Source organism: Halobacillus amylolyticus, assembly GCF_022921115.1.
GTDB classification, from domain to species: domain Bacteria; phylum Bacillota; class Bacilli; order Bacillales; family Halobacillaceae; genus Halobacillus_A; species Halobacillus_A amylolyticus.
On record NZ_CP095075.1, the window covers coordinates 1,612,090 to 1,668,750 of the forward strand.

The 56,661-nt window shown below is 41.6% G+C and carries 62 protein-coding genes, 2 pseudogenes and 2 riboswitches (1 of these 66 only partly in view); of the genes and pseudogenes, 16 read left to right on the forward strand and 48 right to left on the reverse strand.

Annotated features, from left to right (window positions below; genetic code table 11):
• The 11 genes from eutH to nikB all read right to left on the reverse strand — a co-directional run.
• Positions 1–354, reverse strand: partial view of an ethanolamine utilization protein EutH gene (eutH, locus tag MUO15_RS08475; RefSeq protein ID WP_245035120.1) — the start only. The gene continues 744 nt to the left of window position 1, outside the view; the window shows 354 of its 1,098 coding nt (coding positions 1–354); its start codon is at positions 352–354; the stop codon falls past the left edge of the window.
• A 280-nt stretch (positions 355–634) separates the two neighbouring features.
• Positions 635–1,108 carry a peptide-methionine (S)-S-oxide reductase MsrA gene (gene msrA, locus MUO15_RS08480; protein WP_245035121.1) on the reverse strand — a complete coding sequence of 158 codons (474 nt, stop codon included), beginning with the start codon at positions 1,106–1,108 and terminating at the stop codon, positions 635–637.
• 123 nt (positions 1,109–1,231) lie between these two features.
• Positions 1,232–1,351, reverse strand: a riboswitch (SAM riboswitch).
• Between the two features lie 139 nt (positions 1,352–1,490).
• Complete coding sequence (locus tag MUO15_RS08485) at positions 1,491–2,186, reverse strand: AIM24 family protein (RefSeq protein WP_245035122.1); 696 nt, start codon at positions 2,184–2,186, stop codon at positions 1,491–1,493.
• 292 nt (positions 2,187–2,478) lie between these two features.
• Positions 2,479–3,012 (reverse strand): chromate transporter, encoded by a 534-nt coding sequence (locus tag MUO15_RS08490; RefSeq protein WP_245035123.1) that lies wholly within the window; start codon positions 3,010–3,012, stop codon positions 2,479–2,481.
• Positions 3,009–3,590, reverse strand: a complete 582-nt coding sequence (locus tag MUO15_RS08495; protein ID WP_245035124.1) for a chromate transporter — start codon at positions 3,588–3,590, stop codon at positions 3,009–3,011. Before MUO15_RS08495 ends, MUO15_RS08490 begins: the two co-directional genes overlap by 4 nt.
• A gap of 36 nt (positions 3,591–3,626) precedes the next feature.
• On the reverse strand, positions 3,627–5,231 hold the full coding sequence (locus MUO15_RS08500; RefSeq protein ID WP_245035921.1) for a gamma-glutamyltransferase family protein: 1,605 nt from the start codon (positions 5,229–5,231) through the stop codon (positions 3,627–3,629).
• A 76-nt stretch (positions 5,232–5,307) separates the two neighbouring features.
• Complete coding sequence (locus tag MUO15_RS08505; protein ID WP_245035125.1) at positions 5,308–6,282, reverse strand: ABC transporter ATP-binding protein; 975 nt, start codon at positions 6,280–6,282, stop codon at positions 5,308–5,310.
• Complete coding sequence (locus tag MUO15_RS08510) at positions 6,254–7,255, reverse strand: ABC transporter ATP-binding protein (protein ID WP_245035126.1); 1,002 nt, start codon at positions 7,253–7,255, stop codon at positions 6,254–6,256. The genes MUO15_RS08505 and MUO15_RS08510 overlap by 29 nt, the downstream gene beginning before the upstream one ends.
• Before the next feature lie 10 nt (positions 7,256–7,265).
• Positions 7,266–8,810, reverse strand: coding sequence for a glutathione ABC transporter substrate-binding protein (locus MUO15_RS08515; RefSeq protein ID WP_245035127.1), 1,545 nt, complete (start codon positions 8,808–8,810; stop codon positions 7,266–7,268).
• Positions 8,811–8,828: 18 nt separating this feature from the next.
• Complete coding sequence (locus MUO15_RS08520; RefSeq protein WP_245035128.1) at positions 8,829–9,737, reverse strand: ABC transporter permease; 909 nt, start codon at positions 9,735–9,737, stop codon at positions 8,829–8,831.
• Positions 9,738–9,754: 17 nt separating this feature from the next.
• Positions 9,755–10,696, reverse strand: coding sequence for a nickel ABC transporter permease (nikB, locus tag MUO15_RS08525; protein WP_245035129.1), 942 nt, complete (start codon positions 10,694–10,696; stop codon positions 9,755–9,757).
• A gap of 360 nt (positions 10,697–11,056) precedes the next feature.
• On the opposite strand from nikB, the gene MUO15_RS08530 reads away from it, so the two are divergent.
• Complete coding sequence (locus MUO15_RS08530; RefSeq protein WP_305853290.1) at positions 11,057–11,506, forward strand: Lrp/AsnC family transcriptional regulator; 450 nt, start codon at positions 11,057–11,059, stop codon at positions 11,504–11,506.
• A gap of 129 nt (positions 11,507–11,635) precedes the next feature.
• Here MUO15_RS08530 and MUO15_RS08535 read toward each other — a convergent pair whose 3' ends face one another.
• The 3 genes from MUO15_RS08535 to MUO15_RS08545 form a co-directional block, all read right to left on the reverse strand.
• Positions 11,636–12,094: an NUDIX hydrolase gene (locus MUO15_RS08535; RefSeq protein WP_245035131.1), complete on the reverse strand. Its 459-nt coding sequence runs from the start codon at positions 12,092–12,094 to the stop codon at positions 11,636–11,638.
• Between the two features lie 126 nt (positions 12,095–12,220).
• Entirely contained in the window at positions 12,221–12,637 is a 417-nt protein-coding gene (locus MUO15_RS08540) for a GNAT family N-acetyltransferase (protein ID WP_245035132.1), read from the reverse strand.
• Between the two features lie 318 nt (positions 12,638–12,955).
• Positions 12,956–13,363 (reverse strand): HIT family protein, encoded by a 408-nt coding sequence (locus MUO15_RS08545; protein WP_245035133.1) that lies wholly within the window; start codon positions 13,361–13,363, stop codon positions 12,956–12,958.
• Between the two features lie 583 nt (positions 13,364–13,946).
• Here MUO15_RS08545 and MUO15_RS08550 point away from each other — a divergent pair.
• A complete protein-coding gene (locus MUO15_RS08550; protein WP_245035134.1) occupies positions 13,947–15,200 on the forward strand; it encodes a dicarboxylate/amino acid:cation symporter in 1,254 nt (417 codons plus the stop codon).
• Positions 15,201–15,764: 564 nt separating this feature from the next.
• Positions 15,765–15,998, forward strand: coding sequence for a phosphotransferase (locus MUO15_RS22125; RefSeq protein ID WP_396266329.1), 234 nt, complete (start codon positions 15,765–15,767; stop codon positions 15,996–15,998).
• On the opposite strand, the gene MUO15_RS08555 is transcribed toward MUO15_RS22125, so the two are convergent.
• The 4 genes from MUO15_RS08555 to MUO15_RS08570 are packed head-to-tail and all read right to left on the reverse strand — an operon-like array spanning position 15,944 to position 24,020.
• A complete protein-coding gene (locus MUO15_RS08555; RefSeq protein ID WP_245035135.1) occupies positions 15,944–17,221 on the reverse strand; it encodes a TIGR02679 family protein in 1,278 nt (425 codons plus the stop codon). The genes MUO15_RS22125 and MUO15_RS08555 overlap by 55 nt on opposite strands.
• 15 nt (positions 17,222–17,236) lie before the next feature.
• A complete protein-coding gene (locus tag MUO15_RS08560) occupies positions 17,237–21,370 on the reverse strand; it encodes a TIGR02680 family protein (protein WP_245035136.1) in 4,134 nt (1,377 codons plus the stop codon).
• A complete protein-coding gene (locus tag MUO15_RS08565; protein ID WP_245035137.1) occupies positions 21,370–22,530 on the reverse strand; it encodes a TIGR02678 family protein in 1,161 nt (386 codons plus the stop codon). Before MUO15_RS08565 ends, MUO15_RS08560 begins: the two co-directional genes overlap by 1 nt.
• Positions 22,530–24,020: a TIGR02677 family protein gene (locus MUO15_RS08570; protein ID WP_245035138.1), complete on the reverse strand. Its 1,491-nt coding sequence runs from the start codon at positions 24,018–24,020 to the stop codon at positions 22,530–22,532. The genes MUO15_RS08565 and MUO15_RS08570 overlap by 1 nt, the downstream gene beginning before the upstream one ends.
• 254 nt (positions 24,021–24,274) lie before the next feature.
• Here MUO15_RS08570 and MUO15_RS08575 point away from each other — a divergent pair, with 254 nt between their 5' ends.
• Positions 24,275–24,760 (forward strand): DinB family protein, encoded by a 486-nt coding sequence (locus MUO15_RS08575; protein WP_245035139.1) that lies wholly within the window; start codon positions 24,275–24,277, stop codon positions 24,758–24,760.
• 206 nt (positions 24,761–24,966) lie between these two features.
• Here MUO15_RS08575 and MUO15_RS08580 read toward each other — a convergent pair whose 3' ends face one another.
• The 4 genes from MUO15_RS08580 to MUO15_RS08595 all read right to left on the reverse strand — a co-directional run bounded on the left by MUO15_RS08580 (position 24,967) and on the right by MUO15_RS08595 (position 29,878).
• Entirely contained in the window at positions 24,967–26,322 is a 1,356-nt protein-coding gene (locus tag MUO15_RS08580) for a GntP family permease (RefSeq protein WP_245035140.1), read from the reverse strand.
• A 4-nt stretch (positions 26,323–26,326) separates the two neighbouring features.
• On the reverse strand, positions 26,327–27,457 hold the full coding sequence (locus tag MUO15_RS08585; RefSeq protein ID WP_245035141.1) for a glycerate kinase: 1,131 nt from the start codon (positions 27,455–27,457) through the stop codon (positions 26,327–26,329).
• 100 nt (positions 27,458–27,557) lie between these two features.
• Positions 27,558–28,646, reverse strand: coding sequence for a CdaR family transcriptional regulator (locus MUO15_RS08590; RefSeq protein WP_245035142.1), 1,089 nt, complete (start codon positions 28,644–28,646; stop codon positions 27,558–27,560).
• Between the two features lie 161 nt (positions 28,647–28,807).
• Positions 28,808–29,878 carry a YkvI family membrane protein gene (locus MUO15_RS08595; RefSeq protein ID WP_245035143.1) on the reverse strand — a complete coding sequence of 357 codons (1,071 nt, stop codon included), beginning with the start codon at positions 29,876–29,878 and terminating at the stop codon, positions 28,808–28,810.
• Positions 29,879–30,137: 259 nt separating this feature from the next.
• Positions 30,138–30,246: riboswitch (SAM riboswitch) on the forward strand.
• Positions 30,247–30,372: 126 nt separating this feature from the next.
• Here MUO15_RS08595 and ssuE point away from each other — a divergent pair.
• On the forward strand, positions 30,373–30,918 hold the full coding sequence (gene ssuE / locus MUO15_RS08600) for an NADPH-dependent FMN reductase (RefSeq protein ID WP_245035144.1): 546 nt from the start codon (positions 30,373–30,375) through the stop codon (positions 30,916–30,918).
• A 460-nt stretch (positions 30,919–31,378) separates the two neighbouring features.
• Here the strand turns inward: ssuE and MUO15_RS08605 are convergent, their stop codons facing one another.
• A complete protein-coding gene (locus MUO15_RS08605) occupies positions 31,379–31,831 on the reverse strand; it encodes a GNAT family N-acetyltransferase (protein ID WP_245035145.1) in 453 nt (150 codons plus the stop codon).
• Positions 31,832–32,065: 234 nt separating this feature from the next.
• On the reverse strand, positions 32,066–32,182 hold the full coding sequence (locus tag MUO15_RS08610) for a YjcZ family sporulation protein (protein ID WP_245035146.1): 117 nt from the start codon (positions 32,180–32,182) through the stop codon (positions 32,066–32,068).
• 207 nt (positions 32,183–32,389) lie between these two features.
• Between MUO15_RS08610 and MUO15_RS08615 the strand changes: the two genes are divergently transcribed.
• Positions 32,390–32,587, forward strand: a complete 198-nt coding sequence (locus MUO15_RS08615; RefSeq protein ID WP_245035147.1) for a YjcZ family sporulation protein — start codon at positions 32,390–32,392, stop codon at positions 32,585–32,587.
• 733 nt (positions 32,588–33,320) lie between these two features.
• Here the strand turns inward: MUO15_RS08615 and MUO15_RS08620 are convergent.
• Positions 33,321–34,232, reverse strand: a complete 912-nt coding sequence (locus tag MUO15_RS08620; protein ID WP_245030908.1) for an IS3 family transposase — start codon at positions 34,230–34,232, stop codon at positions 33,321–33,323.
• A complete protein-coding gene (locus tag MUO15_RS08625; protein ID WP_245029473.1) occupies positions 34,232–34,537 on the reverse strand; it encodes a transposase in 306 nt (101 codons plus the stop codon). The genes MUO15_RS08620 and MUO15_RS08625 overlap by 1 nt, the downstream gene beginning before the upstream one ends.
• Positions 34,538–34,992: 455 nt before the next feature.
• Here MUO15_RS08625 and MUO15_RS08630 point away from each other — a divergent pair, with 455 nt between their 5' ends.
• Positions 34,993–35,151, forward strand: coding sequence for a YjcZ family sporulation protein (locus MUO15_RS08630; RefSeq protein WP_245035148.1), 159 nt, complete (start codon positions 34,993–34,995; stop codon positions 35,149–35,151).
• A gap of 241 nt (positions 35,152–35,392) precedes the next feature.
• A complete protein-coding gene (locus MUO15_RS08635) occupies positions 35,393–36,097 on the forward strand; it encodes a class I SAM-dependent methyltransferase (RefSeq protein ID WP_245035149.1) in 705 nt (234 codons plus the stop codon).
• 59 nt (positions 36,098–36,156) lie between these two features.
• Here the strand turns inward: MUO15_RS08635 and MUO15_RS08640 are convergent, their stop codons facing one another.
• Positions 36,157–36,873, reverse strand: coding sequence for a DUF2268 domain-containing putative Zn-dependent protease (locus tag MUO15_RS08640; protein ID WP_245035150.1), 717 nt, complete (start codon positions 36,871–36,873; stop codon positions 36,157–36,159).
• 317 nt (positions 36,874–37,190) lie between these two features.
• Here MUO15_RS08640 and MUO15_RS08645 point away from each other — a divergent pair, with 317 nt between their 5' ends.
• Complete coding sequence (locus tag MUO15_RS08645; protein ID WP_245035151.1) at positions 37,191–37,478, forward strand: hypothetical protein; 288 nt, start codon at positions 37,191–37,193, stop codon at positions 37,476–37,478.
• A 145-nt stretch (positions 37,479–37,623) separates the two neighbouring features.
• Here MUO15_RS08645 and MUO15_RS08650 read toward each other — a convergent pair whose 3' ends face one another.
• The gene (locus MUO15_RS08650) at positions 37,624–37,995 is read right to left on the reverse strand and encodes a hypothetical protein (RefSeq protein WP_245035152.1); all 372 of its coding nucleotides are present in this window, start codon (positions 37,993–37,995) and stop codon (positions 37,624–37,626) included.
• Between the two features lie 245 nt (positions 37,996–38,240).
• On the opposite strand from MUO15_RS08650, the gene MUO15_RS08655 reads away from it, so the two are divergent.
• The gene (locus MUO15_RS08655) at positions 38,241–38,351 is read left to right on the forward strand and encodes a YjcZ family sporulation protein (protein ID WP_245035153.1); all 111 of its coding nucleotides are present in this window, start codon (positions 38,241–38,243) and stop codon (positions 38,349–38,351) included.
• Between the two features lie 320 nt (positions 38,352–38,671).
• Here MUO15_RS08655 and MUO15_RS08660 read toward each other — a convergent pair whose 3' ends face one another.
• Positions 38,672–39,043: a CBO0543 family protein gene (locus MUO15_RS08660; RefSeq protein WP_245035154.1), complete on the reverse strand. Its 372-nt coding sequence runs from the start codon at positions 39,041–39,043 to the stop codon at positions 38,672–38,674.
• A gap of 403 nt (positions 39,044–39,446) precedes the next feature.
• On the opposite strand from MUO15_RS08660, the gene MUO15_RS08665 reads away from it, so the two are divergent.
• The 3 genes from MUO15_RS08665 to MUO15_RS08675 all read left to right on the forward strand — a co-directional run bounded on the left by MUO15_RS08665 (position 39,447) and on the right by MUO15_RS08675 (position 41,043).
• Entirely contained in the window at positions 39,447–39,917 is a 471-nt protein-coding gene (locus tag MUO15_RS08665) for a hypothetical protein (protein ID WP_245035155.1), read from the forward strand.
• 45 nt (positions 39,918–39,962) lie between these two features.
• Positions 39,963–40,529: a CBO0543 family protein gene (locus tag MUO15_RS08670; protein ID WP_245035156.1), complete on the forward strand. Its 567-nt coding sequence runs from the start codon at positions 39,963–39,965 to the stop codon at positions 40,527–40,529.
• 199 nt (positions 40,530–40,728) lie between these two features.
• Complete coding sequence (locus MUO15_RS08675; RefSeq protein WP_245035157.1) at positions 40,729–41,043, forward strand: hypothetical protein; 315 nt, start codon at positions 40,729–40,731, stop codon at positions 41,041–41,043.
• A 117-nt stretch (positions 41,044–41,160) separates the two neighbouring features.
• On the opposite strand, the gene MUO15_RS08680 is transcribed toward MUO15_RS08675, so the two are convergent.
• From MUO15_RS08680 to MUO15_RS08695, 4 genes are all read right to left on the reverse strand, one after another.
• Positions 41,161–42,228, reverse strand: coding sequence for a C45 family autoproteolytic acyltransferase/hydrolase (locus MUO15_RS08680; protein ID WP_245035158.1), 1,068 nt, complete (start codon positions 42,226–42,228; stop codon positions 41,161–41,163).
• A 131-nt stretch (positions 42,229–42,359) separates the two neighbouring features.
• The gene (locus MUO15_RS08685) at positions 42,360–43,097 is read right to left on the reverse strand and encodes an amino acid ABC transporter ATP-binding protein (RefSeq protein WP_245035159.1); all 738 of its coding nucleotides are present in this window, start codon (positions 43,095–43,097) and stop codon (positions 42,360–42,362) included.
• An 11-nt stretch (positions 43,098–43,108) separates the two neighbouring features.
• Positions 43,109–43,810, reverse strand: coding sequence for an amino acid ABC transporter permease (locus tag MUO15_RS08690; RefSeq protein ID WP_245035160.1), 702 nt, complete (start codon positions 43,808–43,810; stop codon positions 43,109–43,111).
• Positions 43,794–44,609, reverse strand: a complete 816-nt coding sequence (locus MUO15_RS08695; protein ID WP_245035161.1) for an amino acid ABC transporter substrate-binding protein — start codon at positions 44,607–44,609, stop codon at positions 43,794–43,796. Before MUO15_RS08695 ends, MUO15_RS08690 begins: the two co-directional genes overlap by 17 nt.
• Before the next feature lie 351 nt (positions 44,610–44,960).
• Here MUO15_RS08695 and MUO15_RS08700 point away from each other — a divergent pair, with 351 nt between their 5' ends.
• Positions 44,961–45,071 (forward strand): YjcZ family sporulation protein, encoded by a 111-nt coding sequence (locus MUO15_RS08700; RefSeq protein ID WP_245035153.1) that lies wholly within the window; start codon positions 44,961–44,963, stop codon positions 45,069–45,071.
• 113 nt (positions 45,072–45,184) lie between these two features.
• Here MUO15_RS08700 and MUO15_RS08705 read toward each other — a convergent pair.
• Positions 45,185–46,560: pseudogene (locus MUO15_RS08705) on the reverse strand (Glu/Leu/Phe/Val family dehydrogenase).
• Positions 46,561–46,857: 297 nt separating this feature from the next.
• On the opposite strand from MUO15_RS08705, the gene MUO15_RS08710 reads away from it, so the two are divergent.
• Together MUO15_RS08710 and MUO15_RS08715 are read left to right on the forward strand one after the other, a co-directional pair.
• Complete coding sequence (locus MUO15_RS08710) at positions 46,858–47,577, forward strand: C39 family peptidase (protein ID WP_256464170.1); 720 nt, start codon at positions 46,858–46,860, stop codon at positions 47,575–47,577.
• Positions 47,578–47,753: 176 nt separating this feature from the next.
• Positions 47,754–48,815 (forward strand): NAD(P)/FAD-dependent oxidoreductase, encoded by a 1,062-nt coding sequence (locus tag MUO15_RS08715; RefSeq protein WP_245035924.1) that lies wholly within the window; start codon positions 47,754–47,756, stop codon positions 48,813–48,815.
• Positions 48,816–49,344: 529 nt separating this feature from the next.
• Here MUO15_RS08715 and gvpU read toward each other — a convergent pair.
• The 14 genes and pseudogenes from gvpU to gvpA all read right to left on the reverse strand — a co-directional run bounded on the left by gvpU (position 49,345) and on the right by gvpA (position 56,498).
• Entirely contained in the window at positions 49,345–49,749 is a 405-nt protein-coding gene (gvpU, locus tag MUO15_RS08720) for a gas vesicle accessory protein GvpU (protein ID WP_245035162.1), read from the reverse strand.
• Positions 49,750–49,782: 33 nt separating this feature from the next.
• Entirely contained in the window at positions 49,783–50,664 is an 882-nt protein-coding gene (gene gvpT, locus MUO15_RS08725; protein ID WP_245035163.1) for a YtxH domain-containing protein, read from the reverse strand.
• Between the two features lie 15 nt (positions 50,665–50,679).
• Complete coding sequence (gene gvpJ / locus MUO15_RS08730) at positions 50,680–51,009, reverse strand: gas vesicle protein (protein WP_245035164.1); 330 nt, start codon at positions 51,007–51,009, stop codon at positions 50,680–50,682.
• A 47-nt stretch (positions 51,010–51,056) separates the two neighbouring features.
• The gene (locus MUO15_RS08735; protein WP_245035165.1) at positions 51,057–51,341 is read right to left on the reverse strand and encodes a gas vesicle protein K; all 285 of its coding nucleotides are present in this window, start codon (positions 51,339–51,341) and stop codon (positions 51,057–51,059) included.
• Positions 51,307–51,582 carry a gas vesicle protein gene (locus MUO15_RS08740; RefSeq protein WP_245035166.1) on the reverse strand — a complete coding sequence of 92 codons (276 nt, stop codon included), beginning with the start codon at positions 51,580–51,582 and terminating at the stop codon, positions 51,307–51,309. Before MUO15_RS08740 ends, MUO15_RS08735 begins: the two co-directional genes overlap by 35 nt.
• Before the next feature lie 17 nt (positions 51,583–51,599).
• Positions 51,600–52,405: pseudogene (locus MUO15_RS22130) on the reverse strand (GvpL/GvpF family gas vesicle protein).
• 6 nt (positions 52,406–52,411) lie between these two features.
• A complete protein-coding gene (locus MUO15_RS08755; RefSeq protein WP_245035168.1) occupies positions 52,412–52,672 on the reverse strand; it encodes a gas vesicle protein GvpG in 261 nt (86 codons plus the stop codon).
• Positions 52,672–53,439, reverse strand: a complete 768-nt coding sequence (locus MUO15_RS08760; protein WP_245035169.1) for a GvpL/GvpF family gas vesicle protein — start codon at positions 53,437–53,439, stop codon at positions 52,672–52,674. The genes MUO15_RS08755 and MUO15_RS08760 overlap by 1 nt, the downstream gene beginning before the upstream one ends.
• 26 nt (positions 53,440–53,465) lie before the next feature.
• Positions 53,466–54,377 carry a gas vesicle protein GvpN gene (gene gvpN / locus MUO15_RS08765; protein WP_245035170.1) on the reverse strand — a complete coding sequence of 304 codons (912 nt, stop codon included), beginning with the start codon at positions 54,375–54,377 and terminating at the stop codon, positions 53,466–53,468.
• 24 nt (positions 54,378–54,401) lie between these two features.
• A complete protein-coding gene (gvpO, locus tag MUO15_RS08770) occupies positions 54,402–54,662 on the reverse strand; it encodes a gas vesicle protein GvpO (RefSeq protein WP_245035171.1) in 261 nt (86 codons plus the stop codon).
• A gap of 232 nt (positions 54,663–54,894) precedes the next feature.
• On the reverse strand, positions 54,895–55,155 hold the full coding sequence (gene gvpJ / locus MUO15_RS08775) for a gas vesicle protein GvpJ (protein WP_079526327.1): 261 nt from the start codon (positions 55,153–55,155) through the stop codon (positions 54,895–54,897).
• 32 nt (positions 55,156–55,187) lie between these two features.
• A complete protein-coding gene (gvpQ, locus tag MUO15_RS08780) occupies positions 55,188–55,646 on the reverse strand; it encodes a gas vesicle protein GvpQ (RefSeq protein ID WP_245035172.1) in 459 nt (152 codons plus the stop codon).
• A gap of 39 nt (positions 55,647–55,685) precedes the next feature.
• On the reverse strand, positions 55,686–56,192 hold the full coding sequence (gvpT, locus tag MUO15_RS08785) for a YtxH domain-containing protein (protein ID WP_245035173.1): 507 nt from the start codon (positions 56,190–56,192) through the stop codon (positions 55,686–55,688).
• A gap of 45 nt (positions 56,193–56,237) precedes the next feature.
• Complete coding sequence (gene gvpA / locus MUO15_RS08790) at positions 56,238–56,498, reverse strand: gas vesicle structural protein GvpA (RefSeq protein ID WP_245035174.1); 261 nt, start codon at positions 56,496–56,498, stop codon at positions 56,238–56,240.
• Positions 56,499–56,661 lie beyond the last annotated feature (163 nt).

Here is a 56,661-nt window from a genome sequence, read left to right on the forward strand (position 1 = left end):
CCCCATCATCGTACCGAGGAACGCCCAAGAGAAAACCGCTGCATCATCACTGGCAGCGAGGGCTTCTGCTAATTGGTAAGCCCCCATATCAATCGCCAATATCGTTGAAGCGAACATCGATGGATCAACTCCCAGCCACTGATACAGTGGGGTAATAATAGGGGCTAGCCATCCGGATAGAACTGGGGCTAATGAAATAATTCCAACCATCGCAAGTGCAAGCGGCCCCATCATCATAAACGCATTGTAAAAACTCTCACCCAAACCCCATCGGTTATGTAAAAGATAGTAATCTATTGCTCCAATGACCATAAAGAGCGTCATGATTATGAGTAACCCCTCATTAAACCACATGGTATCTCCCCTAACCGCCTACAATTATAAGTAACTACTAAAGATTGTGCCCTTTATGATCAAGTCTTTCAAGCGTTTTTAAGTTCATCAATTGTTAGCGGAAAATGTTTGCCCACCAATCCACGTCAAGCAGATCACAACAAAACTAAGACATCGCTCTCAAAACAAAAAAGAATACCTATCCGTTACAATATGAATCATGCTCACCTTCCCTCAACACTATGTATAGATATAAAAAAGAACCCTCCTTAGTAAAAGGAAGGCTCCCTCATATTTTTAATTAGCCGATTCCGCACGCAACTGATCCATTCTTTTGTGAATACTTTTGGTGGTATTCTTCTGCATCATAGAACACTTCAGCTTTTGCTACCTCTGTTACAATCGGACGTTTAAAGATCCCTTTTGCTTCCCATTGCTTAATCTTCTCGTTGGCAATCGTCTTCTCTAAATCATTGGTATAAAAGATAGCAGATCGATATTGGTGACCTACGTCCATGCCCTGCTTATTGCGGGTTGTTGGATCATGGGCCTCAAAAAAGATATTAACCAACTCTTCATATGTGAGGACAGTTGGATCATATTCAATTTTTACGGCTTCTGCGTGACCCGTTGTTCCTGTTTTCACTTGCTCATATGTCGGGTTCTCAGCGTGACCGCCTGTGTATCCCACCCGTGTTGCAGTTACTCCATCAAAACGCTCAAAAAAGGGCTCAACACCCCAGAAACACCCTGCACCAAAAATAGCTGTTGCCATAACTCATCTTCCCCTTCTCTTAACGCGGAACTTCTTTTTCAAAGAGAGTTTGACGGTTTTAAAACCAAAAAACCCCTTTTCTTATCCAGTATAAGAAAAGGGGTCGTAATATTCCGTACGATCCTCTCATCTTTTAGAATGTCACCATCCTACAGGAATTGGCACCGTTCTCTCAATCTCGTGGATTGATTCGATGGTTGCCGGGCATCAAAGGGCCAGTCCCTCCGCCTCTCTGGATAAGAAGTTTCCGTTATTTATTTTGTTATCTTATATGATACAACGATTTCCCAACGAAGTAAAGAGTGAAGACTCAACTTTTTCTCCTGTTTGTAAAATTATGCTGAAGCCCTCTTCAACATGACTGATGGATAAAAATAATTTTTTACGAACTGCGTCCCGTCGTGTACACTTCCTCAAATGGTTGAACGATGACAAATCCCTCACCTTTAAACTCCATTTGGATCGATTCCCCGCTTCCCCGTCCGAAAAATGTCTTAAAGCTGATATCTGTTCTAAACTCCGGTTCGAGGTGCCCTGACCAGGCTACCGTTGCATTAGGATCCGTAAGGACAGATTCCCCAGGACGAACGAGTAAAGTCAACGGCTCATAATGGGAAGTAATCGCTACTCTTCCATGGCCCTGAAGCTTAATATTAAAGAGTCCACCAGACATCATTCCTGCTACTTTTTTCATTAACTTAACATCCCATTCAATACCTGGTTCAAAAGCCAAAAGATCATTCCCATTAACGGTGATGGATTCGTTGGCGAGGTCAAAAATCGTAATTTTCTTTCCTTGATCTGCTAAGTATAGACGACCTCTGCCATGTGCTTTCATTAACGAGCTGCCTTCTCCTGAAAAAGCTTTCTTGAACATGCGCCCAACTCCATGCTCTAATATCCCTTCACGCTCGAACTTGATTTGGCCATTGTAAGAGATCATTGAACCTGATTTTGCCCACACTTCATCCATTAAATTGACTTCAAGAATTCGCGGTGTTTCTAATTCAAAGTACTCACTTTCTGTTTCATCTTGCTTCGTTTGTTGAATGAATTGATCAATTGAATAATTGCTCATTTAAAGGTTCCTCCCCATTTCGTGCTGTTCTTGATACGAATGAGGAAGGCAAAACGTTTCGTGCTTTTCCTCCCTTTTAAATTATCCCCTCACTGCTGTTAGGGAAGAATCTTTTTAGATTTTGATAGAATCCTGACAAGTTTAGGGAGAAACTTTTTGGATTTAGTCAGAAACCCAATGATTTTGGGGAGAAACCTTCTGAATTTGGAGATAATTGTCCTGTATTTGGGTAGAATCCTCAGTCAACTTCAAGAACAAAAAAGCACACCATCACTTAAATGGTGTGCTCCATTTAGGATCCTAGAAAAATTGCTCCATACATCAATGATCCTAATATGACAAAGGCTGGATGAACCTTCACGCGCTCGAGTAAAAAAAAGCTAACGCCAATCAGCAGAATGGTTTGCAGAGCTCCGGAAGAAAAGTACGAATTCCGGAAGAACTGAAAGGCTATAACTCCAAGCAAAATGGCAATAGACGGGCGAATGAGGGCAGTCATTGTTTTAACCCTAGGAGAGTCTTTAAATTTATACAATAGGCTCAGAAGCCCAATCATTAAGATTAACGAAGGAGCCACCGTTGCAAACACCCCGATAAAGCTCCCGATTATCCCACCTTGCTGAAAACCAATGAAGCCAGCCATTTTTGTAGCTATAGGGCCTGGCAAAGCGTTCGCCATAGCCAGCATTTCGCTAAATTCGCTGACAGTCATCCAGTTAAAACGTTCTACCACTTCGTTCTCTACTAAAGGGATAGAGGCAGGTCCACCTCCATACCCCACTATCCCAGGAATGAAAAAGGCAATAAAAATCTTCCAATAGATCATGATGATTGCTCCTTACGTACATAAGCTTTCGACTTTTCCCCTTTTTTGCCCATTGGTCTAATCAAAGCTACTAGAAGGAGGGCAAAAATAACTAATCCCGGATGAACCCCTGCCCACTCTATTAAAATAAGGGAACCTGCTCCTAGCAGGATTGTATTTAACCATCCTAAGCTAACTTTTGCCTTTTTTATAAAGTCGTAGGTAAGTTTAGCAAGCATGACACCAACAACAGGGACGACAGCTTGTGTCATTCCGTTCACCCATGGCTGATCACGAAAGCTATTTAATGAAGTAATGAGAACAATCATGATCGCGATTGTGGGAATAATGGTAGCAAGAACAGCGTTTAACATGCCAAGTACCCCAGAGACCCGAAACCCAATATAACCCGCCATTTTCGTAGCAATCGGTCCTGGCAGTGAGTTTCCTAATGCAAGAATATCCGCAAAATCATCGTCAGACAGCCATTTATACTTTTCTACGACTTCTTTATGCACGAGTGGAATGGAGGAAGGACCTCCCCCATACCCAAGCATGCCTACTCTAAAAAAGGCCAAGAAGAGATTCCAATGCTGCATAATCCCATCCCCCTCATATCAATCCTTTATAGACCTTTAGTAAGCAGAAATCGTTCCATCTGTGCGTGATTCTGTCCCGCCAAATAACGTTCCGGTATGTTTATCACGCCAAATGATTTGTCCGCGTCCAAAAGCGCCAGTCTCGAGCTGCACTTCAATTTTATGGCCTTTTCTCGCTAAAGCTTCTGCTACATGGCTAGGGAAGCTCGGCTCTACCCACACCGTTTTATTCTCCATCCACTGCCAGCGCGGTGCATCAAGCGCAGCCTGTGGATTTAAATGAAAATCTATTGTATTCATAGCGACCTGCAAATGCCCTTGCGGCTGCATGAAACCGCCCATCACTCCAAATGGTCCAACCGGATCGTCCCCTTTTGTGAGGAACCCTGGGATAATCGTGTGATAGGATCGCTTATTTCCTGCCAGCGCATTCGCATGATTCTCGTCTAATGAAAAATTATGGCCACGGTTTTGTAACGCAATGCCTGTCCCTGGAACGACAAGCCCTGAACCAAAGCCCATGTAATTACTTTGAATAAAGGAAACCATATTGCCTTCTTCATCTGCTGTCGCTAAATAAACCGTCCCACCTTTAGGGGGTTGACCAGGCTCAGGCGTAAGTGCCTTCTCGGAAATGAGCTTTCTGCGTTCACTTGCATACTGATCGTCTAGAAGGTTCTGATAATCAAATTCCATATGACTAGGCTCAGCAACAAATTTCTGCCCGTCAGCAAAAGCCAGTTTCATAGCTTCAATCTGCTTATGATAAGTATCCACGGCTTCCTTTTCTTCAATTTTGAAACCTTTTAACAGATTTAAAGCAGACAGTGCTACAATTCCCTGGCCGTTGGGCGGAATCTCCCAAACATCATAGCCCCTATAATTAACCGAAATAGGATCAACCCACTCTGGCTGGTAATTTTGCAAGTCTTCCTTGCGGATAAACCCTTCGTGCTTGATGGAAAACTGTTCGATTTTATCGGCCAGCTCACCATGGTAAAAATCTTCAGCCTTTGTATCAGCAATTTTCCGAAGTGTATCGGCGTGTCCTTGTGAACTCCAATGCTCGCCAACTCGTGGTGCACGGCCGTTCGGTGAAAACGTGTCGAACCAGTGTTGAAATTCTTCTCCTTTAAGTGTTTCCTTGTACTTCTCGACGGCTGAGTTCCAGAACTTCCCGAGTACTGGTGAAATAGGGAAGCCTTCTTTCGCATATTGAATGGCAGGAGCTAGCACGTCCTTAAAGGGTAACTTGCCAAATCTTTTCGAAAGCTCCGCCCAGGCTCCTGGAACACCAGGTACGGTTACGGGTACGAAACCAAACTTAGGAATTTCATCATACCCGCGCTTCTTGAGCTCTTGAATAGACAAGGAGGACGGAGCATGCCCGCTCCCGTTCAATCCATACAGTTTATTTTTCGTCCAAACGAGAGCAAAGGCGTCTCCCCCGATGCCATTTGATGTTGGTTCTACTACCGTTAACGTTGCTGCTGTGGCAATAGCTGCATCAATTGCGTTACCGCCTTGTTTGAGAATATCTAATCCGGCTTGGGATGCTAGCGGCTGGGATGTTGCAACCATCCCCTTATGTGCGACAGTACTTACTCGATTGGTTGTATAAGGTTGATAAAGGTAGTCGATGTGATCCACATTCCTTCTCCTCTCTAAATTCAAATACTATTGTTTCTGCGTTTGATCATGAAAAGAAGATAAACTACTATACTTCATGACAAGCTACGAAGTGACCTGGTTTAACCTCTCTCCATTCCGGTCTTTCCTCACGACAGCGGTCATGAGCAAGCGGACAGCGTGTGTGAAAGGGACAACCGGATGGATAATCAGCAGGGTTAGGCAGATCCCCCTCTAGTCGCACTCGATCCCTTTTCTTCCCTGGTACAGGCCTTGGAATGGCGGAAAGAAGGGCCTGAGTATAAGGGTGCAATGGATTAGCATACAATTCTTCCGAGGAGGCAAGCTCGGCCGTAGCTCCTAAGTACATAACAAGTACTCGATCACACATATGTCTGACTACACCTAGATCGTGCGATATAAATAAGTAGGTCAATTGATGTGATTCTTGAAGTCTTTTTAACAATTGAATAACCTGTGCCTGAACGGAAACGTCAAGGGCAGACACAGCCTCATCACACACAATTAGGGATGGATTAAGAGAAACTGCCCGGGCAATTCCAATCCTCTGTCTCTGACCCCCACTGAATTCATGAGGATAACGTTCTGCATGTTCCTCTTTTAGTCCGACTTCAATTAATAGTTCCTTGACCCGCTGGGTGCGCTCTTTTTTTCCCATTTTTGTATGAATGATAAAAGCTTCTTCAAGCGCATCTCCAATACGTTGTCGTGGGTTAAGTGAAGCATATGGATCTTGGAAAATCATTTGCATCTCTTTTTTATACTTTTTAAGTTTCTTTTCGGATAGACCTCCGATTTCTTCACCCCGGAACTTTATCGAGCCTTCCGTAAGCTCCTCAAGACCGAGGATCGTACGACCAAGAGTTGACTTCCCACAACCGGACTCGCCGACTATCCCCATGGTCTCTCCCTCTACTACGTCAACAGATACATTCTCAACAGCCTGAACATTGGCTTTCGTTTTTTTAAGTAAACTGCTTTTAATAGGAAAATACTTTTTGACCTGACTTATCTCAAGAAAGGGCTTTGTCGCTAGACTCATGTAGGGTCACCTCCTCTTGTAACCAGCATTTGGATTGATGACTAGAAGAAATGGAAAAGTGAGGTGGGTCTTCTTGCTTACACTTTTCTGTAGCAAATGGACACCTTGGGTGGAACCTGCATCCCGAAATTTCTTCATTTATGTTAGGTAAAGAACCAGGAATAGCCTCGAGTGATTGGTTTGCGTCGTCAACATTGGGAACAGACGCAAGCAGTCCTTTTGTATAAGGATGACCGGGATTTGAAAAAATTTCTTCTACAGTTCCCCTTTCTACAACATTACCTGCATACATCACCATCACATGATCGGCAACTTCAGCCACAACCCCCATATCGTGGGTCACCATAACTACACCCATCCCCAAGTCTTCCTTTAAATCATCGATTAGATCAAGAATTTGCGCCTGAATGGTGACATCAAGCGCTGTCGTAGGTTCATCCGCAATAAGAAGCGAAGGATTACAGGCAAGAGCGATCGCAATCATGACTCGCTGCCTCATCCCACCACTCAGCTCATGAGGGTATTGTTTTAACTTTTTCTCAGGGTTTGGGATCCCTACTTTGTTTAACAAATCAATGGCTTTATGTTTTACTTCCGTCTTCGATAGATTTGTGTGTATGTTAAGCGGCTCCATTAACTGATAGCCTACGGTGAATACAGGGTTTAATGCCGTCATCGGCTCTTGGAAAATCATCGAAATCTCATTTCCGCGCAACCTTCTCATTTCTTCTTTCCTTTTATTAGTCAGTTCATCACCGTTAAATCTAACGGATCCTTCCGTTATCTCTCCATTGTCAGGAAGCAATCCCATTACAGACAAGGTTGTAATACTTTTCCCACAACCGGACTCACCGACAATGCACAAGGTTTCTCCACGATTGACGGAAAAAGAGACTCCTCGAACAGCGGACACCTTTTGGCCCGCTGTTTTGAAGGAGGTAACTAAGTTCTTCACTTCTAAAAGTTGTTCCATTGTCTCACCCCTACTCTCTGTGGACATTATAAAGTGACCACTGTCCTGTTGGATCAATCTGCAATCCTTTCACAGATTTATCGTAAGCCACGGTAACTACACCGTGGTGCATAGGAACCAAAACTCCATCTTTAACAGCCATCAAATTCGCCTGCTTAAGCTTTTCTTTCCGTACTTCTTGATCTACAGTAGTCCGTGATGCCTCAACAAGTTGGTCAAATTCACTGTTGTTATATTTCATTCGGTTTGATGAACCAATATTATCGGAGTGTAAGATTGGGTAAAGAAGTTCACTGCCATCAGCTGTACTATTCGACCAACCAAGGAAGGTCATCTGGAAATTTCCTTCAGCTGTAGTGTCCAGGAACGTTCCCCATTCCATTGTTTCAATCTCAACATTAAATCCGACTTCTGTGAGTTGCGCTTGAACAATTTCTGCCATTTTCATATAAGACTCACGGTTGGCAGCAAGCATTGTGATTTCCTGTCCTTCAAATCCATGTTCCTCAATAAGCTGCTTCGCTTTTTCCGGATCATAGCTGTACCCTGCATCTGCTGCGTCTTCACTGTAACCGAATACTTTTGGACCAATAATGCTTTCATTTTTAATTCCTAGTCCATTTAACTGCTTCACGTAAGCCTCACGATTGATTGCATGAGAGACTGCTTTTCTAAAGTTACTATCGTTAAAAGGCTCTTTACTCATATTAAAACCTAGGTAATAAAAAGGTGTTCCTTCTCTCTTTTGAACTTCTACATTCTCTAGTGATTCAATACGTGGAAGCTGTTCTGCTGGGATCGCATCTATAAACTGAACTTCACCTGTCTGCAGCATCGAAATAGCTGTGGAATACTCTGGGACTACCTTCATCGTGACACTTTCAAGCTCAGGAGCACCCCGCCAGTAATCTTCATTTGCTGAAAGTGAAACATGATCTCCTTGTACCCACTCTTCAAAAACAAACGGTCCAGTCCCTACTGGATTTTGGTTTAAATCCCCACCTTTATCAGCTTCTGGGCTTACAATAGAAGCATTTGTGTGGGAAAGTGCTGCTAGTAATGGACCATAAGGCTCTTTTGTTTTAATAACAACAGTGTACTCATCCTTCACTTCAACTGATTCAACTGGATCAAGCAAAGAAGCCCTTGGTGCAGCTCTCTCCTCACTCATAAACTGGTCAAATGTATATTTTACTGCTTCGGCGTTAAAAGGTGTACCATCATGAAAGGTGATGTCTTCTTTTAGTTTAATTACCCATGTGGTAGGGTTGGGGTTTTCATAGGATTCTGCTAAGCGCGGCTTAATTTCCATTGTTTCGGGATCTCTAACAAACAATGTTTCATAAACCTGTTCAATCACAGCTGAAGACACAGAGTCATTTGTGTCAATAGGTGAGAGCCCTACTACATCTGTGGTAGTAGCATACGTGATCTCTTGACTTACGTCTGCTCCACCATCTCCACTTTCATTCGTTGAAGCGTCACCACTACAACCCGTTAAAGCAATTGCGATTAAAAAAATAAAGATCGACCATTGAATACTCTTTTTCTTCATAAAAATACCTCCTATTTTTTAAGCATCAAGATCCATATTAGGATCGAGTGCGTCCCTTAAACCATCTCCAACAACGTTAAAAGCAAATACGACGAGCATAATGGCAATTCCAGGAACAATCACCATGTGCGGAGAGGTAAACATAAAGGCTTGCCCTGCAGCAATCATTGCTCCCCATTCAGGTGTAGGCGGCTGGGCCCCTAGACCTAGGAAGCTTAAGGCTGCTGTTGATAAAATGGCTGTTGCCATCCGCATAGTAGCAAAGACAATGATCGGCGCTGTACAGTTAGGCAGGATATGCTTCAAAAGGATACGGGAACTGCTTGCTCCAAGTGATCTCATGGCCAAAATATACTCTTGTTTTTTCACAGATAATACACTTCCACGAACAATCCTTGCACAGGTTGGAATCGACCAAATACTTATGGCTATGACAACATTTATTAAACTTGTACCTAACATAGCGATGATCAACATCGCAAGCAAGATTCCTGGGAAAGCAAACAACAAGTCAACAATTCGCATAATCGGTCCATCCAGCTTCCTGTAATAACCTGAAAGCAACCCAAGAATGACGCCTCCAAACAGACCTAACGTAACGGATGTAACTCCCACTAGTAATGAAATTCTTGCCCCAAAGACGAGCCTTGACCAAATATCTCTTCCATAATTATCAGTTCCCAGCCAATGTCCCTCAGACAAAATCCCAAGCTGGGCATTTGGAAGATCTTGTTCCACAGGATCGTACCCCGCAAACAATGGCGCAAAAATAGCCATAATTACTTGAATAGCAATAATGATAAGTCCAAATACAGCAAGTTTATTTTTTAGTACGCGTTTAGTGGTTTTGACTAACATTCGCTCTTTCTTGTTTGCTTTTACCTCTTGTGTAACTTGACCATGGCCAATTGATTCTGAACTCGCCATGTCATCCCCTCCTTCCTTTAATCGTAGCTGATTCTCGGATCGATAAATGCGTAAATAATGTCTACGATCAGATTCATGACAACAAATAATGTAGCTACTAAGAGAACAGTTCCTTGTACGACAGGAAAATCACGGGCTGAAATCGCATCAATCATCAGTCGACCTACCCCATTAATTGCGAAAACCTGTTCTACAATAATCGTACCACCAAGAAGAAATCCAAAATTCAATCCGATTACTGTGATAACAGGGATCATTGCATTTCTTAAGGCATGTACCCAAATGACCACCGAACCTTTCGCACCTTTAGCTCGAGCTGTTCGAATATAGTCTGCGCGAACCACTTCAAGCATAGTGGATCGACTCATTCTTGCGATCATGGCTGCTGAGGCTGTCCCCAATGTTATTGACGGCAAAATCAGTTGCTTTATCCCTTCAATTGTCCAAAAAGGTGCACTCAATCCCCCAACAGGCAGCCATTGTAGCTGTACAGAGAATACTAAAATGAGCATTGCGCCTAACCAAAAGTTTGGAATAGAAATTCCGGCAAGCGCGACCGTTGTACTTGAAAAGTCGAACCAGGAATTTTGTTTTATTGCTGAAATAATTCCTGCGGGCACTCCAATGAGTATCGCTACAAGCATACTTGCAACAGCTAATTTGAGCGTCTGAGGAAACCGTGTCATTATCGCTTCTGCTACTGCTTGATTGTTTTGAAACGAATAACCAAGGTCACCTTGTACAACACCCCTTATGTAGTCGAAGTACTGAACAAGTACGGGCCTATTTAATCCTAAATCCTCTCGTATTGCTTCAAGATCTGACTCTGTTGCAGTGGGACCCCCAATAATTGTCGCCGGATCTCCAGGCGCAATGTGCATACTCATAAATACGAGAAAGGAAATCCCAAAAAGCAGAAGTAAAAGCTGTAAAAAACGTTTTACTATTAAACCAACCACACTATCCCCCTTTTTATTTAAAATCATTCATTTTGAGAGCGCATACTTAAAGCTATTTAACTTTTTTAAAAAATCACCCACTTTTCATTTACAATCGTTAATTAAAATCATCATTTAAATTAACAATCGTTTGTTGTTGTAGATGATTATAATGTAATTTTCAAAATATTGAAACCCCTTTTCTCGAAAAAGGTCGCATTTTTTTGTATTTTGAATAAATTCAGATTATATTTGAAAGACGAGAATCTTCATGCTAATATTTTTTACAAAAGGTTTCATTATGGAAAAAAATACAATGAATCTGGTTAAAAAGATTCTATTGATCATGTTAGGTGGTAACCTATGGAAGATGATTACAAGATGAAAATTGATGATACGGACAAACGCATCCTCGAATTATTAATTGAGGATGGTCGTCTGTCTTATGCCGATATAGGGAAAACCCTTGGGCTCTCCCGTGTTGCCGTACGGTCAAGAGTAACCCAGCTCATCGACTGCGGGGTTATTGAAAGATTTACAGCGGTGGTGAACAGTGAGAAGGTTGGAAAAAAGGTTTCTGCCTTTTTTGAAGTAGATTGCGAACCACGTTCTCTCGTAGAAGTTGCTGAGAATTTAGCCAATAATCCTTATGTGGCAAGCTGTTATCAAATGACAGGACCAAGTACACTGCATATGCACGTACTAGTCAAAGACTTTAAAGAGCTTGAATCATTTATTAATAACGAACTATACGCTCTTGAAGGGATTACGAGGGTTGAAAGCCATACATTGCTCCGTCGTTTTAAAAGCAGGAGCGGCCTGAAGTTATAAAAGTAGGCATTCAACAATTTGCAGATCAAAGGACAAGAGATTCGGCTACTTTCTGAACAACTAAAAGGACAAGACCTCTTGATTTTGAGATCTTGTCCTCTTCAAAAATAACTAGTCTTCCTTCCCAACTTAAATACTGTCATAACGTAAATAATCCTCAATAATCTGGCGATGACTGCCTATCATCTTTTCTGGTAGATCTGCAGGGTTTAGGAAAGAACATTGAATGGATTCCTCGAGGTCAGCCTGTAAACTTCCTCTATAAAATGAAGTAACATAGGCCGTAGTCACAGAATAGAATTCATCACCATTCTTTGCTGTTGTAAAATAGGCTTCTCCAGAATAAACGTTGAGCAGCTTTAAATTACGGACATAGAGTTGGGTTTCTTCAAATACTTCCCTTTTCGCTGCATCTTCTGTTGACTCGCCAAGTTCCATTAATCCTCCAGGGAGCCCCCATGCCCCTTCAGGAAACCGTCTTTGCTGAAGAAGAACTTCTCCCTCATTATTCACGATCACTACTACAGAACCGACAAGAATTAACGGACGGTGTCCAACCATTTTTCTAAGGTCTTCTACATAGCTCATAAACCAATCACCTCGTATGTCGTCATCTCTATTTTAAACTATTATGTAATAATATGATTGGCTCCCGTCGTCCGGCAATACAGATTGTTGGATCTAACCATCTCCCTTTCTTTTAAAGATTAATCTTCACAAACCTTTGACCATTGTATAAAAACTTGACCCTGGCGGATAATCCTTCAATTCACCAACGATTCTGTACCCCTTCGCTTCATAGAAAGCTCTTGCCTGAAATTCAAATGTCGTGATCATTGAATAATCAGCTCCCCTCTTCCTAGCTATAGACTCTACTTTATGAAGTAACTCTGTTCCAATCCCTATCCCACGATACGACTTTGCAAACCAAAAGTCGACAATTTCAAGCCAGTTAGAATAGAGTTCTGCCGACATACCCCCAACCCATTTATTATGTCTATTCATCACAATCATATTAATCGGCTGAGTCGAGTCTTGACGTTTCATAAGACTATGATGCAAAGAAAATTCTTTGTTGTATTCCATAATCTTTTGATGAAGGTACTCCGTGAATTCATTATTTCTTTCCATTACTACTTTCACCTTGTATTTCAACATGTCACCTCTATTTAGCTTGACCTTCCCGACTTCTTCGTCACGAATTATGCCTTAATCATCCTTAACATTCTTCATCCCCTTCTTCTGAATGACTATTCACTCAGCAAATACACACTACTATATTCTAACGAAAGTCGTTTGTAGAAAAAAAGCGAATTTTGCAATTTACTCAATATTATCTATTGTTAAAATTTTACTCACTAAATTATTAACCATTTCTTTATAGAAAAAGACCTTGAGCCCTCTAGCCCGAGATCTTTATAAGAAGCTTATTTTTTTAAAAGTGAAAACTTATTTTGTCATTTTCCGAGCGTTGTTGGACTGTTTAATCCAATAGCGAATTCCTTTACCGGCGTATGGCTCATCTTGATACCTTGGTATAACATGTAAATGGGCATGCGGGATCGATTGTCCCCCCGTTTCACCTGTATTCCAGCCTACACTGTATCCATCTGGGGAATGTAGCTCGTCTAACCTTTCTTTCGCCTTCTTCAACAGTTGTTGTGAATCGGACCACTGCTTAGCCGAAAGATCAAACACCGTTTCTGTATGTGTCTTGGGGATAATTAATCCGCTTCCCTCTAATACATGTTGTTCTGATTCTTTTTGAATAAAATAACATGTTTCGTTTTCAAAAATAATTTGTTGATCTGCATCCCCCTTAAGGTGGCAAAGCGGACAAGTATTTTCCATGTTCATAACAATCACCCTTCTCTATTAAATACCATAATCCATGATTCTCCACTATTATATGATTGTTACAAGTGTACTATTTTAAGGGAAAACCATCTATTCATATGCAAATCATAAATAGATAGTTTTCATAAGAAAAATGTAATTTTATAAGGGAAAATGTAATTTTGGAAATATTTTTGTCTTTATCTAATAGATTAAGTATGGTAAATTATAAAAAGGGAAAGTGTCGACAAGCTATATTTGCAATCAGTATTCTAACATTGTATGATTGCAAACCTATGTGAGTTAATTTGAAAAAGTATTGTTCATTATTTATATATCGTTTATAAGAGTTCATCCTGCAGTGATGATACGCAGAATATATTGGCAGCTGAAAGCCTTCTATTACTTTTATGAGTATAGATGCCAATCCTCGCTGCCCTCATCTACTATATGTTTGTTTTTCCTACACTAGAATCACTAGTCGAAATGGTTTATCTTTAACAAAATATTCAACTTAACTTCATGACACATATAACCAGCTGAGAGACAGTATAATCAGGGTAAGTAAGCGCTCTCATTAAAGATACCGAAGGGGGTAAAATGTATGAAATTAACAGCAAAGATTATGATTGGACTTGTTCTTGGTGCTGTTGTCGGTTTAGCTTTGCATTTCTTAGCTCCGGACTTATTTGATACCTTGGATGCATACGTGTTTGGTCCACTTGGAACACTCTTTCTAAACTTAATTAAGATGCTAGTTGTTCCTATTGTGTTCTTCTCTATCACTTTAGGTGTGGCTGCATTAGGGGATCCAAAAAAGTTAGGGCGCATAGGTGGAAAAACCATTGCATTCTTCTTAGCCACTACCACCATCGCTATCTCGATAGCCATCGGTTTGGCTTACCTTTTCCAACCAGGCAATACTGGGATCGACACAACTGGGGCTGAATACGAAAGTGAGGCAGCTCCATCAGTAGTTGAAACGTTTACAAGTATTATTCCTACGAACCCTATCCAGTCTATGGCTGAAGGAAATATGCTGCAAATTATCGCCTTTTCTATCTTCATTGGATTTGCACTAACTATGCTAGGTAAAAAGGTTGAAGGTGTAACGAAAGTGATTGAACAAGGGAATGAAATTATGATGTTCCTTGTTAATTTAATTATGCGCTTTGCTCCTTATGGCGCCTTTGGTTTACTAGCCTCTGCCATCGGTCAGATGGGACTTGACGGTGCAAAAGCTATGGCAGCCTATATGCTTGTCGTCTTACTTGGATTGTTCCTGCACGCATTTGTCGTCTACGGGGGCGCTGTTTCTTTAATCGGTAAAATGAATCCGATTCGTTTCTTCAAAGGATTCTTCCCAGCAGCAACTGTTGGATTTAGTACATCAAGCAGTAGCTCAACATTACCGGTTTCCATGAAAACGGCGCAAGAAAACTTGGGTGTACCCAAATCGATCAGTGGCTTTGTGCAGCCCTTAGGCGCAACCATAAATATGGACGGTACAGCAATAATGCAAGGGGTTGCAACGATATTCATTGCTCAAGTATACGGCACTGACTTAGCTTTCACTCAACTTATTATGGTTGTCGTTACAGCCGTGTTAGCAAGTATCGGGACTGCAGGTGTACCAGGTGTTGGACTGATTATGCTTGCTATGGTTTTAAATCAAGTATCCCTGCCAGTGGAAGGGATCGCTCTAATTATTGGGATCGACCGTGTACTCGACATGACTCGTACAGCTATCAACATTACAGGTGATGCTGCTTGTGCTGTTGTTGTATCAGAAACAGAGAAGAAACATGGTTTACCTGAAGAAACACCAGAAACGGATATTAGTTACGTTAGCAGCTAAGTACAAAATACGAAGGAGCAGACCATTTAGGTCTGCTCCCTTCTTTTACAAAAAGAGCCTGACCACTATGAATCAAATCGAGCAGCGGACGTTTATCGAACATTATTTATCTGAACAAACCATTAACGACATTCAATTAATTACACAGGCAGGGATAATGATATTTTCATTGTCAATGGTGAGGCCGTTTTCCAAAAACAAGAAAAGTAGCTGCAAATGTTGTTCATGAAACTGAACTCATAAAGCTCTTCACCAACAAATGCCTCTATTAGATGTGCCAAAATATAAACTTTTATATGGAGGGCAAAAGGATCTGGTTTGCGCTTATTATAGAAAAATCCCCGGACAAGCCATAACAAATTACCCATCTTCCCTTATTTGCACAGAAGCAAGTGACAAACTGATTGCTGACTTTTTAACGGAAATCCATTGCATTATTAGTCCGGCTCACCCCTATCTCACTTCAAGGTTTGCTGATTCTCTTACAACTGAGCATTGGAAGCGATTCTATCCCTCGATCGAACACACACTCTTCCCTATTTTAGTGATTTAAAATGAAAAAAAGTGACTGATACTTTTTCTAACTTCTTACAATCCTCCCCCACTTATTGCAGAGCCTTTATACATGGCGATCTAACCGCTTCGAACATTTTGTTTGATGAAGGAAACATTACGGGGATCATCGATTTTTTCCTTCGGATTATTTCATGCCTTATTCAGTTTTGTCCCAGCCTCTTCGTTTATCATGCTCGAAAATCTGCTAAATCTGCAACCATATCACTAACGAGTGCCTCCTGATAACCAGCTTTTTTTGTGAATCTCATTCTGTCCAAAACTGGTTGTAAATAGGCATCGTCAACAGAGGCAAGCCTATTCAACCGCTCCACATTCAAGTGTACTTCAGATAGGGATTTCTCATAGGCATCCACATCCATCCTCCAGTAATGAACGGAGTTTGGATAGCGGTTATAAAGACGTGTCGCCATTCTCACACCTTCTGGATCCAGGTCACTAGAGTAATAGATCATACAACCATTTCGTACAAGCTGATCTAATAATTGAAGGGCTGCCAACTTGAATTGGCCATGAGTACAAATCAACGGTGCGTTCGGTACTTGATCCAGTATACTTGAAAAGACCCCGGAGTTTTCTACAACCCACACGGTTGTACCATCGCTGGCTGGATACACGGAAGTGAGCTGAACAATTTCCCTCAGTGGTACATTCATCACACTGACTGTTTGGGCAGCTGCCTCCCATAATGGATGGACTTCTGCATCTTTTTCAGCTAATAGATTTGCGACCGTTACATAGTTTGTAATGTCATCCCGAAGCAGGTTGTATTTCTGCAGTAGACTATTGATTGCTTCACTATCACTTGGTATCACTACACCATCCGTTACAGCTAGGACATGAATCCATAGCTTTCCTAAGACTGTATTCAAATCGAGAGCATGTGGATCTCCAGTAATTTTTTGGCTAAATACAGGCAGACGTTCGAAACTATTCGGGAGATCGCGGATCGAACGAGTTAAGACAGCTAATTTGCATTCAAATTGGACAGGCTGATCAAGTAATCCGTAAATCCAGTAGCTATCAGGATGCCTTCCTTCCAAATAGCTCATCCATTCCGCGAGTTCCGGAAACTGAGTCGCCCACTTTTCAAGCAGTACTTGTTCTTTATGCTGCTTGGATAGCTTCGCCTCTTTTTTCGAAATTAGGGTGGTTTGAAAAAAGGCTTCCAGTAGTTCCTTTAAAGAGAGTCCTTCAAATTTTGTGTTTTGCAGCTGCTTCTCAAATCGGACCAGGGATACTTTTTTCTGGGATAAAAGCTCCTCCTCCGATTTACCAAAGAATCTAGCGATCGGCTGTACTTCTTTATTTGAGTAGGCGGAAATGTCGACGGCCCCGCCAATCCGTCCTAACGATTCATATTTCTTTTTAAACTGAGCAAACAGCTGTTGAAATCCTGGATCATCTTTAAAGTAATCTAACGCTGCTTTCATGTTTTCACTACTCATCTCACGCTCACCATCTTACGTTAGACTCTCTTCTTGGGCCGGCAGTTCATTTAAAGATAACTGGTGCCCATCCCATTTATAATGAATGACACTTACAAAGCTAGCATTTTTGGGACGAACGAGTTCGTAAATCGATAAAGCGGAAATCGTCTCATAATCTCCCCAAAGCACTTGTGAATTCATCATATAGTCAAATTCGAGGTGTTCGACCACCTCAAACATTTCTTTAATGTTATTTTCATCGACCCCTGCAAAAGCTTCATCCAATGAAATGATGTAAGGAGCAGATGAGGAGGCTTCCTGATACCTTGAGTAACAAGCTGTAAAAAGCGGGATGTACATCGCCATCGCTTTTTCACCACCACTAAATTTATAGAAAGCATTATTCGTTAATTCACGCTTTGGCTCATTTTCCCTGCGATAAGATAAAGCAAAGGAGAACCATTTGCGGTAATCAAGTACTTCCTTCAACATTTGTAATAACGTCTGGCCTTCTCCTTTTTCCTCGATCAGTTCCTTGGCTTTGGCAATTTTTGATCGAAAGTGTGTGGTAATCCGGTTCAAGTCTTCCTCTTTCAATAGCTTCGCATCTTGTTTCAGCAGCTGGACTAAATCTTTCGTATCCATTTCCTCTTCAGAATCTGCTGTTCTTGGGCGCCAATGAATGGAGAAGGATAATCCGGAAGAGGTATCACGGCTTTCCATGAGCCGGTTCATTTTACTTGTCCACTGCTCTGCCCGCCGAATCCGACTCCTTAACTTATTACCTACTGATTTAAATAAAATTTCTTCATAGAGAGCTTGATCCTGCTCGTCCAGTAAACTTTCTTGTCTGGCCTGATCTTGTTCGATTTCTGACTGCACATAGTATGGCGTGACTTGCTGTCCACGGAAGTCCATCTCAATGATTCTTCGCTCACCCTTCTGGATCCATTGATTGATTTGAACAACTTGCGTATCTTCCGTAGCATCGTTCATCCAATCAAGCTTCTGGATAGGAATCGTCATTTCTCTGCCGCGATATTCCATTAAGTCACTTTGCTGCTTATAAAATTCGCGCGTAAGCTGATCTTTCAGTTGACTAAGCACTTTCTCTTTTAACAAATGCCCGTATGATGTCAGAACCGCTTTACTGAGCTGTGCCAGATTTTCCTCTTCTTGATCGATCTGCACTAACCCAAGCTTGAGTTCTGCCTCAAAAGACCCCGCCCATGCTTGACTCATCAATGTCCAGAATTCGGTTTGACTCTGCTGATCGATAAGCTTCTGTTGATCATATTTCCACTGCTCTTCTTTTCGCGGCAATTCCCTGCTCTTATCGCCTAGTACTTTGGTAACGTCAGCTAACTTCTGCTGGACCTCGCGGATTTGCTCGCGAATATCTGCTGCCCCTTCTTGCTCCAACTGAATATCGATCTGTTTGATATTGATAGCAATCCGTTCCAGCTTATCTGTTAAACTATTGACTTCCCCTCGTAATTCATCCACTTCACTTTCTAACTCACGAAGTCTTTCTTGCACGTCATGAAACCGTCGTAAATCATTTACGTGCTGTGTGTGAAAAGTAATGAATTCAAACAGATCTCGTTGGTACCTTGCCATCACCTGTTTTGCTTCAGAATAAGCGTCAAGACAAGCCTCTAAGGAAAATAGGCGACTTTGCTCATCGATAAACCGCTTCGCTTCTTGTAGACGAGTCCACACCGCTTTTACTTCGTTTGATAAAATTTCCACGCGTTCCCTGTGCTGCTCGATAGCAAATTGAGCGGCCTGAATATGTTTGAATCCTTCCTGTAAATCATGATCAGATGGAAAAGCTACAAGTGCCCGCTTCGTCTCCTCAATCGCCTCTAAAGCTTGATTCAAGGCCGCGTTTACTTGATTTATTTCCTCGTGGATCTGCTCTAACTCAAGTGAGATCGATTGAATTTGCTGTTCACGATACCGTTTTCTAGCTGAACGGCCAATGAAGCGAGCATCGACAGGAGGAGCATGTCCTTCGAAAATTCCCAAATGGTAGCTGCCATCCTCACTGATGGAAAAGCCTTCACCTGCCTTGTCGTCAATCACTACACTTCTTAATACTTCATCAATAAAAGCGGCGGAAAGAACACTATTCTCATCCACGTCCGGTTGTAAGTAGTCAGCAAGTGTGTGGGCCATCGTGTTCGGATTTGGCCTAATCATTCGATCATGCTTGATAAGCAAATCTTGATCTGTAAGCAGCGCGTCTAACATGCCGCTTTCAATGAGGACGGATTCCAGTGTCGCGCGTAATTCCTCCGACACATGCTCTTGAAATTCAACCGCACTATAGAATGGAAGAAAAGCGGCTTGTTTATCTCGTAATTGCTGCCTTGCCTCTTTCGTCGATGGATGTGTGTCTGGCTCAGGGTCTTTCTTTTCTTTCCATTCTTTAAGCTCTGCTTCTTTATCCTCAAGCTTTTCATTCAATGTCTTCATTCGAGAACGAAAATCAGCAACTTCTTCACGCCTTTGCTCCGCATAGTGATGGAGTTCCTCTTTGAACGGAGCGACAACCGCTTCATAAGCGTCTGGTTCATACAAACGATACAAAGTTCGAGAAGCATCCTGAAAGGCGCGTTCAGGTACACGTAACCAGTCATACTGCGGGGCCCATGCATGAATTTGTTGAAGCTTTTGTTCCTTATCCTCTTCAAATAGCCTCGCCCATTCCCGCTTTTCTTGATCCTTTTCATCGAGCTTCTTCTGTTCATTGGCCATTTCTCGATTTTTACCTTGGTAAGCCTCTTTCAACCCTTCATAATCACGGAACTTTTCTTCAAGCTTCTCCAGCTGATTCCTATGCTGTTCCGCCTCTTTTTTCCAAACCGAAAAGTCGAAGGTCCTTCCTTCATGTCTTGAGAAATCTTCCACATTCATAGCATGTGAGTGAAATGAGGCTTCCTCAGCATCCTGTTCGAGATCGTTTAGAAAATCATTCATCTCTGATTGTTGATCAGCAATCGTTCCCTCGAGCTCCGCAAGCTCCTGATGATGTGCACGTTCCTTCTTCTTCTGTTCATCAAGCTTTTCTTCCTTTTTACGAACATCATCTTTTACCTGTTGCGATTGTGTTTGCGCTTCCTGCTTCTCTTCTTCCAAATTCCATACTTTATGAGAATGAAGCCGCTGTTTCTGTTTCTCATATGCCTCTTCTTCTTGCTCATGCTGCTGAATTTCCGCTTTTAATCGTCGGATATCTTCGACAAGTGTATCCTGATTTTCTTTTGCCTGCTCGTAAACTTCCTGCTCGTTCTCTACCCGTTTAACGGCTTGCTGATATTCATTCGCATGGTCAGCCAATAGATATTGATTGTATTGATTGTACGATTTATTTAAGCTCTGAATCGCTTCCTGTTCACGGTTCAGCTGTTCGATCTGTTGCTTCGTTTGATCCATTTGCTCAATCGTATCCGATAAATGACGCAAGTCTTCATCAGATAACGGCGGTAAGGCAGCCTCTAAAATCTCATAAATCACCGTTGGCTTAAAGTCTTTCGAAAGCTTAGGGCTTCGGAGCTGAATTAATAATTTAATAAGATCTTCGTAAGCTTCCATTGTTTCAAAACCGAAGATATATTTGTTTACTAAACTCATATATTCCCTTTGAGTCTGAACGACATGACCGCCTTCACCGATAATATTTTCAAGCTCAATCCGGGAACGGGGGATTTTTTGCTTTTCACCAGCATTTCGTTCATATTTAAACAGCTCTAATTCATGCCCAATTCTTCGGTTATCCGTGATCACAAAACCCCAGAACTTCATTTGTTTTTGACGCCTTGCCTGCAGTCCTATACCGATCGTTATATATTGGTCCATGTCTTCACGTTTAAACTCTATGAACAAATATCCCGTTCGCTCATCCCGATTGACTACCTCTTTTTCCCCAAGCAAATAATCCTCCATACGACGGGCTTTCGAGCCAAATGGGTCTAATCGGTCCGGTGACTTTTTTCCATCTAATAAAACAGGGAGAAAACTTTGCATCGTAACAGATTTCCCTGATCCATTACTCCCGCGCAGCAAAAGTTTCCCATTTGCGAAGTCAAACGTCTCATCATCGTAATACCAAAAGTTAAGCAAGCCTGCACGATTCATCATCCATTTATTTGTTCGTTCCATTAGGTGAGGCCCTCCTTTTCAAGATAATCAGCCGGGTATTCCCCAATCAATCGTGCTAGAGCCGGATGCAGGACGATCATGCCTGTTTCTCGCTCCGTACTTGCCATTTCCCACTCTTTTAACACATCATAAACTTCCTGTGCCGTCTGCTTACTCGTTTGTTCCCGATATTTCTTACTCCAACCATGGCTTGATTCATCCTTAATCAAAGTGATCAGATGGTCAAACTCTGAGGATGTTAACAAGATTTGCCCATTTGATTGAATGGTAAAATCGCTAATATGATCACGTAGATAGGCAGTAAAATGGAGCGCAATATCTGTGACTGCCTTCTGATCAGGGAAAAGGGTGTACCGTTGCCGTCGCTCTTGAAGCACTAAGAAGGCAGCATTCTTAAACACTTCTAAGCGAAAAGGGGTATGCTCTTCTAAGTCGTCCCGCAAACGATTGCGGAAATTACGGATATAGGCAAAATCTGCATCCTCCTCACTCTCCCGATGAACAACCGGTGAGAACATTAACTTTCGATAGACTCTTTTTCGGCGAGCATCGGTCTGATGCCGCTCCCATTCACTATCTAGAATTTCTCGCGTTGTCTTGTATTGGAATAAGTCGTCAGGGTAGGATCTCATGAAGTACCTCGCATAAACAGTAACTTCATATAACACCTCTTCTCCCTCATTGTTCGCAAATAAATCCACATCACCATCGACCGTTTTAATGATTCTCAGCTCGACAAGCTGCTTGAGGGCACGAACTAGAGACTTGCGGTGCTGATAGTTCGTCCAATCCAGGGGAAATTCTCCTGGATACAAATCACGGATATCTTCTGTAATATCAGATAACAGGAATTGCTCGTCCACTGATCTCCGCTCTGTAAAAGCTAGTCCGCAGCAAAAAATCGCATAATCCATCGACTGAGAAAATTGCGGCATTCCCATCCACGACTTCGGATCAACAGGAATCTTCTCAAGTTTAATAAAATGCTGATGAACGATTAAATCAAAGCCGAACTTATCAGACACGTATCGTTTGAGCTTGTTTTCCCGTTCACGAATAAGCTGGTAGGCCGCCGGTTCCTCTGAACGCAGCACCCAAAACTGTTCAAACAACTGGCCTAATGCTTCTTGTGCCTTTTCATCAAATAGGGACTCTTCCATTAGCTATTCTCCTTTTCGCCAATAAATTGAAAAGTAGCTTTGGGCATTTCCAGTTCACCGTCTTCTGAGCGCAACACAACCCGTGCCCCTTCCACAAGCTCTACATGAACTCTTCTGCCGTATTCTGTCTTAATTGTTCGATCTTTTCGCGCCATCGCCTTTCCTAACCAAGTCAGGAGAATCTTGCGAACATGTGACTCAACAACTGGCAGGTCCTCCACATGGATCGCATCATGGTTCACATATTTTTCGATAAGCAGCTTCTCCTGCTTTCTTTTTTCTAAATGAATCTGCATCATTTCTTGTTTATCTGAGGTCCGACTTTCAATCGCACCTGCTTTCGTCTTCTCTTGATAGTTCCTTATTCTCGGATTTGTTCGGTGAATCATCGGCTCCTCATCCCATACATCCAAATAAATATCATCAGATGGGATTTGATCACTCCATAAATGTCTAGTATGAAAAACACCAAAAGCGACCGAAGAAAGTTCGTGCGCTTCTTCAATGTTCTCGATCGATGCAAACCAATTGGCCAAATGAAGGTAATCTTTCTTACGGCTGCGGAAATACTGATGTCGCTCCCCTAAACGCTGGACCACTCGAGTGATCCGGCGAATCGTTTCATTTGTGCGCATTTGCAGCATCTCGAATTCACTTTCTCCATGCGAACCACCAAGAAACCATGCCTTCAAACTCCACCATTTCTGCATGTTCTCTTCTAACGGATCTTCATCGCTATCTTCTTCAAAACGAAAGACTTGGTCCTGATGATCAATAACTTGGGTAAAAAAGCCCTGAAGATCATGACGACCAAGTTGTGACAATAAATCTTGGATTTGTAAAACGGTACTTTGTAAGGCGATAATAAAATCACGCAAATACATCGTAAACTGATCCTTATAGACGAGAAAGGCCTCTGTCTGCATACGCTCTTCGACTTCTTCACTATTGATATAAGCAATATAATCCGACGTATTCTGAGTAATTTGTTTAAAGTACGTCATCACGTCCTCAAAAATTTGTGCACACTCTTCATTAGGCTTACTCTCTTTTTGATGAGCAATCGCCTCCACTTGCAGCAATGATTGGTAGATACGGTCAAACTGAGTTTTTTCTAAAGAACCACCGAAATTCTCACCAATTCGTTCCAATTGGACAAGCATCCGCTCAAACTCTACCGTGTAAGGCGTGCACTGGTACCTAAACCGTTTCTTCTTAAATTCCTCAACAGTTCGCGACCTTCCAAGCTCCTGTCGGGCCAGTAAATTCCCCCACTTCACCAGGGCATCCAAATCTTGATGGAGGGCCTCTTCCGTATAATCTTGAAAGTCCGGTGACTCTTTCAGGTGAGCATAAATCTCTTCAGGAAACAGAAACTCCCTCATCCGCTCATGCTGTATATAAAAGTAGCGAAGGATCGCCCGATAACTCCAGGATTTCTCCGCCGTCAAATAAGTTGCCTCTTTCACACGTTTAAATGAATGTACCACCTGGCAGCCTCCATGTATGTCGATATTTCTTTTATTATATCAAAAAGTGTGGTAATTCATAGATTGTAAGGGACCATTCGCTGCAGCTGTTTAGATGTTAATATATTATTTTTGTGGGTTTTTGTGGAAAAGCAGTTTTGAGTTTTGCTGGGGAGGGGTAAGTTCTAGTGAAGTCTATTCGTATGACCCTGAAAGGAAACGCTTTCTTTTTTATGGTAAAATGAAATCACCCCCACATCAGAAAGGATGTCACTATGTACGGATTAGATGACAAAAGACAAGAAATTCTTGGTTTTATTGATGGCATTACAAATGAGCAATCGCAAGTGAAACCTGATGAAGAATCCTGGTCGATGCTAGAAGTACTTGAACACCTTTACTTAATGGAACAACTCGTTATTTATCAAATAGGAAAAGCTCTTAAAGAAGGCGATGACCAGCAAGTAAGTGAGAAACCGATCCACCGTACACCCGACCGCAGCCGTAAAGTTGCTGCACCTGAAGCCGTCCAGCCTAAAGGTGAATTCAAGTCATTGGAGGATGCTAGAAGTGGTTTAGCAAAAAGCAGGGAAGCCACGATGTTTTTGATCCATAATAAAGACGAAGAAACCTTAAAAAACCGTGCTTTCCCTCATCCTGCTTTTGGTGATATGAATCTAGTACAATGGGTTGAATTTATTGGCTGGCACGAGCTTCGTCATCTCGATCAAATGAAAGAAGTAAAAGAAAGCATTTCCTAGCTAAAAGGACCGGCTTATTACAGCCCGGTCCTTCTTAGTGCTATTGTAATTCATAGCCACTTATCGTGGGGAACCTCCGGCAAAGCTCCTAACATTAGCTTAAAGGATAATTGCGCGAAATTCCCGTTAATTGCACAAAACTTCGATTAACTGCACGAAATTTTCAATATATGCATATTTGGGTGCTTATTACACAATTCTATCGATCACACGAAAATAAACCATAGAATAGATGTTACGACAATCGCCACAACCCCTTGCAAAAGCGTTGCCATCGTTTGTGCTTTGTATGCTTGCGTGATCGACATGCCACTGAATTCTTTTACGACCCAGAAATAGCTATCGTTCACATGGGAGACAACCATCGCTCCTGCACCAATAGACATGACGACGAGAGATAACGGAACAGCTCCCTCAATCCCAAGTTGCGGCAGTAACGGGGCAATCAGTGTTGATGTGATTACAATGGCTGCCGTAGAAGACCCTTGGGCACTTTTAAGAGCGGCCGCAATGATAAATGGGATAAAAATAAACAGTGCACCCGTAAACAGCTCGCTTCCTGCCATTCCTTTGATGAGATCAGCAATGTTTGTTGAGCTAATGACTGAGCCAAATGCACCACCAGCCCCTGTGATTAACAGAATCGGCGCCGCTTCCTTTAAAGCAATTCCTATCCAATCTGTTAGTGTTTCCTGATTGAATGTTGGAAGCAATAAGATAGAAAAAAGTACACCCACTAATAAAGCAACAACTGGTGAACCCAGGAAGAGGAAGAAGTCAAATAGGTTTCCCGACCATCCGGCAAAAGTGATGACAGAACTGAATCCAATTAATAGAATAGGCACAACAATCGGTGCGAAAGACTTAAAGGTTGACGGCATTTCACCGAATCCTTTAATGATTTCATCGTAATCATAGTCTTCTTCGTCACCGTCTTCAATTTCAATCTTTGTCCCAGCTTTTATAGCCCAAATATAACCGGTGATGATAACGGGTATGGCCACAATTAATCCAAACAGAATAACCGTACCTAGATAGTCTTCTGCTCCAATGTTTCCAGCGGCCGCGATCGGACCTGGCGTTGGCGGCACAAGGGTATGTGTCGCAAACAAGCCTGTAGAAAGAGCGATCGCCATTGATGCGACAGTCACTCCAGTCTTTTTCGCAAGCGCTTTCTTAAGTGACGATAAAATAACGTAGCCTGAATCGCAAAATACAGGAATACTGACAATACTTCCAATTGCACTCATCGCGAGCTGCGGTCTTTTTTCACCGACCATTCTAAGAACAACCTCCGCCATTCTTAGGGCTGCTCCCGACTTTTCCAAAATAACCCCAATGATCGTACCAAATACGATCACTAGACCAATGCCGCCCATCAGACCACCAAAGCCGCCATTTACTGCCTCAACGACATCAGCCAGGGGCAATCCTGCGAGTATTCCGATAGCAAAAGCGCCAAAAAGTAAAGATAAGAACGGGTGTAGATTAAACTTTGCCGTTGCTAAAATAACGAATAATACCCCTAATACGATCACGAGAATCAATCCTATACCTTCCATGGTCTCACTCCTTCATCAATTTTATAAATAGATGGGTCAATTGCCTGCAAGCCTCATACAAATAACCCTCGCCCTCATTCATGCATTCTGCTAATGTTCTTGGGCCAGGGACGATCGAAAAACAGCCGGAAAACATTTCATTCATTTTTCTTAAGTCACCTTCAAGACTCCCAGATAGTAGAATCGCAGGTTTGCCAAACGTTGTAGCCAGATTAGCCACATAGCCTGGTGCCTTGCCATACAACGTCTGAACATCGCTTTGCCCCTCACCCGTTATTACGAGATCGGCTTGTTGAATGGCGGCCGCAAGCCCAATGGCATCCGAAACAAGCTTCGCACCTGAATGCAGTTCAGCCCCGATCGCTAGGAAGGCAAATCCTAATCCGCCAGCTGCCCCTGCTCCTTCTTCATTAGCAAATTGCCGGTCAGTGGCCTGTTCGATTAGCCTGCCATATTTCCCTAAAGCTTTATCATAGGCTTCGATTTGATCAGAGGTTGCTCCTTTTTGCGGACCATACACGTGACTGGCTCCACGCTCTCCTGTTAACGGATTATCAACATCGCAAGCAACCTTGATCGTGACATCCTTTAACCGAGGATCCACAAAGTTAAGATCAACAGTATCTACCTGGAAGATATCTTTTCCAAAAGGACCCACAGGTTTACCGTTTGCATCGAAGGCTTTCATTCCTAAAGCCTGTAGCATCCCGAGACCGCCGTCGTTTGTCGAGCTGCCGCCAAGACCGATGATAAACTGCTTATTCCCACGGTCTAATGCGTGGAGAATCGCTTCTCCCATTCCATAGGTTGTCGTCAGATCGGGGTTCCTTTTTTCACGTGGAACCATTGGCAAGCCAGAAATGTTCGCCCCCTCAATCACAGCACCTTCATCTTCTATTTCAACGAAACTACTTTCAGAATCATCACCTAAAGGACCGCGGCATGTAAACGAAACACGCTCCCCTTTTGTAGCTTTTAACAAAGCCTCAAGGGTACCCTCTCCACCATCAGCCATCGGTTTAACGATAGTTTCAATGCGAGAATCAACGGAGTGGATCGCTTTTTCCATAGCTTCAGATGCTTGAGCAGATGTGAGACTACCTTTAAATGAATCTGGTGCAAGTACAATTTTCATAAAAAACTCCTTAAACCGTTATTACCTCTATTCAATCGAAAAATGATAGATAAAACAATTGGCCGTCCACACAAAATTTTCTGACTACTGAAAACGTTTTCTAGTGCAAATGCACAATCCCAATTTTCACCAACAAAGCCTGAAGAATAATCGCATCCTTAAATACTCTTGGATCAAGTCCTACTTTTTTATGGACTTGTTCTAAACGATAGACGAGGGTATTTCGATGTATATGCATGTCAGCACTTGTCCTATTCACTTTCAAATTTGAGGCAAAATAACATTCAAGGGTATCCATATAGGCATTTTCAAGCTTTTCAAGGCGAATTTGGTATTCTTTCGTCAACTCTTCAAGTATTGTTGGATCAATGTGATAGAGCAACCGCTTCATTTGAACTTGCTCACTATAGGAAAACTTTTTACGACCTAACTTTATCGCATCAACCGCTTTGAAATACGAACAGCGCAGACCGGCGAGCCCATATTCATGAGTTCCCACACCTATAGACACGTCTGTTGCTTCCAATTTTTTAAAAACCTCTTCCACGACTATGGATGAATTTTTATAAGGGAGGGCAACAATCACCTCTTTCTCTTGATGTGGAACAACAAACAGAGGTTGATAGCCTTGGGTGTTAAGGATTTGCCGCACCCTTTCACTCCATTCAAAATGATTAGTCACCTGAAGAATAACCACCTGCCAGTTGGCTTTCACATCAACGCCCAGCGTATAAGTCGCCTCATTAAGTAAATACTCCTCGTCCATTTTTATCGGATGAAGCAGCTGCTGAACCCAATTATTCCACTGTCTTTCCTGGTAAAAGGCTTGACGCTGAATGTATATTTGCTCAAGAGCAATCTCAACAGACCCCCGCGTCATCCCGGCCGCCTGCATGACATCATTTGGATTTCCTGTCAGACCCACAACTCCTGCTAATGATCCTCTATGAAAAATCGGCAAGTTCACCCCAGGTCTAACATTGGAAAATCGCTCCACGTCATCATCATGTATGATTTGAGCCTCTTGACTGTCAATCACATTCTGCGCCCCTCCATGCAATTGATCAAAACGGGATTCATCGGTGCTGGCTACGATTTTTCCACTCGGGTCCATTAAGTTAATTGGAACATCGATATATTGTGAAAGCCGTGAAATGATTTCTTCTCCAAGTTGCTTTGTAAGCTCCATATCTTTCTCCTCCTTATGCTAGACCTTCTTATTTTAACCTAGTTGGTGATGTGACTTTTCAAGGTAAAAGGAAAGCCAGAGAAACGGTGCCCCGCTACTCTGGCCTTTACCCCTCAAGTTTATAAAGCTTGTTCGAATGTTCACCACTAGCCAACGGCACCCTATTCTTCGCGCAGAACGAGTGCCGATTTTTTCCTAGACTTGATCCAAGAGACAGTTACTGCTGCAATTAACACAAATCCGAGATAGCCCATTAACGGGTAGACTGTGCTGACCAGATCCGTAAATCCTACAAGACTTGCTGCAAACGAGAGAAGTCCGATAACAATGACCGAACCTTTAAACTTGGTGGTGTCAGGTTGTACAAAACGTGCGGTAAAAGAATATAGCATGCCGACTGCAGTATTAAAGACCATCGAGAGCAGAGCGATCGTCATCAGGATACCAACGATAGGTGAAATATCGGAAGCTAACACCAATGTTGGCATGTCAACTCCTTGCAATTGATTGATATTCGCATAGATTCCTAAATTGATGAGAACGACTAAAATACCAAGGCAAATCCCACCGATGACAGCACCCTTGCCAGCCGACTTTTCATCCTTCGTGGTCGCACCGATAAGTGTCATCATCGAAAAGCCGACCGCAATATTGAAGGCAACATATAGCAATGCACTTAGCAGCCAGTTCGAAGCCGCAGATGGTTGTGTTAAAGCAATACTTTCCAATTCTGCTAGATTTGCGTCACTAGTGAAAAAGGAATAAATGGTGATGATGATAATCAACGCTAACATATAGGGACTGATTAAACTAATCACCGAAATCACCTTATCCGTATTAAGACAGAGCGTTAATATCGCTAGAATTACCATAAGGATATTGCCGATAACCGGTGAAGTGCCAAATTGCTGTTCGAATATCGACCCACTCCCAGCTACCATGATCGTGGCCACCCCAAATAAAAAGAATGTCAGTGTAATATCAACTACAGGTCCTAAATATTTACCACAAATGTAGCGAATGACTTTTTTATGAGAAGAGACTTGTAGATTTGCCCCTAGTTGTATAAGTTGCATTCCAATAAAGGCAAACAAAAATATCGTGATCACCGCACCGATAATCCCCCACAGACCAAAGCTTGTAAAAAACTGGACAATTTCCTGTCCTGAAGCAAATCCTGCTCCAATAATAATGCCGACATAAGCACCAGCAATTCGCAGAGTATTTTTCATAGTTGACGTTCTCTCCTTTGAAAGGCCTTACACTAATTATCATGAATTAAGTTTATCAGACTTGTCAATTTTCGACAAAATTAATAAGTCTCGTAATCTATTGGTTTCGAGAGAGATTCTTGTTACATATAAACCCTTGCACTCCTCTTAACTCAACAAGCTACCCCCCTATCTAATAAACGCACTTTTCAGAATTTATTTCAAAATTAACCTTGACATTATTAGGTGACTCATATTAAGATTAGACTCAAATTTAATAAGCTTATCTAGAGAAGCTGAGGGATCTGGCCCTGTGAAGCTTCAGCAACCTCTGACTGTTGTCAGAAAGGTGCTCCGTCCAGCAAGATCTTTATCTTGGGAGATAAGAGCGGCACTTTATAGCTAACCCTCTTTTCTCATTAAAGAAAAGAGGGTTTTTATTGTGATAATGATGATGGCTGTCAGTGAATGAAACGTAAAATAATCCAGCATTTATTAGGAAAGGGAGATGTCATATGAGTGAAATTGTATTATTATCTGGAAGTCCTTCTGAGGAATCAAGGTCAGAGCTTGTACTAAATTATTTAGCACAATTGGTGGATCAGGAGGGACTATCCACAGAGAAGATTTCTGTCCGCAATGTGTCGCCGGAGGACCTATTTTATGCACGCTACGATAGTGAGGCGATTGAGGAAATTGCAACAACGATTCAACAGGCAAAAGGAGTGATTGTTGCTTCCCCTGTATATAAAGCGTCGTACTCTGGAATTCTTAAAGCTTTAATTGATTTACTGCCACAGGATGTGTTAAAGGACACACCAGTCTTCCCTATTATGACCGGCGGCAGCAAGTCTCATTTGCTCGCGATTGAGTATGCGTTAAAACCATTGCTTGCCACGTTAAAAGGGCAAAATTTGAAAGGCGTCTATTTACTTGATCATCAGATCGACAAATCCAACCCGGTACAGCCGATTACGAATGAGGATTGCGACCAACGCTTAAAGAAACAGCTAGTGTATTTCCTTCAGGTTATTAAAAATCAAGTTCCAATAGCTTTTTAACATGTTTGTTTTTTAAAAGTTTGTGGCTATTTAGGGTGATTTTTTGACCTACAGAAAAGGAAAGATTAGCAGTTAGCCGAGGGAAATACGCGAGACTGTGGAAAAGCGGGCCAGTCGAGACCACACAATAAAGGACGAAGAGGGAGTTCGATGGTTCGTCCACGGAAGTTCTGTGTCTTCAGATCAAGAGCCTTAAAAATTTAAATCTTAACTGAAAAAATACTGTAGTGCATTGGAATCCTAAAATTTTGCGGTGGTGTTTTAGAATAAAATACCTCTGCACCGTTTCTCCAAGTGAGCGTGCACCGCATCCCCCCTTTTCTTGCAGTCCTTTAAAAGGCTTTGCGGGCATTATAATAGGTTAAGAAGTCACCCCACCTTCAACTGTAAACAGGGTGGCTTCTATTTCTATAAACTTACCTGAAGATGCACATTAACAAATGTTTTTTTCCAGTATTAGCTAACTGGAATCACCATCCAACTTTAATTCCATCAGTGTGGAAACTTCCTGAAACCCAAGTTTTTGATAAAGATGTTTTACATGGTTTCCCGAAAATACGTTCAATTGAATTTTTTTGTATCCTTCATCTTTTAAGTGTCTCACTACTTCTTTACATAACTTTTCTGCTACTCCTTGATTGCGGTACTGTGGAAGAACGTAAATTTCTGGAATAAACATGACCATTTCATCAGTATAGTAGTCAGTTGTCCTTCCTACACCAATCCATCCTTGGATCACATTATTATGACAGTCAACAAGGTAATATCCACCGTCTAATAAAAATGGGGCCACCATTTGCTGTACCTTATCCGGTACTGGGTCAACATACCCCATGGTCGCTTCCTTTAATACTTCCAGAGAATGTCCAAGTATCTTTTGTGTTTCACTATAAGTAGCCTTTCTAATTGACATCTACCTTTCCCTCCTTTGCTGACAGATATGCTAATGAAGTTTATTTGACTAAGGAATATTATAAATTTTCGGGAGTAATTCCCCTTCTCATAACGGCAGCTTCGGACGTGGTTTAATTTATTCATAAGAACCCAAAAAAGGGTGTTGAAAAACACCACAGGCTGTCGAAGGATTCGACAGCCTGTTATGGTACCGCTATTCTACAGTTCGGGTAAACACCAAGTTTTAGTTGTCTTAGTAGACACCACCAACAAAAGCAGTCCCTACGATAATGAGTAGGATAAATAAAACTACAATAAAGGCAAATCCTCCACCGGCACCATAGCCAACACCTTCGACTTCTGCACTCATTACAACACCTCCATATCCATTTGTTCCTACTGTATGTATGTCAGGTAATTCCGACATGGACAATGTCCCAATTTTTACATATGTGGGCGCAACCTTTAGTATGATTCGATGTTTATTAAGAATTAGGTTAGAAGACGGGACATTCGCACTGACAGGATCCAGTTAAAAACATAAATTATTATGAATAATACTAAAGGAGGAATGAACATGGGTTTTTACGGTAATGGATTTGGCGGATACGGTGGCTATGGCAATAACGTAGGAGGATTAGGCGGTGGTTTTGGTGCTCCTTGGTGTCCAAAGCCTGTAGTTAAACCGGCTGTTGCACCTCGTGGTAATGGATTTGCGCTAATTGTCGTACTATTCATATTACTAATTATCATCGGTGGGGCTGCATGCGCATAATCGTTTTTAATCTTGAAAACCGAACACCTTAACATCGAAACTGACAATAAGGTCGGGTAATATATGAAAATGAGGATCCATTACAAGGATCCTCATTTTTTATTTAGGCTGTTTGAATCAATTTCATAATTTAGGTCCCATGTGCCCCATTGGATTCAAGACGTAAGAAAGAAAGCACCTCCCCAAGTTTAGTCAAGTTTTTGAAATCATTGTTATTAGGTGAAGGGTAGTAATCTGGAAGACTCAGTCTCGAGATATGTTTCCGTTGCCTTGGATGAAGAGGGAGGTCCGGGAAATCAGTCGCTTTCCGTGAGCATGCGCTGAGCCTCCTGACTCCGTCCCCGAGGTTTCACCTGTCATGTTCATCCCACAGGAGATTCCTATGGAAAAGACGGGCCAGTCGAGAGCGAGCATATTTCCCTCTGCAATCCTCATATACAAAAAAACAACAATCTTTACTAAAAGAGCCTTTATTTAGAACATTTGTTTAAGCTTTATTGCAAAGTGCATTAAGTTCGCATCCTTACCCATTCTACCCGGATGATTGACAAAAGGTCTAATCCGATCTAAAAATATCTGATCACATCTTTTATTTGGACCAAATTGGAGATCTGTCAATATAGTGGACATTCATAGACCGGTATTTGAACCATTCTTTTTCTTCCGCGCGTCCTCTTTCGAGACGCTTGGATGCCTCCGCCTAAAGGAAAGAATCAAAAACCAATTCATTCCTTTAGGCAGAGGACATTTGGTTCTTTTTGAGCTTTTTATCATGGTTCATTTTATAGCTCTTTTCTTTTTCTAACGGAGTTAAATAGTCCAATGTAGAATGGATTCGTTTTTGGTTATAAAAATTGATGTAAAACTGAATGGCTAGTTTGGCTTCTGCTTTTGTCTCATAAACATGTTTGTACAGGTATTCTTTTTTCAGAGAGGCAAAGAAACTCTCTGCACATGCATTGTCGTAGGGGTTTCCCTTCCGACTCATACTTATGGTCGCTCCTGCCTCCTTAAGTGTATCTAAATAAGCCTTAGAACAGTACTGAGAGCCACGATCTGAATGGTGAATCCAACCCGACTTAGGGTTACGAATGGCCAAAGCCTTTTCTAAAGCTTTTAAGCACAGGGTGTGATCCATATGATCGTCTAACTGATAACTTATGATCCGTCGGGAAGCAAGATCAATAACAGGATTCAGATATAAAAAGCCTTCTCCTGTGTGAATATAAGTAATATCAGTAGCCCAAACCTGGTCTGGGGCCTCTGGAAGAAAGTCACGGTTTAAATGGTTTGAGTGAATGGTTTCATCGTGATCAGAGTCTGTCGTATTGATGAACTTTTTAGGTGGTGTGGCATAAAGGTCCAGTTCTCTCATTCGATTCGTCACTTTCTTTTGAGAAACCTCCACCTGATCCACTTCTCGAAGCATAAAGTGGATGCGAGGGCTGCCGTAACACCCATAATTATCATGATAATGGAAGAGGATCCGTTCATCGATATAACGGTTCCAAGCCTCTCTTTCCGTTTCTTCTCTGTCCAGACGATTCAAATAATCATAATAACCAGATTTAGACACACCAAGAACTTGGCACATCCTCGAAATGGTGTGTTCGTGTCGGTGTTCATGAATGAACTTGAACTTCACTACTTTTCCTGATTGAAGATGTGCATGGCCTTTTTTAAAATGTCGACTTCCTCCTGGAGCTCTACGTTACTTTTTTTCTCTTTTTCATACATTTCCTTGTACTCAGAGGCGGTCAACAGTTGATTCTGTGCTTCTTTTTCTTCCTTCTTTTTTTGGTCACGATACTCCGTCTTCCATCTTTTAAGGTTACCGTAGGGAATATCGAGTTTCTGACTAAGGTCCGTCATTTTGTGTCCGTCCAATTCCATTAACTTCACAACATAAAGCTTAAACTCAGGGTCATAATTTCTGTACTTTTGGGTCAATGTGAACACGTCCTTTAATGCTTTGTGATGATTAAAACATGGTTCAATACTTGTGTCCACTTTTTATACTAACTCTAAAATCGACGGTAACAAAGGTCATGTTCCATGCAAATTGCATCCAGTTGATTTATAGGAGCACCCGGCCCATTGCACCCAGGTCCTCAGTATCGATAATCACGAAAACAAGCCATATAATTACTCCTTTTGCAATAATTTTTCTATCATTCTATGTATCGCTGGAATAAAGTGTTTAATATATATGACCACAATCCAAAAAATGTCGACAAAGTGTTCACGTTTAGACAAGGCTTCAGCAACAAAAATGCGGATGTTCCAAAAACTTAGGAGCGATACAAGTAAGGATCGTGAAGGTTAGGAACTAGGGTCATACGCACAGACAGGATAAAGTCGACTAACACAGGTTAAATAAGGAAGTCGAAGGGAGGAAAAATAATATGGGATACGGTGGTTATGGCTACGGCGGCGGATTTGGTCCCCCGTGGTGCCCAAAACCTGTTGTTGCCCCTAAGGTAGCACCTCGTAGTAATGGATTTGCTTTATTAGTTGTCCTATTCATTCTACTAATAATTGTGGGTGCAGCTGCATGTGCATAGTTTTTTTAAATCTTTACCAAGACTGGATTCATTAGCATCAAAGGAAACGATTAATGTGGAGAGGGAACCGCGTAATCCTCAGGTGACTTGGTAACCGAACCAAAAGTAATTTTTTAAAATCAAATATCACCTTTGGAATCTTTTATTCCATGGGACGAGTCCTAATCGTACCCTTATGTAACATTTAGCCCCCCCTCACATAGGTTAGGTGTGTGGTCAAAATTCTGTGTGGTGGTGGAGTATGATGAACAACCCCTATCTTGATTTGTTAGCTTATTTTGGAATCGGCGGGGCCCATCCGGGTGGGATTCAATTAACGAAGGATTTATTGAGTAATGAAAAGATCCTACCTAACCATTATGTGTTGGATATTGGTTGTGGAACAGGACAAACAGCTGAATTCTTAACCCAAACGTACGTCTGTAGAGTTACAGCCGTAGATAATCATCCCATTATTATTGAAAAAGCGAAAAAAAGGCTGGAAAACCGAACGGAGCTTGCGGATGTAGTGAAGGGAAATGCCCAGAATCTACCGTTTAGTGAAAACTCGTTCGACCTTGTCCTATCGGAATCCGTCGTTACATTTACCGATATTGACAAGACGTTATCGGAATTATTTAGAGTACTTAAACGTAATGGACACTTGATTATGATAGAAATGACAGCTGAAAGTCCTCTTTCAAAGTCATTACACAAAGAGGTCTGCAACCTGTATGGCATAACGGACGTTTTATCCGAGAAAGAATGGACAGAAAAGCTTCGGAAGGCTGGGTTTACCCATGTTGAAGTCATCAGTACACCGTCTGAACTAACCCAGACAGAAATTACGGATATCGCTCTCTCTGAAAATATAGGCGAGGAACTATATGACCTCTGGGATGAACACACTTCATTACTAGAGCAATCTAATATTCCCCTCGGATACCGGGTATTCCGCTGTAATTGAAACAGCTCCTGACCGATTCACCCTTTGGTCAGGAGCTGTTTTTTGATCCATTAAAAACATTACTTATATGGGAAGTTAGATCCTGCTATCAATTTTTCAGAAGACATTGTCAGCATATCCCTACTGTTGAAACACTCCTTACGCTTAATGAACGAATCAATAATTTGAAACCCTATATTATATCCAATCCATTTCGGAAGCTGTGCATTCCCCTTACCATATAAAAGGATTTGATGTTTATCGTTCCCTTTAGTATTTAAGATGGGAACAAATTGCTTTTCCCAGATGTTCCGGGCTTCTCCATACGTATATATTCTTGTCCAAGGGGCTAACCACTTTTTGCCGTACAATTCTTGAACGGCGCATTCCCCAAGCCCTTCCATAACCAAAGAGTCTTTTAGATAAAGATCTTCTGCCTCCACGTTTAGAAAGCTTAATCGACAGGCATGGTTATATTCATGAGCTAAAAGGGCTTTTATCTCTTCGCTTACTACATGAGGAGATAAAAATAAAAATAACGCTTCCTTGAATGCAACACCATTTTTGTGGGGCAATCCTTCATTGAATGGAAGATGCGCATATTTTATAGGGAATATAAAAATTGGAAGATCAGGTCCCTCCCATTCTTCTTTCAAGTGATTGAATTCTTTTTCTACGATCTCCCACATATTTAATTCTTCCATTTTATGAAGTGTAGGTGTAATATCATTCCATTCCTCGGGCTCAAACAATCCATATTTCAACAACAAGTAGTGTAACTCCTCAATGTTCATCATGGGAAATAAATCCTTAAACGGGTTGCATAAAATCTCGCAATGCCCAACATAATCCCCCTTTGAGGGGCCTTTACATTTTTCGACGTATTGACGCAGCCACGGTTGAGTTTCAATTAGCGGCAAGACACCTCCCCCTTTACTTGCATGTTTTCTTCATGTATATGCATAGTCAATCTGATTAGGAAGCGAATTAAACATTCTATGGGTCATTGTACGAATGATCTCAAAACTACGCAAAGGTCCATGCAATCCAGAATTAGTTTCATATTCTAATAATGCATACTTTTTATGTGAATCTGACGAAAAGGAGTGTACGTATGTCTTGCTCGCATATCTATAATCTCTGCTGCAGGTACGAAGGTAGAAAAGTAAGAATAGCAGGTCATGATGGAAGAAACCATGTAGGCCATATCACAAGAGTCGATAGAGACAGAGTCTGGCTTCGTCCTGAAGGAAACTGGGGTGCTTTTGGATACGGGGCCTTTGGTGGCTATGGCGGTTATGGCTATGGCGGCTATGGTTACGGTGGTTATGGCGGCTACGGCTACCCTATAGCTCTAGGTGCCATTGCTGGGATCGCTTTAGCCTCGGCTTTTTTCTGGTAGTAGGCTGATTATGTTATAAGGAAATTGAGGTTCCCTAAGTTAAGGGAACCTCTTTATTGTTGCCAGATAAATCCCCTCTTATAGGGGTGTGCCTCGAATTGAACTTTCCTCTACCCACACATTATCGTTTTTTGTAAGAAATCTTTTAAAACCCTGCTGATAATCCCGCAATGGCAGTCAGCGGCAGAAGAAAGCTTCCAATGCCACCATATCCATAGCCTCCTCCATAACCCCCGTATCCATAACCTGGGCCGTAGCCTGGACCATAGCCTCCGCCGTATCCGTAGCCCCACTGTCTGGAACTATTACCCGGGCGCTGGCTGGCTAACGTTACATGGACGTTCTCTACATCTACATGATCAATGTAAACGTTAAAAGAATCACCGCTGAAGGTTTTCATATGCACCTTTTGATTTTTGTGTTTTTGACAAAGTTTATACATCTGCTCAACATGTTTTTGATTATTGGGCATGTTACCCATATGACTTGCGTTCATTCCATGATGCATCTTTTCCATTCCCCCCGTAGTCTGATATCGTTTTTAACAAGCATTCTTTCACAGGTTATTCGTTTACAGGGCACGTGTGTAGGTTACAAGCGAAAAGGGGCAAATGCCCTATATTTGAGTTTTTTGTTTCACGATATCTATAGGTATCGAGTTTGTTTGTATGTCTATGCAAAAGCCTATTTTTATAAAAGTGGTGTATTGTACCTTCCGATAGACGATGTTTTAAATAGGATAACTGAAAAGGGGGTGTAATAATGAGTGGATATGCTGGTGGAGGATTCGCTTTGATTGTTGTCCTCTTCATCCTACTAATTATCGTTGGAGCCGGTGGTTTCGGCGGCGGCTTCGGTGGATATGGTTATTAGGTTTGAGTAGAAAAAGTTATTAAGATGACCCCTTAGGTCAAAGTACGTGCAAAAGCTGCATATTTCCTTGAGAGAGGGTATGCAGCTTTTTCCTTTTCATCGTTTATTTACATGAAGACTTGTTGTAATTCTGCGGCTTACCGTCAAAATTATGTGAGGACTTTAATGCTAACACAATCGCTCTAATGCCATTTCCACATAAAATGTAGTAACCAAACGAATAGATATACGTCCATTTGATATAAAGTACAAGCTCTGCCCAGACTGAAAAAGGTTCACCCATAAAGGCAAAAACATCAGCCATCAAGACTAAAGCCATACTATACGATTCCCAAGTATGAATATTGATATAACAACATAAAGGCAACTGGAATCATAGATACATCGAAAGCAAATGCCCTAGGAAAACCAGGGATTAATTCGGTAGGATACACCCAAAACTCCACTTCAGTAACGAAAATATCCAGTAATGTAGTGATAATAATGGCCAACAAACCAATTAATACGATTTCAAGGATTCTAGTCCTATCAATAAGTTTCGTCCATATGATCCAAGGCATGATTAAAAAAGCAACAAGCAACCACCAATTCCATGTGAAAAGTTCATATTCAATCCACTTTTCTTTATCAATCCTTAAGGTCTTTTGCTCTAATTCATGGATTCTCCAAAGAATTATAAATTTATCATTCATGGGATATCATGTCACCTCTTTGCTTCCTGTTACTTTTCGCTTACCGAACGTTGTTTTATACAAATGGAGCAACTTTTTTATGCGATTGTTAGCAAAGATAATCTGCGATTCATTAGGCAGTTCGCTACAACACGGATCACCAACATGAACTATCTGATCACCCAATATCCAGAAGTATTGAATAAAAAGATATGGAAATAATTGATGCTTACATAGCAAAATGAACAAGTATGGTTACCTGCTCAATCAGTTGCCTTTATTTTGTTATCTCAGCGGAAGTGAGCAGAAACTGGCCTCCAACTATTAGAAATACACAAAGAGGAATTAGATGGATAATAAAGGTGTTACACGTATCCCGGAGACTCCTTATGTCTAAACTAGTAAATAGATAGGAGAAATCATCATGAGAGGATATCAATCCCCCTGGGCCGCCTTACTTTGGTCATTTGCATTGCCAGGATTTGGGCAACTATATAACCGTGATTATTTTATTGCTCTCGTATTAATAACACTGGAGCTTAGTGTGAACTTTTTATCCAATCTTAATTTGTCCCTTTTACATACGTTTCATGGGGATCTCGTACGTGCCCATGATGTGGTTAATTTCGAGCACGGACTGTTTTATCCATCTATATGGGGATTTTCGATGTGGCAGGCTTTTAACAAGGCCAAGAGAATGAATGGCGAACACTCTAAGGTTTACCTGACTGGATTGATATTTGGACTGGTAGCAGGAATGAATATTGGTCTATTTACACAGCCAATTCTTATCACGCCCGTATATAGCGGGCTTGCAATCGGAGCGGTTGGAGGCATGATCGGATATATTTCGGAAAAAGTAATCCTTCGCTATCGGCATAAAAAGTTAGGGTAGCTTGAGTCTTAATCATATAAAATGAACACAATAGGAGATTAGAGGGTGGGAAAAATTGAAAGTGTAGAAAACGGGGTTGAAACCTATGAACAGTTTCATCAGTTGCACGAACAATATGCCCAAATCTGGTTAGACGAAACCTTTCTGCATTGGGATTGGTGGGTTGCGATAATATTATCGGTCAGTACTTGGAGCTTTTGGTTCCTCTTTTATAGAAAAAAAGAGAGCACAGATCGTCTCCTTTATGCTGGTATTGCCGCCACTCTTATTTCACTCTGCTTTGATTACATAGGGACTTCGCTGGGGCTCTGGTATTATTCTGGAAAATTAACCCCTTCTTTCCCTGCCTGGTTTCCATTCAATTTTTGTTTATTGCCAGTGACCATTATGTTTCTTATTCAGACAAAACCCCATATTGCTCCTTGGAAGAAAGGGATATTTTACGGCTTGGCAACTTCTTTTATCGGAGAACCTCTTTTCGTTTGGGCAGGTTATTATGTAATGACGGGATGGGAATACATCTACTCCGTTCCTATATATACCCTTGTCTATCTTTTTTGCCACTGGTTGACCAGAAGAGAATCATTTGAAAGTCTCGATGCAGATAGCTAATTCCTCCCGGTAAGTTTATTAGGGAAAACGGATTGAATAATATGGAAATGAAAAATAAAAGTTTCATTTTAACCCCCACGAAATCATTTATTCGATTTTGCGGGGGTTTCCCTTGTAATATTGAATGTTGTAGGGGGTATAAGGAAATGGAGGAAGTATATTCCTTGATAGTTCAAACTGGTTAAGGGAGAGTATGTTTATGGGACCATACAGTAGGAAGAAAGAAAGTGATTTAAATGAAGGTGAACATTACAACTTTCAATATAGGGGTAATCATGCTGCTGACATTACACTCATCCCTTTAGAAGATATGAGCAAGCTTTACACTTTTGGCATAAAAATGACCGATAAGACGATCCCTGAAGAATTTCAAGGATTAATTATGTGTAATAACCGGGAGAAATGTGAAAAATTACAGTTGAACATTCCCCCTGATTTTCCAACCAAGCTTGCGGCTTTACGAGAGGCTATAACAATGGCTACCCGGATCTCGATTATCTATAGTAAGGAGTAGTAAAGGCTTTAACTAGAACCATCGGAAAGAGCACGCTCCTTTCATTTATATGAGCGTGCTCTTTCCTTTTTTATCACTCCCGGCTATTTTTTTCACTTGACTGCGTTTCAGTTCCTTCTACTTTCTGCCTGTCCAATAGGCCCCTTCATCCATATGAACAAAGGGAATATCTGTATCCACTTCACCCGTAATCCGTTCCAACTCCACATCTTCGCCACGCAGCCATTTTGCAAAATTAAATTCGACAGGCTCTGCACCTCCGCCGAGCGCGAACCAGGTCTTCATTTCTCTTGGCAAGTAACCAGATGTATGAATCGTTCCTGCCCAATTGCTGTACTGTTTGGAGAATACCCCTTTATCTGTATCGTTCATTAGACGAAAGGCGTCGTGCGCTCCACCAAGCTCATCTCTGTGGTTATTGATTGCCTCCAGACGCTTCATCGAATCAACGAGATGGTTGCGGTTTTCTTTTGTCATGATTTCAAAATGATTGGTACATACGTTAGACTGACGTACCGCCACACCTCTTGGAGAGGCTTCGACAACATACGTTTGATTACTTTTGTCAAAAACGGTATAGCTGAACGAGTGACGGTGAGGAATGTCTTGCAGCATGGTGACCGCTTCTTCTACGTTCGCACATGATTCTAATACCATTCGCCCGATCGCACAGCAGATGAACCCGTCTCCCGGTTTTTTCCGGTGCATGAAATTGTAGCCAAGCGTCAATCCATGTTCATTCATGCCGTCCATCCGTCCGGTAATCCGCTGGGTTGGGCCAGCTATTGCATAACCAGTGTCGGTCGGTTGAAAGAAACTGTAGCGGCCTTCATAGGTTTTCGGCATATAATCATAATTACGAATCATATAGCCATCCCCTGTCATAATTGAACAGCCTGAACGCTTATAATCGACACGATAACCGCCAAATTCCATCATCACCTGCTCCATTGACCATTCTAAGGCGTCACGCAAGCCAACTAGCTCGTCCCATAATCCAGGGGAAAACCTTGTGATTGCCTCCTTCACCTCTATTTCTTCAACGATAAACCTCGGCTTCCTGACCTTCCACTGCTTTTCACGGTTTTTAACAGTTAAGGAGTTCTTGAGCAGTTCTCCTTGCTTATATCCGAAATCATAATGGGTACCTCGAAATTGTAATAGATTGCTGTGTACTTTCTTCAACTCTGATCCCTCTTCTGTTGTATGTCGTAATCGTATTCAGTTTAAGGGAATTGTCAGAGGTGGTAAAGTGATGTGAACTGTTCCAAAGCTACTGAATTCGTAAACTAAAAGGCATCTTTTTTAAGATGCCTTTACCGATTAATGAGATTTAGAAACTGTCTTGTTCGCTGTTCTTTTGGATGTCCAAATAAATCGATCGGTGCGCCCCGTTCGACGATGGCTCCTTCGTCCATAAAAATAACCTCATCTGCTACTTCTTTAGCAAAATTCATTTCATGGGTGACGACGACCATGGTCATCCCTTCATTTGCCAGCCCCCTCATCACACGCAAGACTTCACCGACAAGTTCAGGGTCAAGGGCAGACGTCGGCTCATCAAAGAGCATCACTTTTGGATCGATAGCCATCGCGCGTGCAATACCGACACGTTGCTGTTGGCCACCTGAAAGCTGGTAAGGGTAGACATTCACCTTTTCTTGTAGTCCTACCTTAGTAAGCAGTTCTGCAGCTTTATCACGCGCTCTTGCTTTATCAACTTTCTGTACAGTCACAGGCCCTTCCATAACGTTTTGTATGGCATTGAGGTGTGGGAAGAGATTATACGTTTGAAAAACCATGCCTGTTTGCTTGCGAAAATCACGAATTTGTTTTTTACTCACTTTTTTAGAAAAGTTAAGGGTTTGATTGTCGATTGTTACCGACCCGCTCTCGGGTTGTTCAAGTACATTTAAACACCGAAGCAATGTAGTTTTTCCAGAGCCAGAAGGCCCAACAATAACGATTACTTTTCCTTGCTGGACATGTAAACTAATGTCTTTCAGTACTTTGAGATCACCAAACTGTTTATTAATATGTTCCATAGATAACATAATGAATCTCCTTACGTTTTCACATACCGATTTAATCGATTTTCGATTTGATCTTGAATAAGTGACAGGATAAAGCAAATTACCCAATAGATGGCGGCCGCTTCAACATAAACGAGCAGCGGCTCATACGTTGTAGCGACGATTTCCTGTGCTTTTCTGAACATCTCGCTGACAAGGATCGTTGAAGCTAGTGATGTTTCTTTTACAAGGCCAATAAATGAGTTGGACAATGGCGGGATTGATACGCGTGTTGCTTGCGGCATGATCACACGTCGTAATGATTGGAAATAGGACATCCCTATCGATGAGGAAGCCTCCCATTGTCCTTTTTCAATCGATAAAATCGATGCCCGTATCGTCTCAGATGCATACGCTCCTGTATTTAATGACAGAGCAATCAGGGCACCAACAAAAGGATCGAACTTTAAGAACTCAATACCTAAGGACCCTAAACCAAAGAATACGATGAATAATTGCACGAGCAGCGGTGTACCGCGGATGATCGACACGTAGACACGGGCGATCCCGCTTAATACTTTAATTCCGGATATACGAAAAATAGCTGTCGTAATCGCTAGAACTAATCCAAGGAAAAAAGAGAATAATGATAACGGAATCGTGTAAATAAGAACTCCTTTCAACAAGGGAAGAAAGGAGTCTTTTAAGATTTCAATTGACTCTGGGCTCAGAAGTGTACTACTTAACTGAAACATCTTCGTTAAACCATTTTTTCGAGATTTCTTCTAGCGTTCCGTCTTCTTTCATGCTTTTCAATGCCTCGTTAACAGCATCTACAAGCTCCGGATTATTTTCACGGAACATCATGGCCGTTTCTGAGGCATCTTCCTCTTTATCCACGATTTCAACTGGTGCGCTTTCCCCTTGTTCATTCAAATAATCAAGAACTGACAGTCGATCATTGACGGTTGCATCGACACGGCCATTAGCAAGAAGCTGCATCGCTGGGTTAAATCCTTCCACACTCTCAACTTTTGCTCCATAGCTTTTAGCAATCGCTGAATAATTACTTGTTAACGATTGTGCTGATGTTTTACCCTCTAAATCTTCAAAGCTGCTGATTTCTTCACTGTTCTTATTCGTCACGAGCACAGCAGTAGTGTAGGTATAAGGGATAGAAAAGTTGTACTTCTTTTCACGATCTGGTTTAATCCCGACCTGGTTTGCGATCATGTCAAAACGTTCGCTGTTTAAACCGGCAAACATCGCGTCCCATTTCGTTTCTTTAAATTTCGCTTCAACGCCCATACGTTTTGCCACCTCACGAGCGACATCAACGTCATAACCCGTCAGTTCATCCTCGTCATTATGAAATGTGTAGGGAGCGTATGTTCCTTCTGTGCCTATCGTTAAGACACCTTCCTCTTTAATTTGATCATATAAAGATTGATCACTAGCCGCTTCATCTCCACTCGTATCTGACTCACTTGATCCACAAGCAGCTAAAATAAAAATAAATAAAGACACAACCATCCATCCAGCATATTTTTTCATTGCTTTTCCCTCCTCAAGATATTAATCCCTATTATTAAAGTCGGGTTAATTACCTTTAAAGATCATACAAGGTGAATCAAACCTCGTCAACAAAATAACTCACCATTAGTATGGGCTAACATTTTAAAAAAATCAGATTCAAATAAAAAACCTCTTGACTTCTATATTCAGAAGTCAAGAGGTTTATTCAGTACAGTTCACATAACTATAGATTAATTGTATGACATAACTACAACAGGAATCTTTCACTGAACAAATCCTTTATGTATAAGCCTATTCTTAGATGCCATGGTGTTTTGCCCTTCCACTACGCAACTCCTAACATATCTTATTTACGAAGGGGGTGTAATAATGAGTGGATATGCTGGTGGAGGATTTGCTTTGATTGTTGTCCTCTTCATCCTACTAATTATCGTTGGAGCTGGTGGCTTCGGCGGTGGTTTCGGTGGATATGGTTATTAAGTTTGAGTAGTTGAAATTCCACGTGTTAGATCCCGATAAAATAGTTATTCTTATAATGAAAAGGCTGACGGGAAGCTCTCGTCAGCCTTTTAGTGGATTAAATCTTTGTCATCTTAATACAATTTACCTTGTCGATACATAACGGTGGAAAGCTTCATAACAGAATGAATGTAGCAATTTTGACGAAGAGCGAAAGGATCGCCAAAGAATTGCGGCAAAATGGTATCCATCGTCTTCTTCATTTTATCAAAAAGCAAATCATATATTTCTTCTTCCTTATAAAATTGTGTCTCACGACCTTGAATCCATTCCAAATAAGAAACAATTACACCGCCCGCATTAGCAAGAATATCAGGAACGACGAGCACACCTTTATCACTTAGATATTCATCTGCTTCTTCCGTAATTGGAGCATTCGCCCCTTCAATAATCATTCGTGCTTTAATTTGTTCCATGTTATCTACATGAATTTGATCCTCAAGCGCAGCCAGCATGAGCACGTCAACATCCAGTTCTAATAAATCGTCTCGATTATAAATGGTCGCTTTTATATCCTCTCCAGCAAGGTTTTCCTCGGATGCAGGAAGGTCGCCGTCATGCTCCTTTGCATAGTGGATTAATGCTGGGATATCCAGACCGTCCGAATTATACAGCATCACATTATGATCACTGACGGCAACAATTTGATTTTGCAAATAATTACACTGATAGGCTTCTAAAGCTCCAACAGATCCCAAGTTTCCAAAGCCCTGGACTGCCATTGTAAGTTTTCGACCAGTATGGGCTAATGCCGTTTTCGCAAATATGTTATCTGTCTTTTTAAGCCATTGCTTATTGTCGCTTAAGAAGTTGTGCATCATATAACGGAAGGTAAAGTAAACTCCTTTACCCGTGGCTTCCCTACGTCCTAATGAGCCGCCATTGATAATGCTTTTCCCTGTAAAACTTCCTCTATACGGTTCTCCTGGATGGGTATTTTTGTACTCTGCCATCATCCAGTCCATTTCACGATCCCCCGTACCCACGTCAGGCGCAGGAATATCCTTATCTGGTCCGAGAATATCATTGTGATACTGGACATATTTTTTGCAAATTAAGTTTAACTCCTTAGGGGTGTATTCTTTCGGATTAATCACCACTCCCCCTTGCCGCCGCCAAATGGGACCTCATGCAGCGCATTCTTCAAGGTCATCAGTCTGGCAAGGTTTGAAACCTCCTCTTCATTAACTGACGGGTGGAAGCGGATCCCACCTTTATAGGGACCCAGCGTATTATTGTGCTGGATTCGAAAGGACGGAACCCTGATGATCGTTCCATTTTCTAAAGCAACCCTTAAAAATGACTTATGTATTTGGTTCGGTGTTGAAAGAATTGCTACGAGCGATTTAAAGGCTTGATCCCTCGTTTGTGCTTTTAAATCAGGCAGAAAATCTTCATCTTCAAGCAGTGCCTGTAACGATTGTTCAATGACGTTTGTTTTTTCACTCATCAAATTGAGCCTCCATTCTTTTTGACTAATTCCGTTTTAGGTCAATTATACTATAATATATTCCCGTATTTATGAATTTAAAACAAAAGAAATGGAATTACTAATCGGAGAGAACGAAAGCGAAAGTGAGAAAAGCAAAAAGTTCTTCTAGTTTTCCTCCTTCTATTTTGGTAATCTATAACATGCCAACGAAATTGCACGTGAGATCCATTTCTATAGAATTTATATGATTAATGATAGCAAGGAGCGATTACCATTCTTCTTAAATACCTGTCTATATTCCTGTTTCTGCTTACTATGATCTGTATTTACAGTCTTGTTTTTGTAAAATGGGGGGAATACAAAGAGATAGAGCAGGATAATTCCCTTGGGACACAAACGTCTGAACCATTAATAAAGCTAAGCCAAAAAGCAGTCCAAGATGAAAAAATAAAACCCGAATTTCCTCTCGATGTTCCGCTCCTCAATCAAATGGATCCACCTCGTCTTTATAACGGTTGCGAAGTGACCAGCATGGCGATGATCTTGAACTATTTTGATATAAATGTTACTAAAAATGAACTGGCCGCAAAAGTGGAGCGTGTGCCATTAACTTATGAAAATGGACGTAAAGGGAATCCTAATGAAGGATTTGTCGGCGATATGGAAAACGGCCCAGGCCTGTCGATTTATCATGGACCGCTGGCAGAAACAACTAGACATTACGTCGGTGACCGTTTAATTGACTTTTCAGGAAGTCACCCCGATAAGCTCTATCATTATCTCGATCAAGGACTGCCTGTATGGGTGATTGTTACTTCAACATTCGGGCCCGTCAACAGTTTTAAAGCGTGGAATACACCACAGGGGAAAATTGACGTCACATTTGATTTACATAGCGTAGTTTTAACTGGCTATGATAAAAATAACTTCTATATTAACAATCCATATGGGTACAAAAACCAAAAAGTAAACAAGAAACAATTTATTAAAGGCTGGAAACAATTAGGTAGCCAAGCGATTGTAATTACGCGATAAACTGACATTTTATTATAGTTTTCTTCTATTATTTTTGGTAATGTTTAAGTTAGAGACATCCGAAAGCGTTTTCGATGTCGTGTCTTTGAGCGTTTGAGTTTGAGTTAGACATCGGAATGAAGCCAAGCGAGATTTCTTGAGATATCAATTGATTTTTAAAAAGTGGGTGTTAAATGATGAAAAAGTTAGTTATATTGGGCGGCGGCTATGGCGGACTTAAAATATTAATGAACTTAATTTCAAATAATCTGCCTGACGATGTACATATCACCGTTATTGATCGAAATCCGTACCATTCCTTAAAGACAGAATTTTATACCATTGCGGCTGGTACTGTTGCTGACCGAGATGTAAGGATGGAATTTCCTTCAGATGACCAGGTCAATTACGTGTTTGGCGATATCGAGCATATCGACATTGACGAGCAGCAAATTTCCATAAAACAATCTAGCGAAGCGATTCCTTACGATTATTTAGTCCTCTCCCTTGGCTGTGAGGATAATTATCATGGCATTGAAGGGGTCGAAGAATTTACCGAAAGTGTTCAAACATTCGGCAAAGCACGTAGTACAGGTCTCGCAATCGGGAATTTAAGAGCCTATGGAAAAGTGACCATTGTCGGCGCTGGGTTGAGCGGCATCGAAGTGGCTTCAGAAGTAAGAGAAAGCAGACCAGACTTAAACATACGATTACTAGATCGCGGTGCATCTGTCCTGAAAGCGTTTGACTCAAAAATCCAGGAGTATGTGGAAGAATGGTTTGCCAAAAATGATGTAGAGGTTATTCACCACTCTAATGTTGAATATGTAGAAAAAGATGGGGTTTGTAACAATGGAGTTTGCTACCTCAATGACGTCACGGTTTGGACTGCTGGTGTCCGACCAAATTACTTGGTCCGTGAACTTCCCTTTGAAAAGGATGAACAAGAGAAAATCGTCTTGAACGATTATTATCAAGTTCCCACCCAAAAAAACGTCTATGTTGTAGGGGACTGCGCTTCCTCCTACCACTCTCCAAGTGCCCAGTTAGCGGGCCAGCAAGGTGAACAAATCGCCGAGATATTAGGATCTATTTTCAAAAATGAGGAGCCCATAAAACCAGAGGAAATTAAGCTCAAAGGTACACTCGGTTCACTTGGGAAGTCTGATGGATTCGGCAATATGATGAAGCAGCCTGTCACAGGTCGGCTGCCTCGTTTAGCGAAGTCCGGGGTGCTTTGGCTTAGTAAACGTCACTAAAAACGACTCTTTTTTCAAATTGCTAATGCAGCTTTTTATCAAGTGAAAATGTATGGAGAAACATCGTGGAGCGAGTGTTGATGCACCCGTTGAAGCAACTCTTCCCCGTATTTAGAACGGTTTTAAAATAAGTAACTATCTATCCTTGATCGGGATGGACGGTTACTTATTTGTTTCTTTAACGATAACTAGGACTAGTTTAGGGCCTTTAGGTAGAATCATCAGGGATTTGGGAAGAATCTTCTCAACTTTGGAGAGAATCATCGAGGGGCTGGGAAGAGTCTTCTCAACCTTGGAGAGAATCCCCGGGGGTTTGGGAAGAATCCTTTTGATTTTGGGTAGAATCTTTCTCAGGATATAGTGGCAGAATGATTTCCTCAAAAAATATTCACAACAGTTGATAAATCTTTAGAACAGCCTTCTCCCACTCAATCTGCCCCCATTTACTAAAGAAAGGAACGCACCATCGTCCAAAACTGGTACGTTCCTTAAGGATCGAAAAAGACCTCTCTCCTATTTTGCAAATTAATCATGCTTTTTTGTTACTGCTGTTTTTAGGTTCTGAGATCTTACCTAAAAAGAAACTGTCTACTTCACTTAATTTCCCTCTCCAGAGAATTTTCCCTTTTGAAGGTGTCGGTTTGCTGTCACCACAATAAACCAGTACATTCTTTAGATGAATAAAATAAGCTTCTCCGTCGCTACTGGACTGGGCAGATTCACCAGCTTGAGCAAGCTGAGCACTCAACTCCTGTGATAAGTCGCTGCCATCCTCAAATGATTCGCTTAAATTCTCGAAATATTCCTTAGCTGAAACCATTGTTCCGGAAACAACCGCACCATTAACAAGCAGCGAAATATCCAATTCAAATCCGTGCTTATTAGAGGCCTTCACAAAGAATTCCAGTATATTGTCTTTTGCCGCTTCACTCATAGTTATCTCTCCCTTATCGAATGACTCAGTTCCTTATGCGGAGGTATCATCATTACTTGTTAATGCTGTCTCTTCTTCCCCATCTACATTTTCTTTGTTGTCTTTTTTCTTCGCTTTTGACTTTTTGCTACTATTTGATTTTTTTGTACTTTTCTTCGCAGGATTATTTTTCACTTTGGCATCTTTACTTTCCTTTATGCCTTCATCTTTATCGATCTTCTTACTTTTGCCGGATGAACTAGTTTGCTTAGTAAGTTCTTCTTGCTCGTCGTCTCCTCCTCCCTCTTTCTCATCTTCTTGATCCTCTACACTATCTTCTTCCTTTTCCTCATCATCTTGATCCTCCATGCCTTCTCCTTCTTCATCGTCAACATTTTTATCTTCTTCCTCTGAACCATCAGTACTGCTCATTTCAAGGAATTTATCCATTTTTTCTTCTAGACTCTGTAGTCGCTCCCGGAGCATTTCGTTTTCTTCTTTTAGGTTCTCATAATCATTGTTCTCATCATCTTCGTCTTCACTTTCATTTTCCTCTTCTTTGCCTGTTTCACTCATTTCAGGTTCATTATCCACATCTTCTGCGATTTCAGAGTTATCCTCGTCCTCCTCAACAGAAACATCATCATCACGATCTTTTTTCAAAAATTTTGACGTGGAAGATTTCATGCTTTGAAAAGCTCGATTCGATTTTTCCATCCCTGAATCTTTAACACTAGTAAATGTGTTCTTAGCCATGTTACCAAGCTTCGAACTTTGACCCTTTACAGTCTCTTTGCTAACTTTACCTGTCAGCTTTTTCCTGTTTTTCGGGGTAGATAAATACCCAACAGTCGCCCCTACAATCCCGCCAGTGGCAGCCCGTCTTATTGGACCACTTTTTTTAACGTTTTTTGTATCTTGCGTTTGCTCAGCCATGATGGTCCCTCCGTTTTATTCTTTTTCAGTAGTAGTATTCCAGCGGTTCGTACCCATTTGGTTTTCCAGTGCATCGAGCCGTTCTTTTAACTCTTTATTTTCCTGTTCTAATGCCTGATTATCTTGTGATGCTTTTGAACTCAAATATGGGTCTGTTTCCCACCAATCCATCCCAATCTCTTTTGCCTTATCAACGGAAGAAACAATCAGACGGATTTTAATCGTTAAAAGCTCCACATCAGCAATTCCTACCCGTATATCACCTGCAATGACGACACCTTTATCTAAAACCTTTTCTAACACGTCGACAATCGTGCTGGATTGCATAGGTTGTTCAACTGCCATAACCTTGCGCCTCCCTTTTTAGTACTCTTTGCGTCCTCGAAGGCTTTTTAAAGTAGACTTCCTAACGGGCCAAGATCTATATTTAAATCTTCAGCATCAAGGCCAAAAACCTCTTTCAACTCTTCCATTTTTTCCTCTAAATTCATTAAGGCGACACCAAGATCCTCAACCTGTTCCTCCGTTAACGTGCCACCTTCAACACGCCTCATCGCATGACGTTCAACAATTTGCCGGAGAAGCTCGATGACGGTCATCACAAGCTGGGCAAGTCCTTGCTCTGCGTTATCAGGATCAAGGTTAATCCGTCCATTTGTTTGGTTGGCCGGTTGCATGGACTAATTCCTCCCTTTGTTTATCAAAATTGACCGATGATGCCTTTTCCACATTATTCTCATGGGATTGCACAAGCGTTTCCACAGATGCAATTAAAACTCGTAAATCCAAGTACACAAGGTCAACACCAGCAATGGAAATCACTAAATCTCCTTTAATTGCCACTCCTTTATCGAGAATGACGTCTAATATATCAATCAGCGATACCTCTTTGTTTTCAACCGATTCCCTAAGCGACATGTAACCATCCCCTTCACTTAAGAAAAATTGGAAAAGTGATAGGCTGGCCAAGGTCCCGAAGCTTCAATTCGCAAGCCTGAATCACCCAGTTCCGTTTCTTGAGATTTAACCTCTTCTAAAAAGGATCCGACTTTAGCTTGAGGGAGCAGATAGACACTATTCCAAGTCATATTTTCCTTCAAACCTGTGACATCTTTAGTCCAATTCTTCTTAACATCCGCATGAATGGAATATTCTTTTAGCTTTTCATGCACCTGATCACTTACACGGTTCTTTTCATTTTCAAGCTCAGATTCAATCAGATTATCAATCTTCTTCTTTTCAAAAAATTGTCGTCCTGTAGGTAACTCCTTAATTTCTTTTCTCTTCGCATCAATAGCAGCATTGTTTTGGCTGACTTGCTGCTTCAATTTATTGTCATCACAGTAGATCTTCAAATTCCATTCTTCATTGTCTTTTAACAATTTGAATGAGCTTGTTATCTTCTCCTCGCTGGATCCAATCGTTTCCTGTAAGCTGTTTTCATTTTTATAGATCGTACAGAATTTTAAGGGATTACCGTGTAGTTTTTATAAAGTGCTGTTAATGCCTCGTGGTGATGAAATGCTTTTTTCTGAAGCCACTCCAAGTCATTGTTAATTTTTTCTTCAATCGATTCTTCGGCATAGTCGTTTGGATCAAGTTCACAAACCACCGCGGTGATATCATTGATCGGGAGGGTGTATAAACTCCCTTCCCCATCAAACCCTCTCATCGGCGGTAAGGATTGTTTGTCTGCTTCTGCTGCTGGTATTAAACCATATAAATAGATCATGTTGTCCATTTTGATTCACTCACCCTTTTGCTTCGTCAACTCTTCCCACTGTTCCATTTCTTTGCGTTTAGCCACTTCGTACCTTTGTAAAAGCTCCTCTTCCTTCTCTTGATAAGCGTCTTCTGGAATTTCCTCTAGTTCATACATCATCTGCAGCTGAACTAGCTTTTGTTGAATGGTTGGCAGATCATATCGTTCCTTGTCGGCTTCCTCTTTCACCTTTTCACCGACTTTTTTGACCATATTCATTGGCCCGGTAACCAATTTATGCAGCATCACGTTTCCTCAACGCTCAATCGAATGTCGATGAAATTGTATGCCGGCCATGGACCCGTGTAGTTGAACTCGACCTTGTCCTTCCATTCCTCGTGCGCTTCATTTACCTTCTCGTCGAATGCTCCCTCTTGGTCGCGATCAACTAAAAAGGATGCATTGAGAAGCATCTTCTCTCCGATCGGATTATTTGCCTTGGCTGCTTCAGCCGTTTCCTCTAGTGGTGTATAAACGCCTGATTTAACTTCATCCTGCATGCTCGTAAATATCTTTTGGGCAGCGCCGCCTAGCTTGATACGATCATAATAACCAGCCGCTTCGGATTTACCGCGAACCGTTTGGGCCATTTCGTCCACCTCCGGATTATCATTCACTCTTGACTCCAGCCAGTCTTTTTTACCGACGACTTTTAAGCCAAGTTCAATTTTTCCTTTAATCTCGGGGAAAAGCTTTTCAAATTGCGGGTACAAGTTTTCAAGCAATACAGCTACATCTTCTTTTGAATGAAAAACATTTCCGAAACTAATCGGAATAACCGTATCGTTGTGAGACATCACGGTCGAAATGACATTCTGATGCATCATCAGGTTCTCACGGTTGGGATGATAAATTTTCATCGGAACTTCGGCTGCAACCATGGCCGCATCTTTATAATGGATTGTAAAGGTTTCCCTTTCTTCTCCCTCAAGATCAATCGTTCCAAATTGCTCCTCTTGATTCGTTTGAATGCCACAAAAAATATATATTCCTGTTTCATTTTGTTGGTCCATTGTTCTCTCTCCTTTAATTGCTTCCTTTATATCTGGCTACACTCATCGAGGATCAACTTCTCAGCCTCTTCTAAAGGACGGTCAGTATCTAGACAACGGCTTACTGTGTGGGATAGAAGATCGATGCACAATTGTTGGAATTCCTTGTCCCCGCCATCTATTGGAATGGCCTCTTTTGAAGACAGCCTTGCCATCATAAGCGAGGATCGTAAACTTGGACCACTGCTGTCAGCCTTCGTGCACTGCTCTCGTAAATTTGCTACAAGTGTCGTAATCGCCTTTGCTTCACCTTCCTCAATGCCTATTTTTTCAGAAACAATGTCCGCTTCCCGATCAGGATCCTGATCATCTACAGAAATCGTAATTAACCGGTCCAATAAGGCATCCTGTGTTTCATAAACCCCCGCGTATTCCGCCGGGTTACTCGTAAAAATAACCGAAAACTCCGGGTGTACACGAACGAAGGGTTCCGTTAATTTGGATCCGTATAAAGGAATGACGCCTTCTTCTAAAATGGAAAGAAAGAGGTTATTCGTCCTCGGGCGAGAGCGAGTAAACTCGTCATACACAAGCGTATATCCATGCTTAGCTGCCTCAAGCAACCGACCATCTCTCCACGTTTCTGTAACATTTTCATCCTTTTTATAAACAGACCGTACATATTGGTCGACAACTTTCTGACTCGTGTAGCCTGTAAAATCACCGATCAAATCCTTGTTATTCAGCTCATGATTCCCGTGCATCAACATGACTGGCCGCTTTCGTTTCTTAGCAAGTGCCAGAGCCAAGGAGGTCTTTCCTGCTCCGGCAGGTCCTGTGAAATGAACCGGATAACCCGCTTTTAAATACCTTAACGAACGAGCTAGCAGATCCTTCGTCTTGGCATCCTGTATCAGTGCCCTTGAATCATGATTGATCTTTTCCTTTAAGACAGTCATTCAGGTTTCCCTCCAGTCACCTCTTTAGCTTTCAATTTTACTCCGGTAACGGATATCTACTCTCTTAAATGAGGTGACTTCTTTGTCTTGATTGACTAGAACGTCGTACGTTCCAAGCATTTCGTCCTTTGCATACTTCTTCATATATTCCTTCTCTTCAATTACTTCTACCGTAACCCTCCAGCCTTCTTCCTCTGCCTTCTCAACAGATGTAATTTTATGAGGCGGGGCTACGTGTTCAGCAAAAAACTCATTTACATTTCGCATGATCTCTTTAATTTCCATAGTCTGTCCCCCACGTAGTTTATAGTAAAAGGGAAGGGACCCAGGATGGTAATGGGCACCCTCATTAACATTCTTTTAGGCTGTTTTCGTATAGATTGTTGCTATCTGGGTCCGCCGTTGATACACACTTCGCTTTCCTCGCATACGTCTTCGTGTGTATCAATGGCTCCCAGCTTCTGCTAAAGTTTATTGTTCTTTTAAAAACAACAATCCTTTATAAAACAGCCTCCTTCTAAATACTAAACTGGGCATTTCTTTCGTTCGGTTGGGCTGGGAGACCTTCTTCTTCAACGTCATCCCGGAGCAAGCCGACAGCTTCAGCGTAACGTAACCACGTATCAACACTGGCAATTACCACCCTTGCCTCAACCGTTAAAATTTCTATTCCTACAACAGAAACCCTTGCATACGCATCAATCACAATTCCTTTATCAAGAATACGGTCAATGACCTCAGCTAAACTTGAACTATCAGCAGTCTTTTGAACAGCCACTTTACATTCTCCTCTCAATTTAAGTTTAGTGGTCAGCCTATTTTTTTAATGTCGTTTACTGACTTCAAATCGGTTGATTTTTTCACTTCGGCTGAACCTTTAATATTGGTTGCATCTTTAATATCCGAAACGCTTTTAAGATTTTCGACACCTTTTACTTTGTCATCCTTATTGCTTGAAGAGATTTTCTTTTGAAACTCTTCCCCTGCTTCCTTAGCGTTACTAAGTTTGTCACGGACAGATAGCAAAACATCCTGGACCTTTTCTTTCGCATCGCCCGCTTTACCATGAACATTGTTCGCATTGTTCTCTTTCACTTCTGCCAATTTCTCAGAGGCATGATTTACCTTTGATTGAACCTTTTCTTCCACTTTTTGTGTTGCTTGATCTTGAAGTTTATCTTTAGCTTTCTCCTTCCATTCAGAAGGAGCTTTCTCTACTGCTTTTTTCGCCGCCTTAAAAGCGGCCTTTTTGACAGGTTTAGCGCTCATTAAATCCCCCCTTCCCAGGTGTTGAATGGGATTTGCCGACTATCCCTTAGCCTCAAGCAACGCATTTAATTTTTCTTCAATTCTCTGTAAGTTTTCGTTCAGGTTTTTATTCTCCTCTTTTAATTCCTTGTACTGCTCTGAATAGTCAGCCTTATTATTTTCCGCACTTGACGTCCTATCTTCTGTTATCTCTTTTTCTTGGCCTTGACCTAACAGCTTGCCTTCGTATTTATTCCAGTAACCTGTGGCAGTTTGCCGTAACGTGATCATCGCCTGTTCAGTAATGATTTCTTGTGCGGTTCTTCGGAGTTCCCTGCCTGCTCCTCTGACCACCTCAGACTGCCCAATACGCCCGGTTACTTTCTTCCCTGTATTAGGGCTTGCCAACAAGCCCACACTGGCTCCAACAACGCCGCCAATTAAAGCTAAGTTCATAGAGTTTTGAGTGTCAGATGATTGCTGCTGGTCATATTGTTTTTCGTCCCGCTCTTCCTGCACCCGATCATTCTGGGTGTTTTGTTGTTCGTTCTTTACTTGATCTGCCATAGGTTCACCTTCTTTCAACTTTTGCTAGGTACGATCTTTTGATGATTAGAAGCTAAATTGAGCATCACGCTCGCCTTGTTGCTCCACCATACCTTCTTCTTGTGCCCCATCCCGCAGTAAACCAACAGCGTTCGCGTACCGTAACCACGTATCAACACTTGCGATAACAACTCTTGCCTCAACCGTGAGGATTTCTATTCCTACTAGTGAAACTCTCGCATAGGCATCTATGACAATCCCCTTGTCAAGAATTCTGTCAATGACTTCGGCAAGACTTGAACTGTCCGCAGTTTTTTGTACACTCATTTTTGTTTCTCCCTTCAAAAGGTAGTCATCCAAAACGACATCATCAATTGTTTAGTTGCACAATAACACCTTATTTAGAACTTAAAACCTCGCAGTGTTGAAGAAAGATTAATATTTCCATTTTTTTGATAAAATATTATTTCAAGGTTACTTGTTGTAATAT

What these genes read in the sequence shown, in the direction of transcription:
- MUO15_RS08710 (WP_256464170.1), top strand. Translation starts at nt 46,858, where the DNA reads ATGATCTGTATTTACAGTCTTGTTTTTGTAAAATGGGGGGAATACAAA.
- MUO15_RS08655 (WP_245035153.1), top strand. Translation starts at nt 38,241, where the DNA reads ATGAGTGGATATGCTGGTGGAGGATTCGCTTTGATTGTTGTCCTCTTC.
- MUO15_RS08575 (WP_245035139.1), top strand. Translation starts at nt 24,275, where the DNA reads ATGTACGGATTAGATGACAAAAGACAAGAAATTCTTGGTTTTATTGAT.
- MUO15_RS08565 (WP_245035137.1), bottom strand. Translation starts at nt 22,530, where the DNA reads ATGGAAGAGTCCCTATTTGATGAAAAGGCACAAGAAGCATTAGGCCAG.
- gvpQ (WP_245035172.1), bottom strand. Translation starts at nt 55,646, where the DNA reads ATGAGCGCTAAACCTGTCAAAAAGGCCGCTTTTAAGGCGGCGAAAAAA.
- MUO15_RS08695 (WP_245035161.1), bottom strand. Translation starts at nt 44,609, where the DNA reads ATGAAAAAATATGCTGGATGGATGGTTGTGTCTTTATTTATTTTTATT.
- ssuE (WP_245035144.1), top strand. Translation starts at nt 30,373, where the DNA reads ATGAGTGAAATTGTATTATTATCTGGAAGTCCTTCTGAGGAATCAAGG.
- MUO15_RS08640 (WP_245035150.1), bottom strand. Translation starts at nt 36,873, where the DNA reads ATGATGAACATTGAGGAGTTACACTACTTGTTGTTGAAATATGGATTG.
- MUO15_RS08755 (WP_245035168.1), bottom strand. Translation starts at nt 52,672, where the DNA reads ATGCTGCATAAATTGGTTACCGGGCCAATGAATATGGTCAAAAAAGTC.
- MUO15_RS08760 (WP_245035169.1), bottom strand. Translation starts at nt 53,439, where the DNA reads ATGGACCAACAAAATGAAACAGGAATATATATTTTTTGTGGCATTCAA.
- MUO15_RS08660 (WP_245035154.1), bottom strand. Translation starts at nt 39,043, where the DNA reads ATGAATGATAAATTTATAATTCTTTGGAGAATCCATGAATTAGAGCAA.
- MUO15_RS08595 (WP_245035143.1), bottom strand. Translation starts at nt 29,878, where the DNA reads ATGAAAAATACTCTGCGAATTGCTGGTGCTTATGTCGGCATTATTATT.
- msrA (WP_245035121.1), bottom strand. Translation starts at nt 1,108, where the DNA reads ATGGCAACAGCTATTTTTGGTGCAGGGTGTTTCTGGGGTGTTGAGCCC.
- gvpO (WP_245035171.1), bottom strand. Translation starts at nt 54,662, where the DNA reads ATGGAAATTAAAGAGATCATGCGAAATGTAAATGAGTTTTTTGCTGAA.
- MUO15_RS08700 (WP_245035153.1), top strand. Translation starts at nt 44,961, where the DNA reads ATGAGTGGATATGCTGGTGGAGGATTTGCTTTGATTGTTGTCCTCTTC.
- MUO15_RS08580 (WP_245035140.1), bottom strand. Translation starts at nt 26,322, where the DNA reads ATGGAAGGTATAGGATTGATTCTCGTGATCGTATTAGGGGTATTATTC.
- MUO15_RS08535 (WP_245035131.1), bottom strand. Translation starts at nt 12,094, where the DNA reads ATGAGCTATGTAGAAGACCTTAGAAAAATGGTTGGACACCGTCCGTTA.
- MUO15_RS08555 (WP_245035135.1), bottom strand. Translation starts at nt 17,221, where the DNA reads ATGAGTAGTGAAAACATGAAAGCAGCGTTAGATTACTTTAAAGATGAT.
- gvpJ (WP_245035164.1), bottom strand. Translation starts at nt 51,009, where the DNA reads ATGGCAGTTGAACAACCTATGCAATCCAGCACGATTGTCGACGTGTTA.
- gvpU (WP_245035162.1), bottom strand. Translation starts at nt 49,749, where the DNA reads ATGAGTGAAGCGGCAAAAGACAATATACTGGAATTCTTTGTGAAGGCC.
- MUO15_RS08615 (WP_245035147.1), top strand. Translation starts at nt 32,390, where the DNA reads ATGGGTTTTTACGGTAATGGATTTGGCGGATACGGTGGCTATGGCAAT.
- MUO15_RS08515 (WP_245035127.1), bottom strand. Translation starts at nt 8,810, where the DNA reads ATGAAGAAAAAGAGTATTCAATGGTCGATCTTTATTTTTTTAATCGCA.
- MUO15_RS08490 (WP_245035123.1), bottom strand. Translation starts at nt 3,012, where the DNA reads ATGATCTATTGGAAGATTTTTATTGCCTTTTTCATTCCTGGGATAGTG.
- MUO15_RS08685 (WP_245035159.1), bottom strand. Translation starts at nt 43,097, where the DNA reads ATGTTATCTATGGAACATATTAATAAACAGTTTGGTGATCTCAAAGTA.
- MUO15_RS08650 (WP_245035152.1), bottom strand. Translation starts at nt 37,995, where the DNA reads ATGGAAAAGATGCATCATGGAATGAACGCAAGTCATATGGGTAACATG.
- MUO15_RS08665 (WP_245035155.1), top strand. Translation starts at nt 39,447, where the DNA reads ATGAGAGGATATCAATCCCCCTGGGCCGCCTTACTTTGGTCATTTGCA.
- MUO15_RS08495 (WP_245035124.1), bottom strand. Translation starts at nt 3,590, where the DNA reads ATGCAGCATTGGAATCTCTTCTTGGCCTTTTTTAGAGTAGGCATGCTT.
- MUO15_RS08715 (WP_245035924.1), top strand. Translation starts at nt 47,754, where the DNA reads ATGAAAAAGTTAGTTATATTGGGCGGCGGCTATGGCGGACTTAAAATA.
- gvpT (WP_245035173.1), bottom strand. Translation starts at nt 56,192, where the DNA reads ATGGCAGATCAAGTAAAGAACGAACAACAAAACACCCAGAATGATCGG.
- MUO15_RS08605 (WP_245035145.1), bottom strand. Translation starts at nt 31,831, where the DNA reads ATGTCAATTAGAAAGGCTACTTATAGTGAAACACAAAAGATACTTGGA.
- MUO15_RS08485 (WP_245035122.1), bottom strand. Translation starts at nt 2,186, where the DNA reads ATGAGCAATTATTCAATTGATCAATTCATTCAACAAACGAAGCAAGAT.
- MUO15_RS08645 (WP_245035151.1), top strand. Translation starts at nt 37,191, where the DNA reads ATGTCTTGCTCGCATATCTATAATCTCTGCTGCAGGTACGAAGGTAGA.
- gvpN (WP_245035170.1), bottom strand. Translation starts at nt 54,377, where the DNA reads ATGACTGTCTTAAAGGAAAAGATCAATCATGATTCAAGGGCACTGATA.
- MUO15_RS08540 (WP_245035132.1), bottom strand. Translation starts at nt 12,637, where the DNA reads ATGGAAAGAAATAATGAATTCACGGAGTACCTTCATCAAAAGATTATG.
- MUO15_RS08520 (WP_245035128.1), bottom strand. Translation starts at nt 9,737, where the DNA reads ATGGCGAGTTCAGAATCAATTGGCCATGGTCAAGTTACACAAGAGGTA.
- gvpT (WP_245035163.1), bottom strand. Translation starts at nt 50,664, where the DNA reads ATGGCTGAGCAAACGCAAGATACAAAAAACGTTAAAAAAAGTGGTCCA.
- MUO15_RS08635 (WP_245035149.1), top strand. Translation starts at nt 35,393, where the DNA reads ATGATGAACAACCCCTATCTTGATTTGTTAGCTTATTTTGGAATCGGC.
- MUO15_RS08550 (WP_245035134.1), top strand. Translation starts at nt 13,947, where the DNA reads ATGAAATTAACAGCAAAGATTATGATTGGACTTGTTCTTGGTGCTGTT.
- MUO15_RS08530 (WP_305853290.1), top strand. Translation starts at nt 11,057, where the DNA reads ATGAAAATTGATGATACGGACAAACGCATCCTCGAATTATTAATTGAG.
- MUO15_RS08545 (WP_245035133.1), bottom strand. Translation starts at nt 13,363, where the DNA reads ATGAACATGGAAAATACTTGTCCGCTTTGCCACCTTAAGGGGGATGCA.
- MUO15_RS08505 (WP_245035125.1), bottom strand. Translation starts at nt 6,282, where the DNA reads ATGAGTCTAGCGACAAAGCCCTTTCTTGAGATAAGTCAGGTCAAAAAG.
- MUO15_RS08560 (WP_245035136.1), bottom strand. Translation starts at nt 21,370, where the DNA reads ATGGAACGAACAAATAAATGGATGATGAATCGTGCAGGCTTGCTTAAC.
- MUO15_RS08510 (WP_245035126.1), bottom strand. Translation starts at nt 7,255, where the DNA reads ATGGAACAACTTTTAGAAGTGAAGAACTTAGTTACCTCCTTCAAAACA.
- MUO15_RS08585 (WP_245035141.1), bottom strand. Translation starts at nt 27,457, where the DNA reads ATGAAAATTGTACTTGCACCAGATTCATTTAAAGGTAGTCTCACATCT.
- MUO15_RS08610 (WP_245035146.1), bottom strand. Translation starts at nt 32,182, where the DNA reads ATGAGTGCAGAAGTCGAAGGTGTTGGCTATGGTGCCGGTGGAGGATTT.
- MUO15_RS08675 (WP_245035157.1), top strand. Translation starts at nt 40,729, where the DNA reads ATGGGACCATACAGTAGGAAGAAAGAAAGTGATTTAAATGAAGGTGAA.
- gvpA (WP_245035174.1), bottom strand. Translation starts at nt 56,498, where the DNA reads ATGAGTGTACAAAAAACTGCGGACAGTTCAAGTCTTGCCGAAGTCATT.
- MUO15_RS08740 (WP_245035166.1), bottom strand. Translation starts at nt 51,582, where the DNA reads ATGTCGCTTAGGGAATCGGTTGAAAACAAAGAGGTATCGCTGATTGAT.
- MUO15_RS08590 (WP_245035142.1), bottom strand. Translation starts at nt 28,646, where the DNA reads ATGGAGCTTACAAAGCAACTTGGAGAAGAAATCATTTCACGGCTTTCA.
- MUO15_RS08630 (WP_245035148.1), top strand. Translation starts at nt 34,993, where the DNA reads ATGGGATACGGTGGTTATGGCTACGGCGGCGGATTTGGTCCCCCGTGG.
- MUO15_RS08690 (WP_245035160.1), bottom strand. Translation starts at nt 43,810, where the DNA reads ATGTTTCAGTTAAGTAGTACACTTCTGAGCCCAGAGTCAATTGAAATC.
- MUO15_RS08735 (WP_245035165.1), bottom strand. Translation starts at nt 51,341, where the DNA reads ATGCAACCGGCCAACCAAACAAATGGACGGATTAACCTTGATCCTGAT.